51 protein-coding genes and 2 riboswitches (2 of these 53 cut by a window edge) are annotated in these 56,057 nt (G+C 65.3%); of the genes, 27 read left to right on the top strand and 24 right to left on the bottom strand.

The features are described from left to right. Positions 1 to 5, bottom strand: the beginning of a protein-coding gene (locus FK527_RS08075; protein WP_144732210.1) for an NAD kinase. 892 nt of this gene lie to the left of the window's left edge; 5 of the gene's 897 nt are visible here — the first part of the coding sequence; the start codon lies at positions 3 to 5; its stop codon lies off the left edge, out of view. A 26-nt stretch (positions 6 to 31) separates the two neighbouring features. Here FK527_RS08075 and hrcA point away from each other — a divergent pair, with 26 nt between their 5' ends. Together hrcA and FK527_RS08085 are read left to right on the top strand one after the other, a co-directional pair. After that, positions 32 to 1,048: a heat-inducible transcriptional repressor HrcA gene (gene hrcA / locus FK527_RS08080; RefSeq protein WP_144732213.1), complete on the top strand. Its 1,017-nt coding sequence runs from the start codon at positions 32 to 34 to the stop codon at positions 1,046 to 1,048. An 884-nt stretch (positions 1,049 to 1,932) separates the two neighbouring features. Next, complete coding sequence (locus FK527_RS08085) at positions 1,933 to 4,263, top strand: xanthine dehydrogenase family protein molybdopterin-binding subunit (protein WP_144732216.1); 2,331 nt, start codon at positions 1,933 to 1,935, stop codon at positions 4,261 to 4,263. Between the two features lie 33 nt (positions 4,264 to 4,296). On the opposite strand, the gene FK527_RS08090 is transcribed toward FK527_RS08085, so the two are convergent. After that, the gene (locus FK527_RS08090) at positions 4,297 to 4,584 is read right to left on the bottom strand and encodes a DUF2442 domain-containing protein (protein ID WP_241659369.1); all 288 of its coding nucleotides are present in this window, start codon (positions 4,582 to 4,584) and stop codon (positions 4,297 to 4,299) included. 81 nt (positions 4,585 to 4,665) lie between these two features. Between FK527_RS08090 and ispD the strand changes: the two genes are divergently transcribed. The 4 genes from ispD to FK527_RS08110 are packed head-to-tail and all read left to right on the top strand — an operon-like array spanning position 4,666 to position 7,696. Further along, on the top strand, positions 4,666 to 5,379 hold the full coding sequence (gene ispD / locus FK527_RS08095; RefSeq protein ID WP_246072724.1) for a 2-C-methyl-D-erythritol 4-phosphate cytidylyltransferase: 714 nt from the start codon (positions 4,666 to 4,668) through the stop codon (positions 5,377 to 5,379). Positions 5,380 to 5,419: 40 nt separating this feature from the next. After that, positions 5,420 to 5,950, top strand: a complete 531-nt coding sequence (gene ispF, locus FK527_RS08100; protein ID WP_114483115.1) for a 2-C-methyl-D-erythritol 2,4-cyclodiphosphate synthase — start codon at positions 5,420 to 5,422, stop codon at positions 5,948 to 5,950. Between the two features lie 38 nt (positions 5,951 to 5,988). Further along, positions 5,989 to 6,837 carry an enoyl-CoA hydratase/isomerase family protein gene (locus FK527_RS08105; protein ID WP_114483116.1) on the top strand — a complete coding sequence of 283 codons (849 nt, stop codon included), beginning with the start codon at positions 5,989 to 5,991 and terminating at the stop codon, positions 6,835 to 6,837. A gap of 31 nt (positions 6,838 to 6,868) precedes the next feature. After that, on the top strand, positions 6,869 to 7,696 hold the full coding sequence (locus FK527_RS08110) for a DODA-type extradiol aromatic ring-opening family dioxygenase (RefSeq protein ID WP_170132850.1): 828 nt from the start codon (positions 6,869 to 6,871) through the stop codon (positions 7,694 to 7,696). A 115-nt stretch (positions 7,697 to 7,811) separates the two neighbouring features. Here FK527_RS08110 and FK527_RS08115 read toward each other — a convergent pair whose 3' ends face one another. The 3 genes from FK527_RS08115 to purL all read right to left on the bottom strand — a co-directional run bounded on the left by FK527_RS08115 (position 7,812) and on the right by purL (position 13,638). Next, positions 7,812 to 8,411 carry an OmpW/AlkL family protein gene (locus FK527_RS08115; RefSeq protein ID WP_114483117.1) on the bottom strand — a complete coding sequence of 200 codons (600 nt, stop codon included), beginning with the start codon at positions 8,409 to 8,411 and terminating at the stop codon, positions 7,812 to 7,814. Positions 8,412 to 8,547: 136 nt separating this feature from the next. Beyond that, positions 8,548 to 9,510, bottom strand: coding sequence for a DUF808 domain-containing protein (locus tag FK527_RS08120; protein WP_114483118.1), 963 nt, complete (start codon positions 9,508 to 9,510; stop codon positions 8,548 to 8,550). A 48-nt stretch (positions 9,511 to 9,558) separates the two neighbouring features. Beyond that, a complete protein-coding gene (gene purL, locus FK527_RS08125; protein WP_144732459.1) occupies positions 9,559 to 13,638 on the bottom strand; it encodes a phosphoribosylformylglycinamidine synthase in 4,080 nt (1,359 codons plus the stop codon). A 208-nt stretch (positions 13,639 to 13,846) separates the two neighbouring features. On the opposite strand from purL, the gene map reads away from it, so the two are divergent. From map to dnaB, 7 genes are all read left to right on the top strand, one after another. Then, positions 13,847 to 14,740, top strand: coding sequence for a type I methionyl aminopeptidase (gene map, locus FK527_RS08130; RefSeq protein ID WP_144732219.1), 894 nt, complete (start codon positions 13,847 to 13,849; stop codon positions 14,738 to 14,740). A gap of 55 nt (positions 14,741 to 14,795) precedes the next feature. After that, positions 14,796 to 17,456 (top strand): [protein-PII] uridylyltransferase, encoded by a 2,661-nt coding sequence (locus tag FK527_RS08135; protein WP_144732222.1) that lies wholly within the window; start codon positions 14,796 to 14,798, stop codon positions 17,454 to 17,456. Positions 17,457 to 17,659: 203 nt separating this feature from the next. Continuing rightward, positions 17,660 to 18,034 (top strand): 30S ribosomal protein S6, encoded by a 375-nt coding sequence (gene rpsF, locus FK527_RS08140; RefSeq protein WP_114481777.1) that lies wholly within the window; start codon positions 17,660 to 17,662, stop codon positions 18,032 to 18,034. 53 nt (positions 18,035 to 18,087) lie between these two features. Next, positions 18,088 to 18,438, top strand: a complete 351-nt coding sequence (gene priB / locus FK527_RS08145) for a primosomal replication protein N (protein WP_275848878.1) — start codon at positions 18,088 to 18,090, stop codon at positions 18,436 to 18,438. Between the two features lie 10 nt (positions 18,439 to 18,448). Continuing rightward, positions 18,449 to 18,730, top strand: coding sequence for a 30S ribosomal protein S18 (gene rpsR, locus FK527_RS08150; protein WP_144732225.1), 282 nt, complete (start codon positions 18,449 to 18,451; stop codon positions 18,728 to 18,730). Between the two features lie 13 nt (positions 18,731 to 18,743). Next, positions 18,744 to 19,196 (top strand): 50S ribosomal protein L9, encoded by a 453-nt coding sequence (gene rplI / locus FK527_RS08155; protein ID WP_144732228.1) that lies wholly within the window; start codon positions 18,744 to 18,746, stop codon positions 19,194 to 19,196. Between the two features lie 139 nt (positions 19,197 to 19,335). Then, positions 19,336 to 20,751: a replicative DNA helicase gene (gene dnaB / locus FK527_RS08160; RefSeq protein WP_144732231.1), complete on the top strand. Its 1,416-nt coding sequence runs from the start codon at positions 19,336 to 19,338 to the stop codon at positions 20,749 to 20,751. On the opposite strand, the gene FK527_RS08165 is transcribed toward dnaB, so the two are convergent. The 5 genes from FK527_RS08165 to rpoD all read right to left on the bottom strand — a co-directional run bounded on the left by FK527_RS08165 (position 20,748) and on the right by rpoD (position 30,428). Then, positions 20,748 to 23,012 (bottom strand): PAS domain-containing hybrid sensor histidine kinase/response regulator, encoded by a 2,265-nt coding sequence (locus FK527_RS08165; protein WP_144732234.1) that lies wholly within the window; start codon positions 23,010 to 23,012, stop codon positions 20,748 to 20,750. The two genes, dnaB and FK527_RS08165, sit on opposite strands and share 4 nt — an antisense overlap. 69 nt (positions 23,013 to 23,081) lie before the next feature. Beyond that, a complete protein-coding gene (gcvP, locus tag FK527_RS08170) occupies positions 23,082 to 26,003 on the bottom strand; it encodes an aminomethyl-transferring glycine dehydrogenase (RefSeq protein WP_144732237.1) in 2,922 nt (973 codons plus the stop codon). 37 nt (positions 26,004 to 26,040) lie between these two features. After that, positions 26,041 to 26,415, bottom strand: a complete 375-nt coding sequence (gene gcvH, locus FK527_RS08175; RefSeq protein ID WP_144732240.1) for a glycine cleavage system protein GcvH — start codon at positions 26,413 to 26,415, stop codon at positions 26,041 to 26,043. Between the two features lie 79 nt (positions 26,416 to 26,494). After that, positions 26,495 to 27,640, bottom strand: coding sequence for a glycine cleavage system aminomethyltransferase GcvT (gene gcvT, locus FK527_RS08180; protein WP_144732243.1), 1,146 nt, complete (start codon positions 27,638 to 27,640; stop codon positions 26,495 to 26,497). Positions 27,641 to 27,695: 55 nt separating this feature from the next. Next, positions 27,696 to 27,837, bottom strand: a riboswitch (glycine riboswitch). Between the two features lie 13 nt (positions 27,838 to 27,850). Next, a riboswitch (glycine riboswitch) is annotated at positions 27,851 to 27,960 on the bottom strand. A gap of 83 nt (positions 27,961 to 28,043) precedes the next feature. After that, positions 28,044 to 30,428 carry an RNA polymerase sigma factor RpoD gene (rpoD, locus tag FK527_RS08185; RefSeq protein ID WP_144732246.1) on the bottom strand — a complete coding sequence of 795 codons (2,385 nt, stop codon included), beginning with the start codon at positions 30,426 to 30,428 and terminating at the stop codon, positions 28,044 to 28,046. Positions 30,429 to 31,316: 888 nt separating this feature from the next. Here rpoD and ompA point away from each other — a divergent pair. After that, the gene (ompA, locus tag FK527_RS08190) at positions 31,317 to 31,952 is read left to right on the top strand and encodes an outer membrane protein OmpA (RefSeq protein ID WP_144732249.1); all 636 of its coding nucleotides are present in this window, start codon (positions 31,317 to 31,319) and stop codon (positions 31,950 to 31,952) included. A gap of 120 nt (positions 31,953 to 32,072) precedes the next feature. Here the strand turns inward: ompA and FK527_RS08195 are convergent, their stop codons facing one another. The 8 genes from FK527_RS08195 to gluQRS all read right to left on the bottom strand — a co-directional run bounded on the left by FK527_RS08195 (position 32,073) and on the right by gluQRS (position 38,701). Continuing rightward, positions 32,073 to 32,858 carry a foldase protein PrsA gene (locus FK527_RS08195; RefSeq protein ID WP_144732252.1) on the bottom strand — a complete coding sequence of 262 codons (786 nt, stop codon included), beginning with the start codon at positions 32,856 to 32,858 and terminating at the stop codon, positions 32,073 to 32,075. Positions 32,859 to 32,934: 76 nt separating this feature from the next. Beyond that, the gene (locus tag FK527_RS08200) at positions 32,935 to 33,204 is read right to left on the bottom strand and encodes a BolA family protein (protein ID WP_144732255.1); all 270 of its coding nucleotides are present in this window, start codon (positions 33,202 to 33,204) and stop codon (positions 32,935 to 32,937) included. 7 nt (positions 33,205 to 33,211) lie between these two features. After that, positions 33,212 to 33,766: a septation protein A gene (locus FK527_RS08205; protein ID WP_144732257.1), complete on the bottom strand. Its 555-nt coding sequence runs from the start codon at positions 33,764 to 33,766 to the stop codon at positions 33,212 to 33,214. A gap of 33 nt (positions 33,767 to 33,799) precedes the next feature. Next, the gene (gene msrB, locus FK527_RS08210) at positions 33,800 to 34,237 is read right to left on the bottom strand and encodes a peptide-methionine (R)-S-oxide reductase MsrB (RefSeq protein WP_144732260.1); all 438 of its coding nucleotides are present in this window, start codon (positions 34,235 to 34,237) and stop codon (positions 33,800 to 33,802) included. Then, positions 34,234 to 35,766, bottom strand: a complete 1,533-nt coding sequence (locus tag FK527_RS08215; RefSeq protein ID WP_144732263.1) for a protein adenylyltransferase SelO — start codon at positions 35,764 to 35,766, stop codon at positions 34,234 to 34,236. Before FK527_RS08215 ends, msrB begins: the two co-directional genes overlap by 4 nt. A gap of 87 nt (positions 35,767 to 35,853) precedes the next feature. Beyond that, the gene (locus FK527_RS08220) at positions 35,854 to 36,900 is read right to left on the bottom strand and encodes a GGDEF domain-containing protein (RefSeq protein ID WP_144732266.1); all 1,047 of its coding nucleotides are present in this window, start codon (positions 36,898 to 36,900) and stop codon (positions 35,854 to 35,856) included. Positions 36,901 to 36,915: 15 nt separating this feature from the next. Next, the gene (trmB, locus tag FK527_RS08225; protein ID WP_425460424.1) at positions 36,916 to 37,677 is read right to left on the bottom strand and encodes a tRNA (guanosine(46)-N7)-methyltransferase TrmB; all 762 of its coding nucleotides are present in this window, start codon (positions 37,675 to 37,677) and stop codon (positions 36,916 to 36,918) included. Beyond that, the gene (gluQRS, locus tag FK527_RS08230) at positions 37,640 to 38,701 is read right to left on the bottom strand and encodes a tRNA glutamyl-Q(34) synthetase GluQRS (protein ID WP_144732272.1); all 1,062 of its coding nucleotides are present in this window, start codon (positions 38,699 to 38,701) and stop codon (positions 37,640 to 37,642) included. Before gluQRS ends, trmB begins: the two co-directional genes overlap by 38 nt. A gap of 34 nt (positions 38,702 to 38,735) precedes the next feature. On the opposite strand from gluQRS, the gene FK527_RS08235 reads away from it, so the two are divergent. After that, a complete protein-coding gene (locus FK527_RS08235; RefSeq protein ID WP_144732274.1) occupies positions 38,736 to 39,290 on the top strand; it encodes a flavodoxin family protein in 555 nt (184 codons plus the stop codon). 65 nt (positions 39,291 to 39,355) lie between these two features. Here FK527_RS08235 and FK527_RS08240 read toward each other — a convergent pair whose 3' ends face one another. The 4 genes from FK527_RS08240 to FK527_RS08255 all read right to left on the bottom strand — a co-directional run bounded on the left by FK527_RS08240 (position 39,356) and on the right by FK527_RS08255 (position 43,699). Further along, a complete protein-coding gene (locus FK527_RS08240) occupies positions 39,356 to 40,225 on the bottom strand; it encodes a MinD/ParA family protein (RefSeq protein ID WP_144732277.1) in 870 nt (289 codons plus the stop codon). A gap of 12 nt (positions 40,226 to 40,237) precedes the next feature. Beyond that, entirely contained in the window at positions 40,238 to 41,002 is a 765-nt protein-coding gene (locus FK527_RS08245) for a GGDEF domain-containing protein (protein WP_246072727.1), read from the bottom strand. A gap of 89 nt (positions 41,003 to 41,091) precedes the next feature. After that, positions 41,092 to 42,099, bottom strand: coding sequence for a Bug family tripartite tricarboxylate transporter substrate binding protein (locus FK527_RS08250; protein WP_144732284.1), 1,008 nt, complete (start codon positions 42,097 to 42,099; stop codon positions 41,092 to 41,094). A 121-nt stretch (positions 42,100 to 42,220) separates the two neighbouring features. After that, positions 42,221 to 43,699: an NAD-dependent succinate-semialdehyde dehydrogenase gene (locus FK527_RS08255; RefSeq protein ID WP_144732287.1), complete on the bottom strand. Its 1,479-nt coding sequence runs from the start codon at positions 43,697 to 43,699 to the stop codon at positions 42,221 to 42,223. Positions 43,700 to 43,867: 168 nt separating this feature from the next. On the opposite strand from FK527_RS08255, the gene alaS reads away from it, so the two are divergent. Genes alaS through FK527_RS08270 form a run of 3 tightly spaced genes read left to right on the top strand, consistent with a single transcriptional unit; the run spans position 43,868 to position 49,025 of the window. Beyond that, entirely contained in the window at positions 43,868 to 46,492 is a 2,625-nt protein-coding gene (alaS, locus tag FK527_RS08260) for an alanine--tRNA ligase (protein WP_144732290.1), read from the top strand. A 43-nt stretch (positions 46,493 to 46,535) separates the two neighbouring features. After that, positions 46,536 to 47,666, top strand: coding sequence for an ABC transporter substrate-binding protein (locus FK527_RS08265; protein ID WP_246072728.1), 1,131 nt, complete (start codon positions 46,536 to 46,538; stop codon positions 47,664 to 47,666). A 27-nt stretch (positions 47,667 to 47,693) separates the two neighbouring features. Further along, on the top strand, positions 47,694 to 49,025 hold the full coding sequence (locus FK527_RS08270) for a GGDEF domain-containing protein (protein WP_246072729.1): 1,332 nt from the start codon (positions 47,694 to 47,696) through the stop codon (positions 49,023 to 49,025). Here the strand turns inward: FK527_RS08270 and FK527_RS08275 are convergent. Continuing rightward, entirely contained in the window at positions 49,009 to 49,539 is a 531-nt protein-coding gene (locus tag FK527_RS08275) for a superoxide dismutase family protein (protein ID WP_144732293.1), read from the bottom strand. The two genes, FK527_RS08270 and FK527_RS08275, sit on opposite strands and share 17 nt — an antisense overlap. A gap of 359 nt (positions 49,540 to 49,898) precedes the next feature. On the opposite strand from FK527_RS08275, the gene FK527_RS08280 reads away from it, so the two are divergent. The 5 genes from FK527_RS08280 (at position 49,899) to FK527_RS08295 (ending at position 53,380) form a co-directional block, all read left to right on the top strand. Then, positions 49,899 to 51,077 carry a tyrosine-type recombinase/integrase gene (locus tag FK527_RS08280; RefSeq protein ID WP_144732296.1) on the top strand — a complete coding sequence of 393 codons (1,179 nt, stop codon included), beginning with the start codon at positions 49,899 to 49,901 and terminating at the stop codon, positions 51,075 to 51,077. A 5-nt stretch (positions 51,078 to 51,082) separates the two neighbouring features. Then, complete coding sequence (locus FK527_RS17340; protein WP_222116140.1) at positions 51,083 to 51,226, top strand: hypothetical protein; 144 nt, start codon at positions 51,083 to 51,085, stop codon at positions 51,224 to 51,226. 315 nt (positions 51,227 to 51,541) lie between these two features. Further along, on the top strand, positions 51,542 to 51,763 hold the full coding sequence (locus FK527_RS08285; protein ID WP_144732299.1) for a helix-turn-helix transcriptional regulator: 222 nt from the start codon (positions 51,542 to 51,544) through the stop codon (positions 51,761 to 51,763). A gap of 205 nt (positions 51,764 to 51,968) precedes the next feature. Continuing rightward, complete coding sequence (locus FK527_RS08290) at positions 51,969 to 52,367, top strand: CHC2 zinc finger domain-containing protein (protein WP_246072730.1); 399 nt, start codon at positions 51,969 to 51,971, stop codon at positions 52,365 to 52,367. Then, positions 52,364 to 53,380, top strand: a complete 1,017-nt coding sequence (locus FK527_RS08295) for an AAA family ATPase (RefSeq protein WP_144732305.1) — start codon at positions 52,364 to 52,366, stop codon at positions 53,378 to 53,380. Before FK527_RS08290 ends, FK527_RS08295 begins: the two co-directional genes overlap by 4 nt. A 511-nt stretch (positions 53,381 to 53,891) precedes the next feature. Here the strand turns inward: FK527_RS08295 and FK527_RS08300 are convergent. Next, positions 53,892 to 54,188 (bottom strand): hypothetical protein, encoded by a 297-nt coding sequence (locus tag FK527_RS08300; protein ID WP_144732308.1) that lies wholly within the window; start codon positions 54,186 to 54,188, stop codon positions 53,892 to 53,894. On the opposite strand from FK527_RS08300, the gene FK527_RS17695 reads away from it, so the two are divergent. The 4 genes from FK527_RS17695 to FK527_RS08320 all read left to right on the top strand — a co-directional run. Further along, on the top strand, positions 54,078 to 54,488 hold the full coding sequence (locus FK527_RS17695; protein ID WP_425460428.1) for a phage replication initiation protein, NGO0469 family: 411 nt from the start codon (positions 54,078 to 54,080) through the stop codon (positions 54,486 to 54,488). The two genes, FK527_RS08300 and FK527_RS17695, sit on opposite strands and share 111 nt — an antisense overlap. 17 nt (positions 54,489 to 54,505) lie before the next feature. After that, positions 54,506 to 55,246: a 3'-5' exonuclease family protein gene (locus tag FK527_RS08310; RefSeq protein ID WP_144732311.1), complete on the top strand. Its 741-nt coding sequence runs from the start codon at positions 54,506 to 54,508 to the stop codon at positions 55,244 to 55,246. Beyond that, positions 55,243 to 55,665 (top strand): putative PDDEXK endonuclease, encoded by a 423-nt coding sequence (locus FK527_RS08315; RefSeq protein ID WP_144732314.1) that lies wholly within the window; start codon positions 55,243 to 55,245, stop codon positions 55,663 to 55,665. Before FK527_RS08310 ends, FK527_RS08315 begins: the two co-directional genes overlap by 4 nt. 220 nt (positions 55,666 to 55,885) lie before the next feature. Continuing rightward, positions 55,886 to 56,057, top strand: partial view of a hypothetical protein gene (locus FK527_RS08320; RefSeq protein ID WP_144732317.1) — the 5' portion only. The gene runs 68 nt beyond the window's last position; only the first 172 of its 240 coding nucleotides appear in the window; it begins with the start codon at positions 55,886 to 55,888; its stop codon lies off the right edge, out of view.

The raw sequence follows: 56,057 nt of genomic DNA on the forward strand, positions 1-56,057 counted from the left end.
TTCATTTGCAAATTACATCATCAAAACCGCCATGCTCGATGACCGTGCCAAGTTGCTGCTCAAAACCCTTGTCGAGCGTTACATCGCCGAAGGCCAGCCCGTGGGCTCGCGCACGCTCTCGCGCGCCTCGGGGCTGGACTTGTCCCCGGCCACGATCCGCAACGTCATGGCCGACCTCGAAGACCTGGGTCTGATCGCGAGCCCCCACACCTCGGCCGGCCGCGTGCCCACCGCGCGCGGCTACCGCCTGTTCGTGGACACCATGCTCACCGTGCAGCCAGAGCCGCTGCCGGCACCCGAGCTGCCACCCGAACTGGCGCCCGAACAACCGCAAAAAGTCATAGCAAATGCGGCGCAGCTGCTCTCGAATCTGTCGCAATTCGTGGGCGTGGTGCTGGCCCCGCGGCGCGCCTCGGTGTTTCGCCAGATCGAATTCCTGCGGCTGTCGGAGCGGCGCCTGCTCGTGATCATCGTCTCGCCCGAAGGCGACGTGCAAAACCGCGTGATCTTCACCGACGTGGACTACACCCAGTCGCAACTGCTCGAAACCGCGAATTTCCTCAACGCCCACTGCGCCGGCCTGTCCATGGAGCAGGTGCGTGAAAAGCTCAAGTCCGAGGTGGAAACGCTGCGCGGTGAAATCGCCGCGCTCATGCAGGCGGCAGTGAACGCGAGCTCCGAGGCCCTGAGCGCAGCGCAGGAAGAAGTCGTGATCTCGGGCGAGCGCAACCTGCTGTCCGTGAGCGACTTTTCAGCCGACATGGCCCACCTGCGCCGCGCGTTCGCGCTGTTCGAGCAAAAAACGCAAATCCTGCGCCTGCTCGACATCACCAACCAGGCCGAAGGCGTGCGCATCTATATCGGCGGCGAAAGCCAGGTCGTGCCCTTCGAGGAGCTCTCAGTGGTCAGCGCCTCCTACGAGATCGACGGCAAGGTGGTCGGCACCCTGGGCGTGATAGGCCCCACGCGCATGCCCTACGACCGCATGATCCAGATCGTGGACATCACCTCCAAGCTCGTCTCCAACGCGTTGAGCCACCGCCCCTGAGAGGCTACAATAGCCGTCTTTTCGCCCGCCCGGTTCAGCGGCGGGATTTGGGGCGTTAGCTCAGCACTTACAGCGGTTTGGCGAATTTGCCGGATTGCTACGGGTGGAAGCAGCGGAAGGGCCCCTGCTACGCTCTTTACTGCAGGAAAAATGGCGGTGGGCGGTGGCCCTCGGGGACACTGAAAGCGTAGAGAGTTGAAGTTGTTTTATGAATGGGCCGTTAGCTCAGTTGGTTAGAGCAGAGGACTCATCGAAGTGGTGACCTTGTCGTGAAAGCGGCAATGGAAAAACCGGGTGAACTCAGGGAAACCGTCAGCCAGTCGATGGCCCGGCAATCCTGAGCCAAGCTCGCCGAAGGCAGGTTGAAAAACCGGTAGGCGAGAAGGTGCAGAGACTAGGGTGTGAGGAGCCAATCCGATAAGCACCCCGAGAGCGCCCGGCACCCTAACGTGCGGAGAAATTCGCGGCGAGGGTGATGAGATAGTCCAGGGAGTGGGGAAACTCACGCTAACCTGAATCCTTTGGTCGTTGGTTCAAGTCCAACACGGCCTACCATTCATATTCACCTAGGGTTTGCTCTGCAGCATAGCTCACACGTGGGTCCTAGAAGGACCTGCAGGGCGTCTTCAGCGAGCGCGCCACCACCGCAATGGAGCGCCCGCCATCGATCACTTGCTTGACCGCCGCTTCCCGAACTCCGGCGTGTAGCTACGATCTGTTCCTGTCTTCATCCTCTCTCCACAAGGTCATCATTACAAACCTCGTGGCGTCCTTTTTTCGGGGGGCAGTTCATGACACCGATTTTCCTCGATTCCCCGGCAACAGAAATCGCTACAGTCAGCAGCAACACCAGCCACGCTCAACACCCGACGAGGAGACACTCCATGAGCGCAGACACCCCCACGCAACGCTTTGGCAGCGGCCAGGCCGTGCGCCGGCTCGAAGACGACGCGCTGCTCACCGGCGCGGGCCGCTACACCGACGACTTGCGCCAACCCGGCGACGGCTGCCTGGTGTTCGTGCGTTCGCCCTATGCGCATGCGCGCATCGTGGCCGTGCACACTGACGATGCCCTGGCCATGCCCGGCGTGCGCGCGGTGCTCACGGGCGCACAGCTCGTGGCGCAGGGCGTGCCGCCCATGCCCACCGGCGCGGCGTTCCAGCGCGCGGACGGCAGCCCCTGCGCCACGCCGCCGCGCCTGCCGCTCGCGTACGAGACGGCGCGCTTCGTCGGCGAGGCCGTGGCTGCCGTGGTGGCCGACAGCATCCAGCAGGCCAAGGACGCCGCCGAGGCCGTATGGGTCGAATACGAAGAGCTGCCCGTCGTGCCCAGCCTTGCCGCGGCGCTGGCCGAAGGCGCGCCCGCGCTCTGGCCCGCCGCGCCCGACAACATCGCCTGCGAGGCGCGCCACGGCGCCGCCGCGGCCTGCGCCGCCGCGTTTGCGCAGGCTGTGCATGTGGTGCGGCTGGACTTGACGCACCAGCGCCTGGCCGCGCTCACCCTGGAGCCGCGCACCGTGCGCGCCTGGCCCGAGGACGGGCGCATGCAGGTGCAAATCAGCTCGCAAATGCCCACGGCGGTGCGCGCCGCCGTCGCCAAGGCGCTGGGCGTAGAGCCCGAGCAGGTGCGCGTGCGCGTGGGCGACGTGGGCGGCGGCTTTGGCATGAAGGGCGCGCCCTACCCCGAAGACGTGGTCGTGGCGCTGGCCGCGCGCGCCACGGGCCGGCCCGTCCTCTGGGCGGCCGAGCGCAGCGAAGAATTCTTGAGCTCCGCGCACGGGCGCGACGTACAAACCCATGCCGAACTCGCCCTGGCCGCCGACGGCACCATCCTGGGCCTGCGCGTGCACTCCGACGCCAACGTGGGCGCCTACGCGCAGCCCAACGGCGTCGCCATCCCCTTGCTGATCGGCCCCTGGGTGCAGACCAGTGTCTATCACGTGCCGGTGATCGACTTTCACTTCCGCGCCGTGCTCACCAACCAGGCGCCCACCGGCGCCTACCGCGGTGCCGGCCGGCCCGAGGCCATCTACAACATCGAGCGCCTGATGGACGAGGCCGCGCGCCAGACCGGCATCGACCGCCTGCAGCTGCGCCGGCGCAACTTCATCCGCCCCGAGCAAATGCCCTACACCAACCCCATGCGCCAAACCTACGACGTGGGCCGCTTCGAACAGGTGCTGGATGGCGCGCTGCCGCTCGCGGATTGGGATGGCTTCGAGGCGCGCGCCACAGCATCGCGCTCACGCGGCCTGTGGCGCGGCCTGGGCATCGCGACCTTTTTGGAGTGGACCGGCGGCAACGTGTTCGAGGAGCGCGTCACCGTCGAGGTGAAGGGCGACTTGAACGGCGACGGCATCATCGAGGTGTTTTCCGCCGTCAACCAGATGGGCCAGGGCATCGCCACCACGCTTGCGCAGCTCGTCGTCGATGCGTTCGACGTGCCCATCGAGCGCGTGCGTGTGGTGCTGGGCGACACCGACCGTGGCAACGGCTTTGGCAGCGGAGGCTCGCGCTCGATCTTCACCGGCGGTTCGGCGCTGCGCACCGGCGCCGAGCGCACGCTCGACGAAGCGCGGCGCCTGGCCGCGCAGGCGCTCGAAGCCGCGCCCGAAGACCTGCGCTACGCCGCGGGGCGCTTTCATGTCGCCGGCACCGACCACGCCATCGGCCTGTTCGAGCTGGCCGCGCGGCAGGATGGCGGCCACATCTTCGTCGAGCACAGCTACACCGTGAACGGCCCGAGCTGGCCCAACGGCTGCCACCTCAGCGAGGTGGAGCTGGACCCGCAGACCGGCGCCGTGGCCGTGGTGCGCTACGCCTCGATGAACGACGTGGGCCGCGTGGTCAACCCCATGATCGTGCGCGGCCAGCTCGACGGCGGCGCCGTGCAAGGCATAGGCCAGGCGCTGCACGAGCAGATCGTCTATGACGGCGCGAGCGGCCAGCTGCTCACCGGCAGCCTGATGGACTACGCCGCGCCGCGCGCAGACGACATCGCCACCGAATTCATCACCGCCATGGACGAATCCATCCCCTGCACCAACAACCCGCTGGGCGTCAAAGGCGTAGGCGAACTCGGCACCATAGGCGCCACCCCCTGCATCGTCAACGCCGTGGCCGACGCGCTGGCGCGCAACGGCCGCGCCGATTTGGCGCCCAAGCTGCAAATGCCGCTGTCGCCGGGGCGTTTGTGGGAGTTGTTGCTGGGGTGAGGGTGTCGGTGGCTAAGCCCGCCGCCGCACCTCTCATGCGTTTGTGTCTTTTTGCCGTGCGGCGTTTCCCTCTGGCGTGGCTGGGGTCGTGGTTTTTGCCACCAATGGAAAGCGCTCAGGGTGGCGAATGGATTCGACGGACAGGTCGACATCGAGCTCTGGCCAATAAAGATGGTCGGAGCTTGGGCGCTCCACGGTACAAAGCTGCGCTATAGTGGCTTGCTTGAACCAAGGAAATTCCGTGAATGGGAGCAGCAATTCCTCTTCATCGAGCAGCAGCCAGAAACCGTTTGGAGAAACGTGCGTGACTTCAGCGAACAAGATGTTCTTTCCAGACATTGGGGGCCTCTTACCATCTGAATTTTGCATGTTCCACTTTTCGTAATGGACTTCGACACTCTCATGCCCCCGTCTCCCCATGTTCCCCGCTGCTTCGCCCTGCTCCCCTGTGCCGGCAGCGGCTCGCGTGCGGGGACGGCGCAGCCCAAGCAGTACCAGCCGCTCGCCGGGCGGCCGCTGGTGCGGCATACGCTTGCGGCGTTTGCGCAGGTGGGGCGCATCGCGCGGGTGCTCGTGGTGGTGGCGCCGGGGGATGAGGCGCTCGCCGCACACGACGATTCGTTTTTGATAGCGCCTTGCGGAGGTGCTACGCGCGCCGAGAGCGTTTTCAATGGTCTTGCTGCGCTGCAGGCTCTCGGCGCGGCGGCGCACGACTGGGTGCTGGTGCACGATGCGGCGCGCTGTCTGGTCACGCCGGCGCAGATCGACGCGCTGATCGACGCCTGCCTGCCCGACACGGTGGGCGGCCTGCTCGCGCTGCCGCTGGCCGATACGCTCAAATGCGCCGATGCGGCCGGCCGCGTGGCCGCGACGCTCGATCGCACGGGTAAGTGGCTCGCGCAGACGCCGCAGATGTTTCGCCTGGGCGCGCTGCAGGCGGCGCTGGCGGCGCACGCGGACATGGGCTTTGCCGGCATCACCGACGAGGCCAGCGCGATGGAGGCGGCGGGCCACCGGCCCCTGCTGGTGCGCGGCAGCGCGCAGAATTTCAAGGTCACATACCCCGAAGACTTTGCGCTGGCCGAGGCCGTGCTACAAAGCCGAGAGCGCCTATGATGGTCACCATCGATGGCTTCCTGACTGCCTGAACTCCGACATGAGCACACCGCATTTGCCCCCCACCGCTTTCCCTCCGCCACCGTTTCGCATCGGCGAGGGCTGGGACGTGCACGCGCTGGTGCCGGGGCGCGCGCTGGTGATTGGCGGTGTGCGCATCGAGCATTCCCTGGGCCTGCTCGGGCATTCGGATGCGGACGTGCTGCTGCACGCGATCACCGACGCGCTCTTGGGCGCGGCGGGGCTGGGCGACATAGGCCGGCACTTTCCCGACACCGACGCCACCTTCCGCGGCGCCGATTCGCTCGCGCTGCTGGCCGAGGCCGCGCGCCGCGTGCAGGCGGCCGGCTGGTGCGTGGGCAACATCGACAGCACCGTGGTCGCGCAGGCGCCGCGCCTGGCGCCGCACATCGCGGCCATGCGCGCACGCATTGCGCAGGCGCTCGGCGTGGCGGCCGAGCAGGTCAACGTCAAGGCCAAGACGGCCGAGCGCCTGGGCCCGGTGGGGCAGGGCGCGGCGATCGAGGCGCGGGCCGTGGCCCTCATATATAAATTTGGCTCTAACGCTTGATGGTATTGCCTGAGAAGCTACTGTTTTAGGAGACTTGCATGTCTGAACACACCGCATCTTCCAACGCTGCCGACCTCGCCAGCGCCGCCTACGAGCTGCCGCGCTACGACACGGTGCAAACGGCGCTCGTGGGCGCGCATGTGCTGCAGGTCACGCTCGCCCGGCCCGAGGTAGGCAATGCGATGAACACGCAAATGGGGCGCGACCTGTTCGATCTGTGGAGCCGGCTCACCGAGGACGCGGGCCCCGTGCGCTGCGTGGTGCTCACGGGCGCGGGCGGCAAGATTTTTTGCGCAGGCGGCGACCTCAAGGAGCGCAACGGCATGACCAAGGCGCAGTGGCAGCGCCAGCATGAATTGTTCGAGCGCGCGGTCTGGACGCTGGTCGATTTGCCGCTGCCCGTGATCGCCGCGGTGAACGGCCACGCCTACGCGGGCGGGCTCGAAATGGCGCTGTGCTGCGACTTCATCTATGCGAGCCAGAGCGCGCGCTTTGCGCTCACCGAAGTCACGCTGGGCATCATGCCTGGCGCGGGTGGCACGCAAAACCTGCCGCGCGCCGTGGGCGACCGCCGCGCCAAGGAGATTTTGATGACGGGCCGGCCCTTCGACGCGCAGCAGGCGCTGGCCTGGGGCGTGGTGAACCAGCTGTTCGAGCCCGAACAGGTGCTTGCGCAGGCGCTCGCGACGGCCGAAGTGATCGCGGCCAATGCGCCGCTCGCGGTGCGGCAGGTGAAAAAATCCGTGCGCTACGGCACGCAGATGGAGCTGCGTACCGCCTACCGCTTCGAAGTCGAGGCCTACAACCACCTCGTGGACACGCAAGACCGCCTCGAAGGCGTGCGCGCCTTCAACGAAAAGCGCAAGCCGGTGTTCCGCGGCTGCTGAAGAAAAACCTCTTGACTGTGTCTGGATGCCCATGAACGAGCCCACCCACCGCACCGTGCGCATGCCCACGCTCTACATCCCGCATGGCGGCGGGCCGTGCTTTTTCATGGACTGGGACCCGCCGGGCACCTGGGACAGGATGGCGGCGTTTTTGCGCAGCATTCCGGCCAGTCTGCCGGCCAGGCCGCGCGCGATCGCGCTGGTCACGGCGCATTGGCTCGCGCCGCAGCCGAGCATGAGCAGCGCCGCACAGCCGGGTTTGCTGTTCGACTACTACGGCTTTCCGCCGCACACCTACCAGCTCACCTACCCCGCGCCCGGCGCGTCCTGGCTGGCCGAGCGCGCGAGCGCCTTGCTTGCTCAGGCCGGTTTTGCGCCGGTGCAAGACCCGAATCGCGGCTACGACCACGGCACTTTCATCCCGCTCAAGGTCGCCTTTCCCGAGGCCGACGTGCCCGTGTTGCAGATGTCGCTGCTCAGCAGTCTTGACGCAGGCGCGCACTTGCGGCTCGGGCAGGCCCTGGCGCCTTTGCGTGACGAGGGCGTGCTCATCATCGGCAGCGGCATGAGCTGGCACAACATGCGCGGCTACGGCAACCCGCGCTCCACGCCGATCAGTGCGGCCTTCGACGCATGGCTCACCGACGCCGTGACGCGCCCGGCCCATGAGCGCAATGCGCTGCTCGCCGATTGGGAGCGCGCGAGTGCGCCCTGGGGCCGCCAGTCGCACCCACCGCGCGCCGAAGAACACCTGCTGCCGCTGCACGTGGCGGCCGGCGCGGCGGACGACGGCGCCGGGCACAAGGTGTTTTCAGATACGGTGATGAGCGCCGTGGTGTCGGCGTTTCGCTTCGATTGAGCTGCAAACTGCGCAGGCAGAGCAGCCAATAAAAAGCCGGTGCATGCACCGGCTTTTCACCCAAAGAGCATTGCGACCAATAGCGCTGCCACTGCAGCGCCGCGGCCTCCGTGCCTCAGAAACGATAGCCCACGCCCACGCCGATCAGCCACGGATCGACCTTGTACTTGGCGTGGTCCAAACCAGCGCCCGTCACCTTCGTGTCCATCCAGACCTTCTTGACGTCGAAGTTGAGCACCCAGTTCTTGTCCAGCGCGTAGTCGAGACCGGCTTGCAATGCGGGGCCCCAGCTGTCCTTCTTGATCGACACGGCACCGCCGGCGATATCGACGCTGGAAAAGCGCGTGTAGTTCACGCCGGCGCCCAGATAGGGCTTGAATGCACCCAGGCCTGTAAAGTGGTATTGGCCCAGCAGGGTGGGCGGCAGTTGCTTGAGCGAACCGACCGGAGTGCCGCCAAGGCGCACAGTGTGCTTTTGCGGATAGGTCAGGATCAGCTCGGCCGCCAGGTTGGGCGTGAAAAAGTAGCTGACATCCACCTCGGGGATGGTTTTGCTGCTGACCTTCACGCCAGCATCACCCGCAGCGCCACCATGATCGGTATTCACGCGCACGGCACGCAGACGAACCATCCAAGGGCCCGGCATTTCTTGCGCAAAAGCAGCGCTAGAAGCCAAAACGCCGAGAGCAGCCAGAGCAAGCAGTTTCTTTTTCATAGGAATCTCATGTGCAGTTGCACGGGGACGACCCCCGTGGCTGCATTGCACCGCCGATCGGTTGCGCAAACCTTGCTGTAAGTCAAATACTGGGCGGCTGCCCTGCCATAGACGACTTCAGAGTGCTGCAGCTGCACTAAATGCGACGCAAACGTTGCACCAATGCAACGCTTGTGAGCGCCAGCGCGCCTGCGACCACGCCCACCAGAGCGTTGCACAGCGCAGGCAGCAGCCAGTGCCACGGGCCGCCGGCGCCAGCGCCCAGCCTTTCGACGGCGTGGTGCAGCGCCGGGATGCCGTGCGCCAGGATGCCGCCGCCCACGAGGAACATGGCCGCCGTGCCCACGACCGAGAGGCTTTTCATGAGCCAGGGCGCGGCCTGCACGATGGCCAGGCCCAGCGTGCGCAGCAGGGCCTGGCGCCGGCGTGCGAGCCATAGCCCCAGGTCGTCGAGCTTGACGATGCCCGCGACCAGGCCATACACGCCCACCGTCATGAGCACGGCCACGCCCACGAGCACGGCCACCTGCTGCGCAAACGGTGCCGCCGCCACCGTGCCCAGCGCGATGGTGATGATTTCTGCCGAGAGGATGAAGTCGGTGCGCACGGCGCCCTGCACCTTGTCTTTTTCGAAAGCCACCAAGTCCAGCGCCGCGTTGGCATTCGCCAGCACGTGGCTTTCGTGTTCGGCCGCATCGTGCGGCGCGCTGGGCAAAAACTTGTGCGCGAGTTTTTCCACGCCCTCGAAGCACAAAAACGCCCCGCCCAGCATGAGCAGCGGCGTCACGGCCCAGGGGGCGAAGGCGCTCACGAGCAGGGCCGCGGGCACGAGGATGGCCTTGTTCACGAGCGAGCCCTTGGCCACGGCCCAGACCACGGGCAGCTCGCGGTCGGCGCGCACGCCCGTCACTTGCTGGGCGTTGAGCGCCAGATCGTCGCCGAGCACGCCCGCGGTCTTTTGCGCCGCCACCTTGGTGAGCACCGACACGTCGTCGGCCATGGTGGCGCTTTTTTGCGCGGCCACCTTGGTCATGAGGGCGACGTCGTCGAGGATGGTCGCGATGTCGTCGAGCAGGGCGAGCAGGCTGCCGAGGGCCATGGGGCGTCCTTTGAGAGATGGTTTCCAGTGGGACAGGCGCTCAGCCTCTCAGCCCACCCAGCGGCGCGCGTTGCGCCAGATCTGCATCCAGGGGCTGAAGTCGTCCTTGGGCAGCGGCGTCCAGCTGAACTGCAGGTTGCGAAACACCCGCTCGGGGTGCGGCATCAGGGCCGTGAAGCGCCCGTCGGGCGTGGTCACGGCGGTGAGGCCGCCGGGGCTGCCGTTGGGGTTGAAGGGGTAGGCTTCGGTCGGCTGGCCGAGATGATCGACGTAGCGCATCGCGGCCAGCACCTGGCTGGCGTTGCCGCGGTGGCGGAAGTCGGCGTAGCCCTCGCCGTGCGCGGTGGCGATCGGCAGGCGCACGCCCGCCATGCCGGCAAAAAACAGGCTGGGCGAATCCAGCACTTCGACCTGCGCGAGGCGCGCCTCGAAGCGCTCGCTCTGGTTGGTGGTAAAGCGCGGCCAGGCCTGCGCGCCGGGGATGATGTCGGCAAGCTCGGCAAACATCTGGCAGCCGTTGCACACGCCCAGGCCAAAGGTGTCGCCGCGCGCGAAGAAAGCGCGGAACTGCGCGGCCAGCGCGGCGTTGAAGCTGATGCTGCGCGCCCAGCCTATGCCCGCGCCCAGCGTGTCGCCGTAGCTGAAGCCGCCGCAGGCCACCAACCCCTGGAAGTCGGCGAGCTGCACGCGCCCGGCTTGCAGGTCGCTCATGTGCACGTCGCAGGCCTCGAAGCCCGCGGCGTCGAAGGCCCAGGCCATTTCGACATGCGAGTTCACGCCTTGTTCGCGCAGGATCGCGACCCTGGGGCGCGCGCCGCCGATGGCTACTGCGTTGATAGCTGCTTGCGCTTGCTGCGCCTCGTTTTCAGCCACTTTTTGCTTGAAACTTTCGGGCAGGTACACGTGCAGGCCGCCGTCGTGCGCGGCGCCCGCGGCGGCGTGCTCGGCGTCGGCGCAGGCGGGGTTGTCGCGCGCGCGGCAGATTTTCCAGCTCACGCTGTCCCAGACTTGCTGCAAGTCCGCGAGCGTGGCGTTAAAGACGAGTTTGGTGTCGCGCCAGATTTGCAGCTCGCCCGCGCCGGTGGCGATCGGTGCGTGTGCGGGCCGCGTCTTGCCGATGAAGTGGCTGTGCTTGGACAGGCCATGCGCGCGCAGCGTCTGCATGACGGCGTCGCGCTCGGCTGTGCGCACCTGCAGCACCACGCCCAGCTCTTCGTTGAACAGCGCCTTGAGCGTGCGCTCCTCGCGCCGCGCGCTGACCTGGCTGGCCCAGTTTTTCGCGTCGCCGTAATCGGCGCGGCTGTCGCTGATGCCGTCGCCTTCGGTGATGAGCAGATCGACGTTGAGCGCCACGCCCACTTTGCCGGCAAAGGCCATTTCGGCCACGCAGGCCAGCAGCCCGCCGTCGCTGCGGTCGTGGTAGGCGAGGAGCTGGCCCTCGGCGCGCAACTGGTTCACGGCCGCCACGAGGCGCACCAGGTCTTGCGGGTCGTCGAGGTCGGGAACGCCGTCTTTTTCGGGGCAACCGCTTGGGCCCAGCGCTTGCGCGAGGATGCTGCCGCCCATGCGGCACTGGCCGCGGCCCAGGTCGATCAGCACCAGCGTGGTGTCGGCCTCGTCGCGGTCGAGCTGCGGCGTGAGCGTGCCGCGCACGTCGGTGAGCGTGGCAAAGGCGCTCACGATCAGGCTCACGGGCGAGGTGACCTTGCGCAGCGTGCCGTCCGCGCCCTGCCACTGCGTGCGCATCGAGAGGCTGTCTTTGCCCACGGGAATGGAAATGCCCAGCGCCGGGCACAGCTCCAGCCCCACGGCGCGCACGGTGGCGTAAAGGTCGGCGTCCTCGCCCGGCTCGCCGCACGCGGCCATCCAGTTTGCGCTGAGCTTGACGCGCGGCAGCTCTATGGGCGCGGCGAGCAGGTTGGTGATGGCCTCGGCCACGGCCATGCGGCCCGAGGCCGGCGCGTCGAGCGCCGCCAGCGGCGTGCGCTCGCCCATGGCCATGGCTTCGCCGGCAAAACCGCGGAAGTCCGCGAGCGTCACGGCGCAGTCGGCCACGGGCACTTGCCAGGGGCCAACCATCTGGTCGCGGTGCGTGAGGCCGCCCACGCTGCGGTCGCCGATGGTGACCAAAAAGCGCTTGCTCGCCACCGTGGGATGGCTCAGCACGTCGATCACCGCCTGCTGCAGCGGCACGCCGGTCAGGTCCAGGGCCGTGCCGCTGCGGCGCACGCGGGTCACGTTGCGCTGCATCTTGGGCGGCTTGCCCAGCAGCACGTCCAGGGGCATGTGCACGGGCTCGTGCTGCGGGCCGCTTGGCGTGGCGCTGTCTTCGACGATGAGCTCGCGCGCCTCGGTGGCCACGCCGACCACGGCAAATGGGCAGCGCTCACGCACGCACAGCTGCTCGAACGCGGCGAGCGAGGCGGGCGCGATCGCCAGCACGTAGCGCTCCTGGCTCTCGTTGCACCAGATTTCCTTGGGCGCAAGGCCCGATTCTTCGAGCGGGATGGCGCGCAGGTCAAAGCGTGCGCCGCGCCCGGCGTCGTTGACGAGCTCGGGAAAGGCGTTGGAGAGCCCGCCCGCGCCCACGTCGTGGATCGCCAAAATGGGGTTGCCGTCGCCCAGCGCCTGGCAGGCATTGATGACCTCCTGCGCGCGGCGCTCGATTTCGGGGTTGCCGCGTTGCACCGAGTCGAAGTCGAGCTGCGCGGCGTTGGTGCCGCTTGCCAGCGACGAGGCCGCGCCGCCGCCCATGCCGATGCGCATGCCGGGCCCGCCCAGCTGCACGAGCAGGGTGCCCGCGGGGAAGGCGATCTTGTGCGTGAGGCGCGCATCTATGCTGCCCAGGCCGCCTGCGATCATGATGGGCTTGTGGTAGCCGCGCTGCACCTCGCCCACGCGCTGCTCGTATTCGCGAAAGTAGCCGGCCAGGTTGGGGCGGCCGAACTCGTTGTTGAAGGCCGCGCCGCCCAGCGGCCCCTCGGTCATGATCTGCAAGGGGCTGGCCATGTGCGCGGGCTTGCCGTCGGGCTGGTCGGCCAGGCCGCCCCACAGCTTGCCCACGGAAAAGCCCGTGAGCCCCGCCTTGGGGCGCGCGCCGCGGCCCGTGGCGCCCTCGTCGCGGATCTCGCCGCCCGCGCCCGTGGCCGCGCCCGGAAAAGGGCTGATCGCCGTGGGGTGGTTGTGCGTTTCCACCTTCATCAGCACATGGCGCAGGGCGCTTTCCTTTTGATAGCTGCTTGCGCTTGATGTACCTGCGCTAGAGGCCGATTTGGCTTCAAAAACTTCGACGGTGCCGCCGGCCATCACCGCGGCGTTGTCGCTGTAGGCCACGATGGTGTGCTGCGGCGCCTGGCGGTGCGTGTGGCGGATCATGGCAAACAGGCTGTGCTCCTGCGCCACGCCGTCGATGGTGAATTCGGCGTTGAAAATCTTGTGCCGGCAATGCTCGCTGTTGGCCTGCGCGAACATCATCAGCTCCACGTCGGTGGGGTTGCGCGCCAGGCGCGTGAAGGCGTCGAGCAGATAGTCGATCTCGTCCTCGGCCAGCGCCAGGCCCCAGTCGCGGTTGGCCGCTTCGAGTGCGGCGCGCCCGCGGCCCAGCACATCGACATGCGCGAGCGGCTCGGGCTGCAGCGGGCTGAACAGCGCCTTCGCCTCGTCGCAACTGGCGAGCACAGACTCGGTCATGCGGTCGTGCAAGAGCGCGGCGATGCGCTCGCGCTGCGCGGGCGTGACCTGCGCTGCCTTGCCGAACAAGCCCGCATCGAACTGCAAGTGGTATTCGGTCACGCGCTCGATGCGGTGCACGGGCAGGCCGCAGTTGCGTGCAATGTCTGTCGCCTTGGACGCCCAGGGCGAAACCGTGCCCAGGCGCGGCGTGACCACGAGCACGAGCTCGGCGCTGCTGCCGGGCGCTGGCGCATACGGCTCGCCGTAGGCGAGCAGCGCGGCCAGGCGCTCCTGCAGCGCGGGCGTGGGCGGCTCGTGCGTCGCCACGAGGTGCACGAAGCGCGCGCGGATGCCGCTGATTTTGGGGTGCACGGCGGTCAGCGCCGACGCAAGCTGTTGGGCACGAAAGGGGCGGAGGGCATCGCCCCCGGCAAACTGGGTCAGGTGCAAGGTCACGGTAGCGGCCTGGTCGAAGGGATGGGGCGCGATGCCGCGCGGGCGGCGGTCATGCAAGGGCGAAATACCCAGAGGGGCAGGGCGGCGATTTTACCGAGCGCCTTTGCATAACCAATGCATCCGAGCGCTGGCGCTGCGCCTGCTCTTTCGCGACGCTGCGCATGGCGCCAGCCCAGCAAGGTCAAAAGCCCGATGGGATAATCTTTGCATGAGCATCACCATCAAATCCGCCGAGGATATCGAAGGCATGCGCGAGGCCTGCCGCCTCGCGGCCGAAGTGCTGGACGCCATCGCCCCGCACATCCGCCCCGGCATCAGCACCAAAGAAATCGACCGCCTGGGCGCCGAGTGCATGGCGCGCCAGGGCACGGTCTCGGCCACCTTGGGCTACCAGCCGCCCGGCTATCCGCCGTATCCGGCCTCGCTGTGCGCCTCGGTCAACCAGGTCGTCTGCCACGGTATCCCCAGCGACAAGCCGCTCAAGAAGGGTGACATCGTGAACGTCGATGTCACCATCATCACCAAGGCGGGTTGGTACGGCGACACGAGCCGCATGTATATCGTGGGCGAGGGCTCGATTGCCGCGCGGCGCCTTTGCACCGTCACTTATGAGGCCATGTGGCTGGGCATCATGCAGGTGCGCCCCGGTGCGCACCTGGGCGACATCGGCCACGCGATCCAAAAATACGCCGAAGGGCACGGCTACTCGGTGGTGCGCGAATTTTGCGGCCACGGCATAGGGCGCAAGTTCCACGAAGAGCCGCAAGTGCTGCACTACGGACGCCCGGGCACGCTCGAAGAATTGCGCCCCGGCATGGTGTTCACCATAGAGCCCATGATCAACGCCGGTCGGCGCGAGGTCAGAGAGTTCGGCAACGACGGCTGGACCATCGTCACCAAAGACCGCAGCCTCTCGGCGCAATGGGAGCACACCGTGCTCGTGACCGAAACCGGTGTCGAGGTGCTAAGCCTCTCGGCCGGTGCGCCGCCTGCGCCCGCTTTCGTGCCGCCCGAGATCGCGCGCCCGCGCGGCGTCGCGCAGCAGGCCGCAACGGGTGTGACTGCGGCGGGCGCAGCCGCAGCGCCCACCGTGCCCGCCTGAAGCCATGGCGCTGGCTGTGCGGGCTGTGTGCACGTTTTTTGCGTAGGTCGCCGGCATGTCTTCGCTCCCCGTCAGACCGCCCCAAACTGCCCCCCTGTCCGACCCTGCGCTGGCGCACGATGCGCCTGCGCTGCAAACCCTGCGCGACGCATACCGGCGCGACAAGGCCGCGTTGCTGGCCCAGTTGCAAGAAGGGGGCGGAGCCTCCACGCGCAACATCCACGCCTTGCTGCGCAGGTTTGCCACGCTGGCCGATGGTCTGCTGCGCACGCTGTGGCGGCACGCCGGCCTGCCGCCCGACATGGCTTTGCTCGCCGTGGGCGGCTACGGGCGGGCGCAGCTGTTTCCGTACTCCGACATCGACGTGCTCCTGCTGCTGCCGGCGGGCTGCAGCCCCGAGTGCGAAGACGGCTTGCGCGCACGCATAGAGCGCTTCGTCGGCAGCTGCTGGGACGCGGGGCTGGAGATCGGCTCCAGCGTGCGCACCGTGGCGCAGTGCCTGGCCGAAGCTGCGCAGGACGTGACGGTGCAGACCTCCCTGCTCGAGGCGCGCTGGATTTGCGGCAGCCGCGCCCTGTTCGACGAGTTCGAGCAGCAGTTTCGCGCGCAGATCGATCCGCGCGCGTTTTTCACGGCCAAGACGCTGGAGATGCGCCAGCGCTACACCAAGTACGAAAACACACCCTACGCGCTCGAGCCCAATTGCAAGGAGTCGCCCGGCGGCCTGCGCGATCTGCAGACCATTTTGTGGGTCGCGCGCGCTGCGGGGCTGGGTCGCAACTGGCGCGAACTCGGCGCGAGCGGCATGGCCACGGCCATCGAGGTGCGGCACCTTGCGCGCAACGAGGCGCTGCTGTCGCTGATCCGTGCGCGCCTGCACGCGCTCGCCGGGCGGCGCGAAGACCGGCTCGTGTTCGACCTGCAAACCGCCGTGGCCGAATCCTTTGGCTACCGCTCGCAGGCGCCCGACGGCAGCCCGCTGCCCATGCGCGCAAGCGAGAGCCTGATGCGCCGCTACTACTGGGCCGCCAAGGCCGTGGCGCAGCTCGCCCAGGTGCTGCTGCGCAACATCGAGGAGCGCCTCAACCCCAGCACGCACGCACTGCGCCCGATCAACGAGCGCTTCTACGAAAAAGCCAACCTGATCGAAGTCGCAAGCGACGACCTGTATCAGCGCGCGCCGCACGCCATCCTCGAAACCTTTTTGCTCTACGAAACCACGGTGGGCATCAAGGGGCTGTCGGCGCGCACGCTGCGCGCGCTCTACAACGCGCGCGGCCTGATGGACGCGCAGTTCCGCCGCGACCCGGTGAACCGCGCCACCTTTTTGCGCATCCTGCAGCAGCCCGCGGGCATCACGCACGCCATGCGGCTCATGAACCAGACCTCGGTGCTCGGGCGCTACCTGTGGCCGTTTCGGCGCATCGTGGGGCAGATGCAGCACGACCTGTTCCACGTCTATACAGTCGATCAGCACATCCTCATGGTGCTGCGCAATGTGCGGCGCTTTTTCATTGCTGAACATGCGCACGAATACCCGTTTTGTTCGCAGCTCGCGGCGGGCTGGGACAAGCCCTGGCTGCTCTACGTCGCGGCGCTGTTCCACGACATCGGCAAGGGCCGCGGCGGCGACCATTCGCTCGTCGGCGCGATGGAGGCGCGGCGCTTTTGCCGCCAGCACGGCATCGCGCGCGAAGACGCTGAATTGATCGAGTTCCTCGTGCGCGAGCACCTCAGCATGAGCCGCGTCGCGCAAAAGGAAGACCTCTCCGACCCACAGGTGATCGCCGCGTTTGCGCAGCGCGTGGGCAACGAGCGCTACCTCACGGCGCTATACCTGCTCACCGTGGCCGACATCCGCGGCACCAGCCCCAAGGTCTGGAACGCCTGGAAAGGCAAGCTGCTCGAAGACCTGTACCGCGCCACGCTACGCGTGCTCGGCGGGCGCGCACCCGACCCCGCGGCCGAGGTCGAGGCACGCAAGCGTGAGGCGCTGGTGCTGCTGAACCTGCACGCGCAGCCCTTCGAGGCACACAAGGCGCTGTGGGACACGCTGGACGTGCGCTACTTCATGCGCCACGAGGCCGCCGACATCGCCTGGCACACGCGCCACCTCTCGCGCCACGTCAATGCATCCTATCCCGTGGTGCGCGCGCGCGAGTCGCTCGCAGGCGAAGGCTTGCAGGTGCTGGTCTATACGCCCGACCAGCCTGACCTGTTTGCGCGCATCTGCGGCTATTTCGACCGCGCGGGCTTCAGCATCCTGGACGCGCGCGTGCACACCACGCGCACCGGGCACGCGCTCGACACCTTCCAGGTCGTCGCGGCGAACCAGCCGGGTCACTACCGCGAGCTCATCCACATGGTCGAAAACGACCTCGTGCGTGCGATTCAAGACACCGGCCCCTTGCCCGAGCCCGGCCGCAAGCGCGTCTCGCGCCGCGTCAAGAGCTTCCCCGTGGCGCCGCGCGTCACGCTGCAGCCCGACGAAAAGGCGCAGCACTGGCTGCTCAGCATCTCCGCGAGCGACCGCGCGGGGCTGCTCTACCTCGTTGCGCGCGTTCTTGCACAGCACCAGCTGAGCGTGCAACTGGCCAAGGTCACCACCTTGGGCGAGCGCGTCGAAGACACTTTCCTCATCACCGGCGCGGAACTGCGCGACAACGCGCGGCAGATCGCCATCGAAACCGAGTTGCTCCAGGCCCTGTCGGAATGAGCGCGCTGCGCCGGGTCTGCGGCGCAGAACCCGGGCCGGACACCCGGAATGTGCTGGAGCAGCCACGGCGCGTACAAGCCAAGTACCAACTATGGATGAAAGCCCATGTCCGGCTATAATCTCCCGTTTTCCCTTGCCACACCGCCTGCCGACGCAAAGCGCAAGCTTCACGCAGCGGGTGGCTTCATCCATAAGGAGTCTGCATGCGTCATTACGAAATCATCTTGCTGATCCACCCGGATCAAAGCGAACAGGTTCCAGCCATGCTGGAGCGCTACAAGGGCATGATCACCGCCGGCGGCGGCAAAGTGCACCGCGTGGAAGATTGGGGCCGCCGCCAGTTGGCCTACCTGATCAACAAGCTCGCCAAGGCGCACTACCTGTGCCTGAATATCGAAGCCGACCAGGCCGTGCTGGCCGAGCTCGAACACGCCTTCAAGTTCAACGACGCCGTGCTGCGCCACCTGACGGTGCAGAAGAAGAAGGCCGAAACCGGCCCTTCGTCCATGATGAAAACCGTAGAGCGCGAAGAAGCCCGCAAGGCTGGCCAGGCCGAGCACAGCGGCGCAGAGCGTTGATGGTCCCCTGAGCGCAACCGCGCAAAGTTCATCGTACAGATTCCTTCCTGGGAGTGGAAAAGCACCGCGAAGACCGCGTCGCCAGCAGCACGGACGAGCGCACGCTCAACCGCTTGGTGCTGCGCGCACGCATCGCCGAAGCCGAACCCATGCGCTACACGCCCGCCGGCATGCCGGCCATCACCGTGCAGCTCGAGCATGAGTCGCAGCAAAGCGAAGCCGGCCAGCCGCGCGAAGTCAAGCTGATGCTCAAGGCCGTCGCCTTTGGCGTACAGGCCGAGCGGCTCGCGCAGCTGGAGCTGGGCAGCCGCTGGCGCTTCGAAGGTTTTTTGGCCACGCCGCGCCAGCGCAAGCAGATCGTGCTTCACATCCAGGACATGCAACCCGATCCAGATTCATTTTGAGAGGTCCCCCATGGCCACGTTCAAGAAAACCAGCAACGACAAGCGCCCCAAGCGCAACACCCAATCGCTTTTGTTCAAGCGCAAGCGCTTTTGCCGCTTCACGGTCGCAGGCGTCGAAGAGATCGACTACAAGGACGTCGATACGCTGCGCGACTTCATCGCCGAAAACGGCAAGATCATCCCCGCGCGCCTGACCGGCACGCGCGCCATTTACCAGCGCCAGCTCAGCACCGCGATCAAGCGTGCGCGCTTTCTGGCCCTGGTCCCCTACACCGACCAGCACAAGATCTAAGGGAGCCCCGTCCATGCAAGTCATCCTGCTCGACAAGGTCGTGAACCTTGGCAACCTCGGTGAAATCGTCAAGGTCAAGGACGGTTACGCCCGCAACTTCCTGATTCCCACTGGGCGTGCGCGCCGCGCCACGGCGGCCGCCAAGGCCGAGTTCGAAGCCAAGCGCGCCGAGCTCGAAAAGGCCGCCGCAGCCAAGCTCGCCCAGGCCCAGGCCGAAGCAGAAAAGCTCGCCGGCGTCACCGTCAAGCTCACGCAGAAAGCTGGCGTCGATGGGCGCTTGTTCGGCTCCGTGACCAACCACGACATCGCCGAAGAGCTCAACAAGCTCGGCTTCAAGCTCGTGAAGGCGCAAATCCGCATGCCCAACGGCCCCATCAAGACCGTGAGCGATTCGTCCGTGAGCGTGGCCTTGCACACCGACGTGGTGGTCGATGTCAACGTCTCGGTCTATGGCGAAACGGCCTGAGCCGCATCAGATTCCAACGGCAAATCAAAGGCCGCCCTCGGGCGGCCTTTGTGTTTTTTGACACCGCTGGTGTGCAGCTATTTACGGGGCAGCACACTACCATTGCCATTCAGTTGGCTGTCCTTTCGCAAGTAAACCCATGTCTGCTGTTTTCCCTCCTCTTGATGAAGCCGATGCCTTGCCGGCGCCTGACCCGCAAGCTGCGCAACTGCGTGTGCCGCCGCACTCGATCGAGGCCGAGTCGAGTGTGCTCGGCGGCCTGCTGCTCGACAACCATGCCTGGGATCGCGTGGGCGATTTGCTGCTCGACAGCGACTTTTACCGCTACGAGCACCGGCTGATCTACGCTGGCATCGCGCGCCTGGTCAACGCAAGCAAGCCCGCCGACGTCATCACCGTTTACGAACACCTGCAAGGCCTGGGCAAGGCCGAGGAAATTGGCGGCCTGAGCTACCTCAACAGCCTCGCGCAGTACGTGCCCAGCGCGAGCAACATCCGCCGCTACGCCGAGATCGTGCGCGAGCGCGCCATCCTGCGCAAGCTCATCACTGCGAGCGACGAAATCGCCACCAGCGCCTTCAACCCGCAGGGCCGCCCCGTGGACAAGGTGCTCGACGAGGCCGAGCAGAAAATCTTCCACATCGGCGAGGAAGGTGCGCGCATGAAGCGCGGCTTCCAGGCGATGGACACGCTGGTGGTCGACCTGCTCGACCGCGTGCAGGAGATGGCCGACAACCCCAACGACATCACCGGCGTGCCCACGGGGTTCATAGACCTCGATCGCATGACCTCGGGCCTGCAGGCCGGCGACATGGTGGTGCTGGCCGCGCGCCCCTCCATGGGCAAAACGGCATTCGCGGTGAACATCGCCGAGCACGTTGCGCTCAACGAAGGCTTGCCCGTGGCGATCTTTTCGATGGAAATGGGCGCGGCGCAGCTCGCCGTGCGTATCGTGGGCTCGATCGGGCGCATAGATCAGGGGCATTTGCGCACCGGCAAGCTCAGCGACGAAGAATGGCCGCGCCTCACGGAAGCCATAGAGCGCCTGCGCAACGTCTCGCTGCACATCGACGAGACGCCTGGCCTCACGCCCAGCGAGCTGCGCGCCAATGCGCGGCGCCTCGCGCGCCAGTGCGGCAAGCTCGGTTTGATCGTGGTCGATTACTTGCAGCTCATGAGCGGCTCCGCGAGCTCCGAGGGCGAGAACCGCGCCACCGAACTCGGCGAAATCTCGCGCGGCCTAAAGATGCTGGCCAAAGAACTGCAATGCCCGGTGATCGCGCTCTCGCAGCTCAACCGCAGCGTCGAATCGCGCACCGACAAACGCCCCATGATGAGCGACCTGCGCGAATCGGGCGCGATCGAGCAGGATGCCGACATCATCATGTTCATCTACCGCGACGACTACTACAACAAAGACAGCAAGGAGCCCAACGTGGCCGAGATCATCATCGGCAAGCAGCGCAACGGGCCGACGGGCACCGTGAAGCTGTTCTTCCAGAAGTCGCAAACGCGCTTCGAGAGCCTGGCGCTGGGCTCGAGCGACGATTTTTAATCCGCGCGTCCTGCGTCGAGCAGGCGCTCGACGGTGGCGCAGAACTCCTGCATGTCGTTGGGTTTGTGGATCAGGGCGCGCGCGCCCTCGGTCAGCGCGGCCTGTTCAATCTCGCTGCTGATGTAGCCCGAGGCAAGTGCCACGGGCAGCTGGGGATGGATCTGGCGCGCCGCGCGCAGCAGCTCCACGCCCGAAAAGCCCGGCATGTTGTAGTCGGTCACGAGCAAGTCGTAGTTCTTGGGCTGGGCGCGCAGGGCTTGCAGCGCCGCCTGCGGGTCGGTAAAGGTGCTGACTTCGTAGCCGCGCCGGCGCAGCAGGCGTTGCACCACGAAGACCAGCGCCTGGTCGTCGTCGACATACAACACGTGGTGCGGGCGCGCCGCTGCGTCGGCCTTGGGCGCGGACGCTGGTGCAGGCAGCGCAGCCATGGCATGTGGGGGCGGTGGTGCGGTCTCGTTCACGCCACCTTGCAGCGCAGTCGGCTCCATCGAGGAGGCTGCACTGTCGGCGGTCGGAAAATACAGCGTGAAGCGGCTGCCCTTGCCCGGGCTGCTTTGCACGTCGATGCCTCCGCCATGCGTGCGCATGATGCCGTGCACCACGGCGAGCCCCAGGCCCGTACCCTGGCCCACGGGCTTGGTGGTGAAAAAAGGCTCGAAGATGCGCCCCAGCGTGGCCGCGTCCATGCCCGGGCCATCGTCGCGCACCGTCAATGCGATGTAGTCGGTGCGGGCGGCGAGGCCCAGGCGTTCACGCAGGCGCTGCTCAGGCTGCACGCGCAGCGCCTCGACGTGGATATGGCCGCGGCAGCTGCCCAGCGCCTGCACGGCATTGGTGCAGAGATTGAGCAATGCCTGTCCCACTTGCGTGGCGTCGCCGAGCACGGGGGGCAGGTTTTCCGGCACCTGTACGTACAGGGCGATACTGGGCGGCAGCGTGACGCGCAGCAGCCGTTCGGTATCGTGCGCGACTTCGGCAAGCTGCACGGCAGCGCGCTGCGGCGGCTCGTTGCGGCTGAAGGTGAGAATCTGGCGCACCAGATCGCGCGCACGCCGCGCGGCCTTGTCGATTTCGTTCAGGCTCTCGAGCAAGGCGCTGCCCGGCATGGCCGGTGCGGCCGCGGCGCAATCGGCCTTGGCGAGTTCGACGTTGCCCAGGATTGCGCCCAGGATGTTGTTGAAGTCGTGCGCGATGCCGCCGGCCATGGTGCCCACGGCCTGCATCTTGTGCGACTCGCGCAACTGCGCCTCGAGCTCGTTGCGCTGAGCCTCGGCCTTTTTGCGCCCCGTGAGGTCGCGCGCGAACACGGTGGCGGTCTCGCCCGTCGCATGGCGCTCGAACGAAATGCTCACTTCGACCGCGAGCTCTCTGCCGCTGGCGGTGCGCGCCGTCATCTCGCCGAGCATGGCCTGGGTCGTGAGCTGCGAGAACGCCAGCGCCTGCGCAGCGCCAGGCAAAAAGCGCTCCAGCGGGCTGCCGAGCGCATCGTCGGCGTTGCATTGGAACAGCGCCGCCGCGGTGGGGTTGAACACGGTGATGCGCTGCTGTTGATCGACGCAAAGGATGGCGTCCAGCGCCGAGTCGATCACTGCGGCGAGGCGCTTTTCGCTCGCGTGCAGTTGTGCATTGCGCTCTTGCAGCGCTTGGCGCTCGGCGAGCAGCGGCCCCTGGTCGATCACGGCGCACAAGAATTGCACCGGCGCCGGGGCGTCTTCCTGCGCTGCTTCGATGCGCGCGATGTGCAGGTCGCCGGTGATGGCGGGGTGGCCTTCGATCGTGAACACTACTTCCGTGATCTCGCTGTGCCCCAGCTTGTTTGCCTGCGCGAACCCCTGCTGCACACGCGCGAGGTCGTTCGGATGCACGAAAGGCTGCAGCATGGCGAGGGGCCGGTCGCGCTCGCTCGGCTGGAACGAGCGGTGCGCCATGGCGTTGGCCTGCACCACGATGTCGTGCGCATCGACGACCATGAGCGCGAGCGGCACGTTCGCAAAAAGCGTCTCGAAGCGCTCCGACGCGCGCTCTGCCACCGCCTGGCTATAGCGCAGTATCTCGTTTTGGCTTTCGAGCTCGGCCTGCGAGGCACGCAGCTCGGCGATCAGCGCCGCGACGGCGCCGTGCGGACGATCCGTGCCACGACGTTCGTCCGCGGCAGGAGCCTGCGGGGGCGTGGCCGCCGGCGGGGGCGCACCGGTGGACGAGTGATGCGCGTCCTCTGCCAAGGCAGAGGCAAAAAGCAGGGAGAGGTCAGGGCGTGTCATGGTGGCAAACCTCGCTGTGTGGCCCGCAGGCCAGCGCGCAACGCAGGATTGCCAGTGTAAGCCTGCGCTTCAGGCTTCAGCGAGGTCTTCGACAGGTAGGCAGCTGCAAAACAGGTGCCGGTCGCCATAGACGTTGTCCACACGGCCTACGGGCGACCAGTATTTGTTCTGGCGCAGGCGTGCCACGGGGTAGGCGGCCACTTCGCGCGTGTAGGGATGCGGCCACTCGGCCTGCAGCAGGCTTGCCGCGGTATGCGGCGCGTTCTTGAGCGGGTTGTCGTCCTGCGGCCAGCGGCCCGCCTCGATGGCGCGGATCTCGTCGCGAATCGCGATCATGGCTTCGATGAAGCGGTCGAGCTCGGCCAGCGGCTCGCTCTCGGTGGGCTCGACCATCAAGGTGCCGGGCACGGGAAAGCTCAGCGTGGGCGCGTGAAAGCCGTAGTCGATCAGGCGCTTGGCCACGTCTTCGGCGACCACCCCGCTGCTTTCCTTGAGGCCGCGCAAGTCGAGAATGCACTCGTGCGCCACGCGCCCGGGTTCACCGGGGCCGGTGCCCTGGCCTGCGCTGGTGTAGAGCGTGGGGTAGTGCTCGCGCAAGCGCACGCTGATGTAGTTGGCGCTGAGGATGGCGGTCTCGGTGGCGCGGCGCAGCCCTTCGGCGCCCATCATGCGGATATACATCCAGCTGATGGGCAGCACGCTCGCGTTGCCCAGCGGCGCAGCGCTCACCGCGCCGACGCCGCCAGGGATGCCCGCCGTGGCGTGGCCCGGCAGATAGGGCACGAGGTCGGCCACCACGCACACCGGCCCGACGCCGGGGCCGCCGCCGCCGTGCGGAATGCAAAACGTCTTGTGCAGATTCAGGTGGCTCACGTCACCACCGAATTCACCGGGCGCCGCCACGCCGACGAGCGCGTTCATGTTCGCGCCGTCGATATACACGCGCCCGCCGTGCTGGTGCACGAGGTCGCAGAGCTCTTTGACCTGCGTCTCGAACACGCCGTGGGTGCTCGGGTAGGTGATCATCACGCACGCGAGGCGGTCGGCGTACTGCGCGCATTTGGCGCGCAGGTCGGCCATATCGACGTTGCCCTGCGCATCGCAGGCGACGACGACGACCTGCATGCCGGCCATCTGTGCGCTCGCAGGGTTGGTGCCGTGCGCGCTGCTCGGGATCAGGCAGACCGTGCGCTGGCTCTGGCCCTGCGCCGCGTGGTAGGCGCGGATCGCGAGCAGCCCCGCGTATTCGCCCTGACTGCCCGCGTTCGGTTGCAGGCTGATGCCCGCGTAGCCCGTGGCCTGGCAGAGCCAGGCGCGCAATTGCGCGTCGAGCAGCCGATAGCCCTGCAGTTGATCGGCGGGCGCGAACGGATGCACGTGGGCGAATTCGGGCCAGGTGATGGGGATCATTTCGCTCGTCGCGTTGAGCTTCATGGTGCAGCTGCCCAGCGGGATCATGCAGCGGTCGAGCGCCAGATCCTTGTCGGCGAGCTGGCGCAGGTAGCGCAGCATGGCCGTCTCGCTGTGGTGGGTGTTGAACACCGGGTGCGTGAGAAAGGCGCTGCTGCGGCGCAGCGCCTCGGGCAGCAGTGTGGCGACGCCGTTTTCGAACGCGTCCCAGCGCGGCAGCGCCTGGTTGGCGCTGGCAAAGTGCTGCGCAAACAGGCGCCAAAGCAGCTCGATGTCGGCGCGCGTGGTGGTCTCATCGAGCGCGATGCCCACCGCATTATTTGCATAAATTCTGAGGTTTGCGCCCGCAGATACTGCGCTAGCAGCTATTTTTTCGGTAGCTTCTGCGGTGTCGATCACGAGCGTGTCAAAGGCGCTTTGCGCGCGCAGCGGGGCGCCGAGCTGGCGCAGTCCCTCAGCCAGGATCGCCGTGTAGGCGGCCACGCGCTCGGCAATCCGTGTGAGGCCCGCCGGGCCGTGATAGACCGCGTACATGCTCGCGATCACGGCGGGCAGCACCTGCGCGGTGCAGATGTTGGACGTGGCTTTTTCGCGCCGGATGTGCTGCTCGCGCGTTTGCAGCGCAAGGCGGTAGGCCGGGTTGCCGTGCGCGTCCACGCTCACGCCCACGAGGCGCCCGGGCAGCGAGCGCTTGAGCTCGTCGCGGCAGGCCATGTACGCCGCGTGCGGGCCACCGGCGCCCATGGGCATGCCAAAGCGTTGCGTGCTGCCGACGACGATGTCCGCGCCCCATTCGCCAGGCGGCGCGAGCAGCGTGAGCCCGAGCAGGTCTGCCGCCACGACGAACAGCGCCTGTTTGGCGTGCACGAGCGCCACGTCGGCGCGCAGATCGTCGATGCGCCCGTGCGTGGCCGGGTACTGCGCGAGCACGCCAAAGTATTCGCCCGCAAGCGCCGCGCCCCACTCGGCCTGCGGCACCAGCACCACCTCGAGGCCCAGTGGTGCGGCGCGCGTCTGGATCACCTCGATGGTCTGCGGGTGCGCATCGGCCGAGACGATGAAGCGCTGGCTCGGGTTCTTGGCACTGCGCCGCGCGAGCGTCATGGCTTCGGCGGCGGCCGTGGCCTCGTCGAGCATCGAAGCGTTGGCGACGGGCATGGCCGTCAAGTCGCAGACCATGGTCTGAAAGTTGATCAGCGCCTCCATGCGGCCTTGCGAGATTTCCGCCTGGTAGGGCGTGTAGGCGGTGTACCAGGCGGGGTTTTCGAGCACGTTGCGCAGGATCACGGCGGGCATGTGCGTGCCGTAATAGCCCTGGCCGATGAAGCTCTTGAGCACCTTGTTCTGCGCCGCGATGGCCTTGAGCTCGGCCAGCGCCGCGGCCTCGCCCACGGGCGGGGGCAAGTCCATGGCCTGGCTGCGCGCGATTGCGTGCGGCACGATGGCATCGACCAGCGCGCGGCGCGAGGCGGCGCCGATCACCGAGAGCATGTGCGCTTCGTCGGCGGCGTCTATGCCGATGTGGCGGGGTAGGAATTCGGCGGCGTCTTCAAGCACGCCCAGCGGCGGAGTAACAGGCATGGATGCTCTCAAAAGAGAAGTTAAAAGCGCAATACCATCAAGCGTTTTTGCAAAATTCGGCGTAAGCAGCTTGGTCCATCAGCGCGTCGATCTCGGCGGGGTTCACGAGCTTGACCTTGAAGAACCAGCCCGCGCCCAGCGGGTCGGAGTTCGCGAGCGCAGGGTCGGCGCGCAGCGCTTCGTTGACCTCGACGATCTCGCCCGTGACCGGCATATAGACGTCGGCCGCGGCCTTCACCGACTCGACCACGCCGGCCACTTCGCCTTGCTTGTAGGTCTTGCCCACCTCGGGCAGATCGACGAACACCACGTCGCCCAGTGCGTCCTGCGCGTGCGCGGTGATGCCGACTACGGCGGCCTGCGGGTTGCTGGCGTCGATCCACTCGTGCTCGCGCGAAAACTTGATGTTCATGGCAATGGCTCCTGAAAAATGGGAAGGGGAGGGTGAATGTAAACCGTGCGTGCGGCCAAACTCCGCGCAAACGTGGCCTTCAGCCGCGGTAGTAGCGCGTGGGCACGAAGGGCATGGGGCTCACGCGCATGGGCACGGGCTTGCCGCGCACCATGGCGAAGACTTCGGTGCCCAGGGCGGCGTAGTCGGGCGGCACGTAGCCCATCGCGATGGGCTGGTTCAGCGTGGGGCTGAGTAGGCCGCTCGTGACCTCGCCTATCGTCTGGCCGTCCATGTTTTCGAGCGGCGCATGCTCGCGCACGGGTACGCGCTCGGTCGCGACCAGGCCCACGCGCTGGCGCGTGAGCGGCACGCGGCCATCGAGCTGCGCGAGCACCCGCTCGGCGCCCGGAAAGCCGCCGGCACGCGCGCCGCCCGTGCGCCGCACCTTCTGGATCGCCCACTGCAGGCCCGCCTCGACGGGCGTGGTGTGCGTGTCGATGTCGTTGCCATAAAGGCACAGGCCCGCTTCGAGGCGCAGCGAGTTGCGGGCTCCAAGGCCAATCGGCTTCACTTCGGGCTGCGCGAGCAGCGCGCGCGCCAGGGTCTCGGCCTGCGCCGCGGGCAGCGAAATCTCGAAGCCGTCCTCGCCCGTATAGCCGCTGCGCGTGACGAAGCAGTCGCAACCCGCGATGCGCGCGTCCATGCCGGTCATGAACACGAGTTTTGGCACCTCGGGCGCAAGCCGCGCCAATGCGACCGCAGCCTGCGGTCCTTGCAGCGCCAGTAACGCGCGTTCGGGCAGCGGCTGCACTTCACAGCGCTGGCCGATCCGGGCCTGGATGTGGGCGATGTCACCTTCTTTGCAGGCGCCGTTGACGACGACGAAGATGTCGCCCGCACGGCGAACGAACATCAGGTCGTCGATGATGCCGCCGGCCTCGTTGAGCAGCAGCCCGTAGCGCTGCCGGCCCGCGGGCAGGTCCATCACATCGACGGGCATCAGGCTCTCGAAGGCCGCGGCCGCGTCGGCGCCCACGAGGCGCAGCTGGCCCATGTGCGAAACGTCGAACAACCCCGCGGCGCTGCGCGTGTGCTTGTGTTCGGCCAGCAAGCCGGCGGGATATTGCACGGGCATGGAGTAGCCCGCAAAAGGCACCATGCGCGCGCCGAGCTCGAGGTGCAGGGCGTGCAGCGGTGTGGTGCGCAAGGCGGAAGTTTCGGCGGAGTCAGGGGTAGCGGCCACGGGACAATCTCCAGAGCAAAATGAACCGCAGCGAGCCTTGCGAAAAGCTGCGACGGGTTTGCCTGCTGTCCGCTTTACCTGAGAGATTCACCGTCTGCGCCGGCTGGGGGTTGCGCGGCGTCGAGCGGCTTGCTCCTTCGGTGGATGGCCACCGCAGAAAAAATGCCGCGGGGCGATCTCTCTCCAGCAAGGAAACGCCCGCATCGCTGCGGGCGCTTGCCAGTCCTTTTGCCTGAGCGTTCGGAGGGTTCCTGCGCCTTCGGCGGCATCTGCGGCCTGCATGGTGCAAGGCTGCGGATGCTCTCTCCTGACGCGGGGGATTCTAGCAGCCTGTCCATTTTCCCCCGGCTTTCCCTGCGCCTCCCGCGACGCGCTTTGCACGGCGCGAGATTTCTCGCTCTTTTTACAGCGAGTCCATGAAGCTGCGCAGCTTTTCCGAGCGGCTCGGGTGCTTGAGCTTGCGCAGCGCCTTGGCCTCGATCTGGCGGATGCGCTCGCGTGTCACGTCGAACTGCTTGCCGACTTCTTCGAGCGTGTGGTCGGTGGACATTTCGATGCCGAAGCGCATGCGCAGCACCTTGGCTTCGCGCGGCGTGAGGCTGTCGAGGATGTCCTTGACCACGTCGCGCAGGCCGGCCTGCATCGCGGCATCGACGGGCGCGGTGTTGCTGCTGTCCTCGATGAAGTCGCCCAGATGGCTGTCCTCGTCGTCGCCGATCGGCGTTTCCATGGAGATCGGCTCCTTGGCGATCTTCATGATCTTGCGGATCTTGTCCTCGGGCATTTCCATCTTCTCGGCCAGCAGCGAGGCGTCGGGTTCGAAACCGAACTCCTGCAGATGCTGGCGCGAGAGACGATTCATCTTGTTGATGGTCTCTATCATGTGCACCGGGATGCGGATGGTGCGCGCCTGGTCGGCGATCGAGCGCGTGATCGCCTGGCGAATCCACCAGGTCGCGTAGGTCGAAAACTTGTAGCCGCGCCGGTATTCGAACTTGTCCACCGCTTTCATCAGGCCGATGTTGCCCTCCTGGATCAGGTCCAGGAACTGCAGGCCACGGTTGGTATATTTCTTGGCGATCGAAATCACCAGGCGCAGGTTGGCCTCGATCATCTCTTTCTTCGCGTCGCGGCTGGCCCTCTCGCCTTCGTTCATGCGCTTGTGGATGTCTTTGAGCTCGGCCAGCGGCACTACCACGCGCTGCTGCAGGTCGATGAGCTTTTGCTGCAAGTCCTGCACCGGCGGAATGTTGCGCGCGAGCACGGCACTCCAGGGCTTGCCTGCAGCAGCTTGCTGCTCGACCCATCGAAGGTTCAGCAGGTTGGGCGGAAACTCCTTGATGAAGACTTCCTGCGGCATGCCGCACTTGTCCACGATGATGCGACGCAGCTCGCGCTCCTTTTTGCGCACGCCGTCGACCTGCTCGCGCACCATGTCGCACAGCTTCTCGATGGTCTTGGCCGTGAAGCGAATGGTCATGAGTTCGGCCGACAGCGCGCGTTGCACTTCCAGATAGGCGGGCGTGCCATAGCCTTCTTTTTCATAGATGGCGTGCATCTGCTCGAACAGCGCGCGCAGCTTGTCGAAGCGCTCCAGCGCCTGTCGCTTGAGCTCTTCGAGCTTCTTGGTCAGGGCCTTGGAGCCGCCCTTGCCATCATCGTCGTCGGCTTCGTCGAATTCGTCGAAGTCCTCCTCGGCCACGTAGTCGTCGGCTTCGTTGGGGTTGGAGAAACCATCGACCACGGTGGAGATGCTGACCTTGCCCGCGCGGATTTCCTCCGCCATGTTGAGAATTTCGGCGATCGTCGCGGGCGAGGCGCTGATCGCTTCCATCATGGCCATGAGGCCGCCTTCGATACGCTTGGCGATTTCAATCTCGCCCTCGCGCGTGAGCAGTTCCACCGTGCCCATTTCGCGCATGTACATGCGCACCGGGTCGGTGGTGCGGCCAAATTCGCTGTCCACCGTAGAGAGTGCGGCTTCGGCAGCTTCTTCGGCTTCTTCTTCACTGGCGCCCGTGGGGGCGTTGTCGGTGATGATCAGCGCTTCGGCATCGGGAGTCTGCTCGTACACGGCCACACCCAAATCGTTGAGCGTGGCGATCACGGCCTCCAGCGTCTCGGCATCGACGAGCTTGTCGGGCAGGTGGTCGGAGATTTCGACATGCGTGAGGTAGCCGCGCGTCTTGCCCAGCTTGATCAGGGCCTTGAGGCGTGCACGGCGTTTGGCCAGGTCTTCCTCGGACAGCACCGTTTCGTCCAGGCCGAACTCCTTCATCAAGGCGCGTTCCTTGGCCTTGCTGAGCTTCATGCGCAGCGGCTTGGCTTTTTCGACCGGCGCTGCCTCGACCTCAGCCGGCACCTCGACGGTGGCTTCTGCCTCGACTTCGGCGTCGAGTTCGAGCGCCAGGTCCAAGTCCACCGCGTCCAGGTCGGCATCGTCCAATGCCGGAGCTTCAGCCGCGGCCTTGGGCTTGCGCCCACGCTTGGCCGGCGCCTTGCCTTTGGCTGCATCAGCTGCCTTGATAGTTTTGGTTGCGCGGCTGGGTGCCTTGGCGGAGCTGTTTGCAGGCTTGAGCAGCACTTGATCTTCGGGCGGCACGCCCTCTGTGGCCGCTTTGGCCGATTTGGCGCGCGTCGTCTTTTTCGGCGTTGGGTTCAAAGCTGCTGCGGCAGCAGAGGACGCGGTGGGCTCGGCCACGGCTTCTGTTTCGGGCTTCCCTTTTTTCTTGGCAGGCAAAGTGGTGCTGGAGGGCATGGCAGGCTTCGTGGACTTTGTGGCGGACATGAGAAAGACCTCGGAGTCGAAAAACAATCAGGATGGAGTCAAATGTGAAGGCGCGTGCGGCACAAACAAGGAGATCATCGACAGTCGCGAAAAGCCTGGCGCAGCGAAAACGATGCGCCGCAGGCGATCCAAGTTGACTTGTACGAGTCCAAACAAAGCACGCACCCCAAGCTCGATGTAGCAAGCGCTGCATTTTTTGCGAAAGTCACTACCGTGTTTGCCGCAACCCACGCCTTGGGCGCAGGCAGCAAAATGGAGGTCGGCAAAAAAATGCCGCCGTGCCGCATTTGCAGCCAACGATTCCAAAGCAGAGCACGCCGCTAGCGCAGCGGCAGGGCTTCAAACCACGGGTGAGGGCAAGATGTCAGGGCGAACATTTGGTGTGCAGTCCTTGCGATAAGTGGGCCGCCGGTGGCTGTGCCGTGCATGTCGCGCTTTGTATCCTCGCTGGGATGACATGGGGGTGCGCGCTGGCCTGGCTCGGAGGTGCTGCTGTCGCTCTTGCCGACGTAACCTCATATTATAGCTGACGCAGCATTTTCAACCCAGGTTTTCGTGCAGGTTTTAAGTCCGCATGGGACGTCCGAAGAGGTTGCCTTTACTTTCAGGCGCCCTGACGCGGTGGGGGCCGAAGAAACAGGAAGGGCAATGAAAACCAATGCTTGGCACACAGCCATGCGCACGCCATGCCTTGTTGTAGCGATAGCGCAACATATCGGGCGGAAGCTGCTTTTGTGCCTGTTGCCAGGGCTTTCATGGCAGCACCAGGGTGGTGACGTATGGCACAATGAGTGCAGCGTTTTGGTGGTGCCCATCAAGGACGTTCCATAGTTCCTATTTCCTATATCTCGCAGCGCGGCTGCGGTTTTTTCCCTAAAGAGGAGAATCATGAAGAAACTGAACAAAGTAGCAATACTGTTTGCCTCTGCAGCGCTGGCAACCGCCGTAAGCGCTCAATCCTCAGACAACTGGAAGAACGGCACGGGCGAGTTGGTGTGGAAGAACGGCACGAACGAGTTGTGCTGGCGTGATGCCAACTGGACGCCAGCGACGGCAGACGCTCGGTGCGATGGCGCCCTGAAGCCCAAGGCGGCTGTGGCTGCAGCGCCTGCAGCAGCGCCTGCCGCTGCCCCGGCACCTGCTCCCGCGCCTGCTCCGGTGGCGGCTTCCAAGGTCACTTACGCAGCCGACGCATTCTTTGACTTCGACAAGGCCGTTCTGAAGCCCGAAGGCAAGGCCAAGCTCGACGATCTGGTTTCCAAGATCAAAGATATTAACCTCGAGGTGGTCATCGCCGTGGGGCACACCGACTGGACGGGGCCGGACGCGTACAACCAAAAGCTCTCGGTGCGCCGTGCTGAGGCTGTCAAGGCTTATCTGGTTTCCAAGGGTGTTGACAAGAGCCGCATCTACACCGAAGGCAAGGGTGAGAAGCAGCCTATCGCCGACAACCGTACCAAGGAAGGCCGCGCCAAGAACCGTCGCGTGGAAATCGAAGTGGTGGGTACCCGCGCCGCTCAGTGAGCGTTTTTCGATAGCCTCATAAAAAAGCCCCTGACAAGGGGCTTTTTTACGTCTATAAAGCTATCGAATTTTTATGATCCAAGGGATGCAGTGGAGATGCACCCCCTGGATATGAAATTTTTATTCGACCTTGGCTTTGGCGCGCAATTCCTCCTGGAATTTGGCCAGTTTTTGTTGCTGTAGCTGCTGTGCGATCTGGGGCTTGATGTCTTCGAGCTTGGGCAACTGGGCTTCGCGCACGTCGTCGAGGCGGATCACATGCCAGCCAAACTGCGTCTTCACGGGGGTTTCGGTCATCTTGCCTTTGTTCAGCTTGACCAGCGCTTCGGTGAATTCACCCACATAGCTTGACGGATTGGCCCAATCCAGACTGCCACCGCGAGCGGCCGACCCTGGGTCCTTGGACTGCTTTTTCGCGATGTCCTCGAACTTGGCCCCTTTTTTGATCGCTGCGATGATGGCCTTCGCGTCCGTTTCCTTTTCCACGAGGATGTGGCTGGCCTTGTATTCCTTGCCGGTATTCGCAGCCACGAATTTGTCGTATTCGGCCTTGATTTCGGCGTCGGTTACCGGGTTCTTCTTCTGGTAATCGGCAAACAATTCACGAATCAGGATGGACTGCCGTGCCAAGTCCATTTGCGTCTTGAAGTCCTGCGAGGCATCTAGGCCGCGTTTCTGCGCTTCCTGCATGAAGATCTCGCGCGCAATGACTTCTTCTTTGATCTGGTTTTCGAGCTCGGGCGTGATGGGACGGCCAGCGCGCTCGATTTGCTGCTTGAATACCTCCACGCGCTCCTTGGGCACGGGCTTGCCATTGACGATGGCAATGTTTTGCGCAGAAACGGGGAACACCGCGGTGCCGAGCACGACAGCGGCCACGAGGCCAGACAGGAGATTTTTCTTCATGGGATATCCAAAAATGATAGGCACGCTGGCAATACGCCAGCAAAAAAACGCCAAAAACGTCCAAACAAGCGAAAGATCAAAGAATCTCTATGGCCAGGGCGTGCAGACCCTGCGCTATGAAATCCTGCAGCGCATCATACACAAGCCGGTGCTGCGCCACGCGGCTTTTTCCGGCGAAGATGGGCGCTGCAATGCGCACGCGAAAGTGTGTCCCCCTGCCGCTGGCGTTTGCGCCGGCATGGCCTGCATGAGCGGCGCTCTCGTCGATCACTTCGAGCTCGGTTGGCTGAAGCCGGCTGCGCAGACGTTCGGCCAAGGCTTGTGCCGTGGGGACTATGGTGTGCATCGTGCGCTCATACCTTTGGGCCCTCAGTGCCCGTGGGCTCTTTGACAAAACGGCTCAGATAGACGGCCTGGCCGAGTGCGAACAGGAACATCAGCCCCAACCCGCCAAAGAGCTTGAAGTTGACCCAGATGCTGGTATCGAAGTGGTAGGCGACCCAGAGGTTCAGTGCCCCCATGCAGCCAAAAAATGCGGCCCAGGCCCAGTTCATGGTGCGCCACACCGGGGCGGGCAACTCCAGCTGGCTGCCTAGCAGCCACTGCAGCAGATTTTTGCGAAAAAGAATCTGCCCGAGCAGCAGCGCACCACCCATGAACCAGTAGAGCGCGGTGGGCTTCCACTTGATGAAGGCTTCGTTGTGGGCGAGCAGCGTGGCGCCGCCGAACAGCACGATGATGCCCAGATTGACCCATTGCATGGGCTCGATCTTGCCGTGGCGCCAGCGCAGGTAGGCGATTTGCAGCACGGTCGCGGCGATGGCAACGGATGTGGCCGTGAAAATGCCCCAGAGCTTGAACGCGCCGAAGAACAGGAAGATGGGAAAGAAGTCGATCAAAAGTTTCATGGTGCCCACGGCGTTTGGCCGTGTAATTTTCGCTCAGGTATTGTCGGATTCTTTCCGGGAGGCGTTATCGGCGTCGAAGTCGAGCGCGGCCGAGTTCATGCAGTAGCGCAGCCCGGTTGGTGCGGGGCCGTCTTCGAACACATGGCCCAAATGGGCACCGCATTGTGCACACAAGGTCTCGGTGCGCGCCATGCCGTGGCTGTAGTCGGTGCGCTCCACGATGGCGCCGGGGACGGCTTGCCAAAAGCTCGGCCAGCCGCAGCCGGCGTCGAATTTGGTGGCAGAGTCGAACAATGTGGCGCCGCAGCAGATGCAGTGGTAGCTGCCATCGGCCCAATGCGCCTCGTATTTGCCCGTGAACGGGCGTTCGGTGGCGGCATGGCGTGTGACTTGAAAGGCGACGGGTTCGGCGCCTTTTTGCGCGAGCAGCGCGCGCCACTCGGCCTCGGTTTTCTGGATCGGGAAGGTCATGAGGAGCAGCTGACGGTAATGGAGGCGGCCCAGTCGGGCGGAAAGTCGGCCCAGGCTTCGTGGCCCGGGTACTCGGCGAAGGGATTTTCGAGCAGCGTCTGCAGGGTTTGCAAGGGGGTGAAGTCGCCCTGCTGCGCCGCGCGGATGACTTGCTCCGCCAGGTGATTGCGCAGCACGAACTTGGGGTTTGTTTTGAGCATCAAATCGGCCGCTTGTGCTTGATCCACCTTCGTTAGCAGCTCTTTGTATGAGAGCAGCCAACGCTCCCAGCCGCTGCGCTCGGCAAACAAGGCGCTTACGGGTGCGAAGTCGCCGCTTGCGACGGCGTGCGACAGACGCCGCCAGAAGATGGGGTAATCGACGCGCTGGGCCGCGAGCAGCTGCAGCAGCTGGCCGACCAGCGCGGCCAAGGCGGAGCCGTCCTGCAGCCCGCCGTGTGCGACGCCAAGCCCCAGCTTGTCCGCCATGCGACGCAGGAATTCGCGCGTGAACGCGGGCTGAAAGCTCTGCAGCGCGGCCACGGCCTGGCCTTCATCTGCGAGCAGCGGCAGCAGGGCCTGCGCGAGACAGCCCAGATTCCAGTGGGCGATGGCCGGTTGGCGGTGGAACGCATAGCGGCCTGCGGTGTCACTGTGGTTGCAGACGTGGCCGGGGTCGAAGCGGTCGAGGAACTGAAACGGCCCATAGTCCAGCGTCAGGCCCAGGATGCTCATGTTGTCGGTGTTCATGACGCCATGGCAAAAACCCACCGCCTGCCACTGCGCAAGCAGCGTCGCGGTGCGCTCGCTCACGGCACGCAGCAACGCCGCGTAAGTCTGCGCGGGTGTGTGCGTGGGCGCGTGGCACTGCGGGTAGTAGCGTGCGATCACGTGGTCGGCGAGGGCGTGCAAGGATTCGTAACGATCTTGCTGCAGTCCTTGGGCATAGAAATGCTCGAAGTGCCCGAAGCGCACGAAGCTCGGCGCCACGCGCGTGAGTACGGCGGCGGTTTCCAGCGTTTCGCGGTGCACGGGGGCGGGCGAGCCTGTCAGGCACAAGGCGCGCGTGGTCGGAATGCCAAGGCCGTGCATGGCCTCGCTGCACAAGAATTCGCGAATGCTCGAGCGCAGCACGGCGCGGCCGTCACCCATGCGCGAGTAGGGCGTGCGCCCCGCGCCCTTGAGCTGCACTTCGAGCCCCTGCGCGCTTTCGCCGAGCAGCAGGGCGCGCCCATCACCGAGCTGCCCGGCCCAGACGCCGAACTGGTGTCCGCTGTACACCGTGGCGAGCGCGGGCATTGCCGCAGGCGCCCGGTTGCCGCTCAACATCTGCAGCGCGGTGTCGTCGCGCCAGGTTGCGGCGTCCAGACCCAGCAGCTGCGCGACCTGGGCGCTGGAGGCTACCCAATAAGGCGCTGGCAGCGGGGTAGGTGCCTGTGCGGCATAAAAGCCCGATCCAAGTGCGGCGAAGCCAGGCGCGCGCAGCGCGATCGGGTCGGTTTGCGCACCAGCCTGCGCGCAGGCCTGGGGATTGACGGGGGTGGCATACATGGCGTGGATTGTGGCGCAGCTGCCATGCCCATGCTGTCTGTTGGGCTGGGCGAGAAAGAAGGCCCAGAATCCTTGCGAAGCTCGGTATCAGAACAATTCGACGTCGTCGTGCGCGACCTTGGGCTGCAGCAGACCTTGCGCGATGAGATCATCGTAGTAGCAGACCTGGTTGCGCCCGTGTTCCTTGGCGTAATAGAGCGCTTGGTCGGCCAGGCCCAGCACCTCGACGGGCGCGCCTTTGTCAGCGCCGACGAAGCCTATGCTCACGGTGATGTGGCCCACCTGGGGGAAGCTGTGATCCTGCACCGCGCCGCGAAAGCGCTCTAGCACCTTGCGCGCCGTGGGGAGTGTGGCCGAGCGCAGCAGCACGACGAATTCCTCGCCGCCGAAGCGGAAAATCCGGTCTTCGCTGCGAAAGGACTTGCGCAGCAGGTTGGCGACGAGGATCAGCACCTCGTCGCCGAACAGGTGGCCGAAGCGGTCGTTGATCTGCTTGAAGTGGTCGATATCGACGAGCGCGAGCCATTGCTGCAAGGGTTCGGTTTCGTCCTCGTCGGGCAATGCGGAACACAGGGGCGTCAGGCCGGAGTCGCCCGACAACTGCGGCGCGGTGAGTTGGGAAAACTGCTCGTCGAAGGTCTTGCGGTTGAGCAGGCCCGTGAGGGCGTCGCGCTCGCTGTATTCGAGCAGGCTTTGGTAGTTTTTGTAGACCTGAAAAATGCCCTTGATGACGTCGAGGCTGTGCGCGGAAAAAGGGCGTGAGCGCGTGATCTCGAGGCAGGTGCTGACCTTGTCTTGCATCCACACCGGCAGCCAGAGCGTGTGCGCGCCGCGATGCAGCGAGGCCATGGCGCTGTCGCGGTGGTTCGCAATGCAGTCGTTGAGCGCAGGGTAGTGCGCCAGCGGCTCGCGCCGCGGGTCGGTGCTGGCTTGGCTGCGGGTCGAGACGAGTTTGCCGTTTGCCAGCCAGGTGCGCGGGCGCAGGCTGGGCACGCCGGCGTCGTTGAAAATTTCGAGTGCGCGCACGTCGCTGACGCTGCTGAGCTTCTGCAAGGTGGAGAGCACCGAGACTTCCAGCCGCACGTGATCGCGGTGCGCAGTCATGTCGGCGAGGTTTTGCAGAATCGGTTTCATGGTTGGCTGGAGCTCTCAATGGCGGCGCACGAAGACCAGGTCCCACACGCCGTGCCCGAGCCGCAGGCCGCGGTTTTCGAATTTTGTCAAGGGGCGGTAGGCAGGTTTGGGCGCGTAATCTGGGGCGGTGTTTTGCAACAGAGGCTCGGCGCTTAGAACGTCTAACATCTGTTCGGCGTACGGCTGCCAGTCGGTGGCGCAGTGCAGGTAGCCGCCGGGCGCGAGGCGCTGCGCGAGCTTGGCGACGAGGGGGGGCTGGATCAGGCGGCGTTTGTGGTGGCGCTTTTTGTGCCAGGGGTCGGGGAAAAAGATGTGCACACCGGCGAGCGAAGCGGGCGCGAGCATGTGCTCCAGCACCTCGACGGCGTCGTGCTGCACGATGCGGATGTTGGTGAGGCCCTGTTCGCCTATGCGCTTGAGCAATGCGCCTACGCCGGGCTCATGCACCTCGCAGCACAGAAAATCGTCCTCGGGACGCAGACGTGCGATGTGCGCCGTGGCCTCACCCATGCCGAAGCCGATCTCGAGCACCAGCGGCGCCTTGCGGCCGAACACGGCTTCTACATCCAGCGGCGCAGGCGCGTAGGGCACGATGAAGCGCTGGCCCCACTCGGCCAAGGCCTTGGCCTGGCCCGTCGTGGTGCGGCCTGCGCGGCGCACGTAGCTTTTGATGGCTTTGGGATGCGGCACGTCTGCCGGGGCGCCGCCGGCGAGGGGGGCTTCGCTGTCAGGAAAAGTATCAGAGCGAAGGTGAAGGAAAGGGCTTGGCGTGCTCACGGGGGCGATTGTAGTTTTTATGTAACCAAGCTTGCCCCCACCAAGCCAAAGCCTCGGGAATGGAGCGCTGGGGGGGCGTGGGCGGGGCCGGCAAGCCTAGCACATGCGCAGCCGCGCTGAGCGCGCGTAAGGGGTCGCGCAGGTCGAGCGGCGCGGCGCCGTTTTGCTTGGAGAGCTTTTCGCCGTTCGCAGCGCAGACTAGCGGCGTGTGCAGATAGTGCGGCGTGGGCAGCCCGAGGGCGTTTTGCAGCAGGATCTGGCGCGGCGTGTTGTCGGTAAGGTCTTCGCCGCGCACCACGTGCGTGATGCCTTGCGCCGCGTCATCGACGACCACGGCGAGCTGGTATGCCCACAGGCCATCGGCGCGGCGCAGCACGAAGTCGCCGACCGCATGCGCGACGTCCTGCACTTGTGCGCCTACTCTGCGGTCATGCCAGTGCACCGTGCTGTCTGCAATCGAAAAAAGAGCGCCTTGCGCTTTCTGTATCTGCACTAACGCCTGATTTGGCTTGAAATTGTCGACACGAAAACGCCAAGCCCGCGCGGGCCGCCCTTGCAGGCCGGCGCGGCAGGTGCCGGGGTAGGGCAGGGTGGCGTGGCGCGCAGGTGCGTGGCCCTGGGCGCACAGCGCGGCGGCAATGTCTTTGCGCGAGCAGGCGCAGGGATAGGCCTGCCCTTGGGCGATGAGCTGGTCGAGCGCCGCCTGGTACAGCGCACCGCGCTGCGATTGCCATACGGGCGGCTCGTCGGGCCGCAGGCCGCAGGTGGCGAGCTGATGCAGGATGTGCTCGGCCGCGCCCGGCACGCAGCGCGGCGTATCGACGTCCTCGATGCGCACGAGCCAGCGCCCGCCACGGCCACCGTGCCAGGCGCGCGCGTCCAGCCAGCTCGCCAGCGCTGCGACGAGCGAGCCCGCGTGCAGCGGCCCCGTGGGCGAGGGCGCGAAGCGGCCGCGGTAGCCTGGGGGTGCCCCTGCCACAGATGCAAAAGCGCGCGAATGGGCGTCGTCGTGCGGCACTATCATGGAATCCCTGTCATCCTTTTTGGGAGAGTTTCGCATGCCACAAACGGTCGTCGTTTACCACTCGGGTTATGGACATACGCAGCGGCTCGCGCAAGCCGTGGCCGAAGGGGCTGGCGCGCAATTGATCGCCATCGACGCCGACGGCAATCTGCCAGAAGGCGGTTGGGAGGCGCTGCAGGCCGCGCAGGCCGTGATTTTCGGCGCGCCCACCTATATGGGCGGGCCGAGCTGGCAGTTCAAGAAGTTTGCCGATGCGTCGTCCAAGCCCTGGTTCAGCCAGTCCTGGAAGGACAAGCTGTTTGCGGGTTTTACCTGCAGCGCCAGCGTCAACGGCGACAAGCAGGTCACGCTCGATTATTTCTTTCACCTCGCGATGCAGCACGGTGGTTTGTGGGTAGGGCTCGGGCATTTGCCCTCCAACGCCAAGGCAGCCACGCGCAACGATGTGAACTGGATCGGCACCTTCAGCGGCGCGGCGGCGCAGGCGCCCGCAGATGCCTCGGCCGGTGAGATGTTTGCAGGTGACCTTGAAAATGGCCGCATCCTGGGCCAGCGCGTCGCGCGGCTTGCGGCGCGGCTCGGGGTTTGAGTAGCGCGGTATTGCGCAGGCACCGCCGGGCGGTGCCCAGCACGGCCGCACGGCCGCACTTCGCTTTACTTTGACGCCGCAGCGCCGGGCAGCGTGGCCTCGATCTTGCCGGCAAGCTGCAGCATGGCCAGCGCAGCCGGGCAGCCGGGCAGCAGTTGCAGCAGCAATTGGCGGCGCATGATGGCCTCACGCACCGAAGGGTCGGCCGGGATGTCACCCATGTGGATCAGACGCACCGGCCGGCCCGATTCGGTCTTGACGAAGCGCTCGAGCACCTGCTGCAGCTGGCTCGTGATGGCGCGGCCGTCACCGGGGCGTGCCGTCTGGTTGATGACCAGGCGCACGTGCAGGCGTTTTTGCTGCGTGCACAGCACCTTGATCGCGGCGTAGGCGTCGGTGAGTGAGGTGGGCTCGGGCGTCGCGACGAGCAAAACCTCTTGCGCCAGCGACACGGAAAACAACACCACGTCGGAAATGCCCGCGCCCGTGTCCAACAGGATCACGTCGTAGCGCGGGCGAATCGTCTCAATGACCTGGATGAACTGGTTGCGTACCTCGGGCGTGAGGCGCGAATACTCGACCATGCCCGAACCCGCGAGCAGCGCGGAAAAGCCGCCCGGCGCTTCGACGATGGCCTCGTCGAGTGTGGCCTTGCCGGTAAAAACTTCGTGCAGTGTGACCTTGGGGTGCAGGTTCAGCACCACGTCGAGGTTGGCCAGGCCCAGGTCGGCGTCGAGCACGAGTACGCGCAGACCGCGGCGCGTGAGCGCGGCAGCCAGGTTGGCCGAAACGAAGGTCTTGCCCACACCACCTTTGCCGCTGGTGATGGCAACGATATGGGCGCCCGCGCCGCGCACCCTGGATGCGGGTGCGGCAGCAGGCGTAGCAGGGGCCTCTGTGGTCTCTGTGTTCTTTGGGGGCAGCGCGTCGTTCATCTTGTGCTTTCTTCAGGCGCTGCTGGCTGCATCCGTGGCGGAGAGGCTCCCCCAGGCGGAAGACGGAAAGGAGCCGCCGAACAACAGGCTTTTTTCCTCGGCGCTGACGGTGCTGTCGGGTTGCGCTTCAATGCGCACGCAATTGCGCCCACCGGACTTCGCGAGGTAGAGCTGCTGGTCGGCGCGCTCTATCCAGAGCTCGGGCGTGGAGCGTATCCAGGGCATGGCGAAGGCACCGCCCACGCTGAGGGTGACTTGCAGCTCTTGCGTTGGCGAGACGTGGATGGGGGTCTCGGCCACCATGCGGCGTATGCGCTCGGCCACCATGGTGCCGAATGCCGTCTGGCAGGTAGGCAATACCACGGCGAATTCTTCACCGCCGTAGCGCGCCAGGGTATCCATGGGGCGCACGCAGGCGCTCAAGGTGCGCGCCACGGATTGCAAGACCTTGTCGCCCACCACATGGCCGTGGAGGTCGTTGATGCGTTTGAAATAGTCTATGTCCATCATCAGCAGCAGGGCCGACTCACCGGAGCGCGACACACGGTCCATCTCTTGCTCTAAAACCGTCTCGAAATGGCGGCGGTTGGCAAGGCCCGTCAGTGGGTCTTGCACGGAAAGTTCGCACAAACCGTCGATCAGGCCTTGTACGTACTGCGTCGGGGGCAGGGAGCGCAGCGCGGCATCATCGGCGCCCGCCTGCACTGCCAAGGCATGGGCAGTGTCCAGGCGCAAGTCGCGCACGTCGATGAGAGAGGAGGCCGCGGAGAGGGGCACTTTGCAGAGGGTGGGCCGGCAGAATCCTTGGAGTTTATCAGTGGGTGAAGCATGCGCAGGTGCCGAGCAAGGCAAATAGCCCCAATGGATCATGGCTGCACATATATGCCTTTGGCGACGCTGCCCCAGAGCCTGAAGTCGCGCGCCGCGCGTTCGGCCAGCGCTTGCGCGCTGCCGCTCCAGACGTCGTAGCCCTGCTCGACCAATTTGCGCCGGAGTTCGTCCTGCGCGAGTGCGCGGCGTGCCGCTTCGCTGTAGCGTGCGACGAGTTCGGCGGGCATCTTGGCCGGGCCGTACAGCCCGATCCAGCCACCCACGTCATAGTCCGCGACGCCGGCTTCCTGCATGCTGGGCACTTGCGGCAAGGATGCATTGCGCTCGCGCGAGGTTACGGCAAGCGGGCGCACGCGGCCCGAGGCGATGTAGTTGCGCGCGCTGCCGATGATGTCGAACATCATGCTGATCTGCCCGCCGATCACGTCCGTCATCGCGGGCGCGTTGCCCTTATACGGAACATGTGTGAGCTGCGTGCCTGTGCGGGCGGCAAAAAGCTCTCCGCTCAGGTGGTTCGAGCTGCCGATGCCGGCCGAGCCGTAGGAGAGCTGCCCCGGATGCGCCTTGGCATAGGCCACGAGCGCGGGCACGCTGCGAAACGGCAGGTCTTTGTTCACGACGAGCACGTTGGCGTAGCTCAGGATGGGGGCGATGGCGACCAGATCTTTGGCCGGGTCGAAGGGCAGGGTGCCAAGGATGTGCGGGCTGATGGTCATCGTCGGGCTGCCTGCGAAGAAGATCGTGAGGCCGTTGGGCGCGGACTTGGCGACCGCATCGCCCGCGAGCACGCCGCCCGCACCGGGTTTGTTGTCCACCAGTACCGTCTGCCCGAGTGCCTGCGCGAAATACGGCGCGAACAGGCGCGCCGCCGCATCGACCGGCCCGCCGGGCGCATAGCCGACGAGCAGCTTGATGGGCTGGTTGGCTGCAGCGCCAGCGGTGGTGTGCGCCGTTTGCGCTTGCAGCGCCGCAGGCAGGGCGAGCGCGGCCAGCAGCAAGGCAGCGGCCGCGCGCCGGGGCAAAAGGGGATTCGATGCAGGCATGGGCTTGTCTCCGTGGGGCGCACACGCAGTGCGTCTTAGTTTTAGGTCAAAATGGCATCTAGCGCTTATGTATCAAGCGCTAGCAGCTATTTTTGTAGAAGCAAATGGACTCCAGACGAGCTCATTTCAGAATGTCCCCCACGCACAAATACTTGAGCTCCACGTACTCGTCGATACCGTGGTGCGAGCCTTCGCGGCCAAGGCCCGATTGCTTGACGCCGCCAAACGGCACGTGCTCGGTCGCGAGGATGCCCACGTTGATGCCGACCATGCCGTATTCGAGCGCCTCGGCGACGCGGAAGATGCGCCCTACGTCGCGGCTGTAAAAATAGCTCGCCAGGCCGTATTCGGTGGCGTTCGCGGCGGCGACGGCTTCCTGTTCGGTGCGGAACTTGAACACGGGGGCGAACGGGCCGAAGGTCTCCTCGCGCGCGCACAGCATTTCGGGCGTGGCATCGGCGACCACGGTGGGCTCGAAGAACAGGCCGCCCAGGCGCTTGCCCCCCGTGAGCACGCGCGCGCCCTTGGCGACGGCATCTTGCACGTGGCGTTCGACCTTCTCCACGGCGGCTTCCTCGATCAGCGGGCCCTGGTTCACGCCTTCTTCAAAACCATTGCCCACCTTGGCCGTGCGCACCTTGGCGGCAAACTTCTGCACGAATTCCTCGTACACGCCTTCTTGCACGTAGATGCGGTTGGAGCACACGCAGGTCTGGCCCGCGTTGCGGTACTTGCTTGCAAAGGCACCCTCGACGGCGCTGTCGAGGTCGGCGTCGTCGAACACGATGAAGGGCGCATTGCCGCCGAGTTCGAGCGAGAGCTTTTTCACCGTGGGTGCGCACTGCGCCATCAGGATGCGGCCGACCTCGGTAGAGCCCGTGAAGCTCAGGTGCCGCACCACGTCGCTCGCGCATAGCACCTTGCCGATCTCCACGCTGCCGGGGCCGTCGCTCGTGAGGACGTTGAGCACGCCGGCCGGAATGCCCGCGCGCACCGCGAGCTCGGCCGCGGCGAGCGCCGTGAGCGGCGTGAGCTCGGCCGGCTTGATGACCACCGGGCAGCCTGCGGCAAGCGCCGGCGCCACCTTGCGCGTGATCATGGCAAGCGGAAAGTTCCACGGCGTGATCGCGGCGCACACGCCCACGGGTTGGCGCAGCACCAGCAGGCGGCGGTTGTTGTCGAACTGCGGCAGCGTCTCGCCGTTGATACGCTTGGCCTCCTCGGCAAACCACTCGACGAAGCTCGCGCCGTAAGCCACTTCTCCCTTGGCTTCGGGCAGCGGCTTGCCCTGCTCGGCCGTCATGATGCGGCCCAGGTCGTCGGCGTTGGCCATGAGCAGGTCGTACCACTTGCGCAGCAAAATGCTGCGCTCTTTGGCCGTGAGGTTGCGCCAGGCGGGCCAGGCGGCGTTGGCGGCGGCGATCGCGGCTTCGGCCTCCGCTGGCCCGAGCTTGGCCACGTCGGCCAGGTGGCGGCCTGTGGCCGGGTCGTGCACGGCAAAGCGTGCCGTACCGGCAACCCAGCGGCCATCGATGAGCGCGTCGGTCTTGAGCAGGCTGGGGTCTTGGAGGGCGGCGAGGGGTGATGCGGTCATGGACAAAGCTCCAGAAACGGAAGGGACTACGAAAAGCACTGCAGGATAACAAGCGACGGTTTTGTGCGCTGCAGCGTCGGAGACAGGGCCAAACCTATAATGAAATGTTATGCAAAGCGCGCCTGCGAGCCCGTATCGGCGGCGCGCTTGTTGCACACCACCCTCACACCATCCATGCGCACACCTCCCTTTTCCGTCGCGGACATCCGCAAGACCTTCCTGGACTTTTTTGCCGCGCGCGGCCACACCATCGTGCCCAGCAGCCCGCTCGTGCCGGCCAATGACCCGACGCTGATGTTCACCAACTCGGGCATGGTGCAGTTCAAGGACGTTTTTCTCGGCGCCGACAAGCGCCCCTATGTGCGTGCGGCCTCGGTGCAGGCCTGTCTGCGCGCCGGCGGCAAGCACAACGACCTCGAAAACGTGGGCTACACCGCGCGCCACCACACCTTCTTCGAGATGCTGGGCAACTGGAGCTTTGGCGACTATTTCAAGCGCGAAGCGCTGAAGTGGGCCTGGGAGCTGCTCACGGAAGTGTTCTGCCTGCCGCCCGAGCGCCTCTGGGCCACGGTGTATATCGACGACGACGAAGCCTATGACATCTGGACCAAGGAGATCGGCCTGCCGCCCGAGCGCGTGGTGCGCATAGGCGACAACAAGGGCGGCAAATACCAGTCCGACAACTTCTGGATGATGGCCGACACCGGCCCCTGCGGCCCTTGCTCGGAGATTTTTTATGACCACGGCCCCGGAATCCCCGGCGGCCCGCCCGGCAGCCCTGACGCCGACGGCGACCGCTACATCGAAATCTGGAACAACGTGTTCATGCAGTTCGACATGGCCGAGGACGGCTCGGTCAAGCCGCTGCCCGCGCCTTGCGTCGATACCGGCATGGGGCTGGAGCGCATCGCCGCCATTTTGCAGGGCGTGCACAGCAACTACGAGATCGACCTGTTCCAGCACCTGATCCAGGCCGCCGCGCGCGAGACGGGCACGGCCGACCTGCACAACCCCTCGCTCAAGGTGATTGCCGACCACATCCGCGCCACGGCCTTCCTGGTGGCCGACGGCGTGATCCCGAGCAATGAAGGGCGCGGCTACGTGCAGCGGCGCATCATCCGCCGCGCCATCCGCCACGGCTACAAGCTGGGCTGCAAGGCGCCGTTCTTCCACAAGCTGGTGCCGGACTTGGTGGCGCAAATGGGCGCGGCGTATCCGCACCTCGCCGCAAACCAGCAGCGCATCATGGACGTGCTGCAGACCGAGGAGGAGCGCTTTTTCGAGACCCTGGCCCACGGCATGGAGATCCTCGACGCGGCGCTGGCCGATGGCAGCAAGCTGTTGCCTGGCGAGCTGGCGTTCAAACTGCACGACACCTACGGCTTCCCGCTCGACTTGACGCAGGACGTCTGCCGCGAACGCGGCGTGCAGGTCGATGAGGCGGGCTTTCATGCCGCGATGGAAAAGCAGAAAGCCCAGGCGCGCGCCGCCGGCAAGTTCAAGATGGAGCGCGCGCTCGAATACAACGGCCCGGCAAGCACCTTCGTCGGCTACGAAGCGCTAGAGGCCCCCGCCAAGATCGTCGCGATCTATGTCGAAGGCACGCCCGCGGCTGCGCTCAAGGCCGGGCAAAGCGGCGTGCTCGTGCTCGACAGCACGCCGTTTTACGCCGAGAGCGGCGGGCAGGTGGGCGACCAGGGGGCGATCACCAGCGGTTCGGCGCATTTCGAGGTGCAAGACACGCAAAAGATCAAGGCCGACGTGCACGGCCACCACGGCACGCTCGTGGCGGGCACGCTCAACGTGGGCGACCACGTCACGGCCAGCGTCAACCTCGAGCTGCGCGCGGCCACCATGCGCAACCACTCGGCCACGCATTTGCTGCACAAAGCCCTGCGCGAAGTGCTGGGCAGCCACGTGCAGCAAAAAGGCAGCCTCGTGAACGCCGAACGCACGCGCTTCGACTTTGCGCACGACGCCCCGCTCACGGCCGCGCAAATCCGCGCAATCGAGCGCCGCGTGAACGCAGAAATCCTCGCCAACACGCCCACCGAGGCGCGCGTGATGGACATCGAAAGCGCACAGAAAACCGGCGCGATGATGCTGTTCGGCGAAAAATATGGCGACAGCGTGCGCGTGCTCGACATCGGCAGCAGCCGCGAGCTCTGCGGCGGCACCCACGTCAAGGCGACGGGCGACATAGGCCAGCTCAAGGTCGTCAATGAAAGCGGCGTGGCTGCGGGCGTGCGCCGCGTCGAAGCCGTGACCGGCATGGGCGCGCTGGCCTACGTGCAGCAGCTCGAAACCACGCTGCACGCGGCCGCCGCGGCGCTGCGTGCGCCCGCGCCCGAGCTGCCGGCGCGCATCGCACAAACGCTGGAGCAGCAGCGCGCGCTCGAAAAAGAACTGGCCGCGCTCAAAGGCCGGCTGGCTTCGGCACAGGGCGACGAGCTGCTTGCACAGGCCGTGGAGGTCAAGGGCGTCAAGCTGCTCGCCGCGCAGCTGGCAGGCGCTGACGCAAAAACGCTGCGCGACACCATGGACAGACTCAAGGACAAGCTCAAGTGCGCCGTGATCGTGCTCGCCGCCGTCGATGGCGACAAGGTGCAACTGGCCGCCGGCGTGACCAAGGCCGAAACCGCGCGCATCAAGGCCGGCGAGCTAGTGAATTTCGTCGCGCAGCAAGTGGGTGGCAAGGGTGGCGGCAAGCCCGACCTCGCCATGGCAGGCGGCACCAACGCCGCGGCCTTGCCTGCGTCCCTGGCCTCGGTGCAGGCCTGGGTGGCCGAGCGGCTGTGAGTCTCTCTGAGAGACTGAGTCGGCAGCTGTTCGGGGCGGCACGATGGCAAACCTATTTCCGCGCTGGTTTGTGATGGGGCTGGGCCTTTGGTGGTTCGGCCCGGCATGGGCCATGTCGGTGGCCTTCATCAACCCCGGCAAGCCCGATGAAGCGTATTGGGCGAGCGCATCGGCAGCCATGGCGCAGGCGGCGCGCAGCCTGGGCGTGACGCTGGAAGTGCACTACGCCCACCGCGACCACGTGCAGGCCCTGACCCTGGCGCGGCAGCTCGCGGCGCGTGCGCCTGCAAGCTCGCCCAGCTCGCCTACGCCGCCCGTCAGGCCCGATTACGTGATTTTTAGCAACGATTACGGCACCGGGCCCGAAGTCCTGCGCATCCTCGAAGGCTCGGGCATCCGCAGCTTCATGGTCTTCAGCGCGGTGCATGGTCGCAGCCGCGAAGAAACAGGCGCACCCCGCACCCGCCACCGCCTCTGGCTTGGCAGCCTGGAGCCGCAGGCAGAAGAAGCCGGTTACCTCACGGCGCGCGCGCTCATTGCCCGCGCCAAGGCCGCGGGGGCAGCACGCGCAGCCGATGGCAAGTTGCAGTTGCTGGCCATTGCCGGAGACCGTTCGACTCCTTCATCCATAGCGCGCAACGCTGGCATGGAGCGCGCCGTGGCCGAAGCCAAGGATGTTGTCCTGGTGCAGCAGGTGTTTGGCGACTGGCGGCGCGACAAGGCCGCCGAGCAGGCGGCTTGGCTCTACCAGCGTTATCCGGCAGCGCGTCTGGTGTGGGCCGGCAATGACCTGATGGCGTTTGGCGCCATGGATGCCTGGCGGGCACGCGGCGGTCAGCCGGGCAAGGATGCCTGGTTCAGCGGCATCAACACCTCCGAGGAGGCATTCGCGAGCCTGCGCAGCGGCGCGCTTTCGGCGCTTGCCGGCGGGCATTTCATGACGGGGGCCTGGGCGCTGGTGATGCTGTTCGACTACGCGCACGGGGTGGACTTCGAGGCGCAGGGGCTGGAGCAGCAACGGCCCATGTTCGTGCTGTTCGACGCACGCCTCGCGCAGCGCTTTGCGCAGCGTCTGCTCGACCCCGCGCACCCACTGGACTTCAGGCCTTATAGCAAGGCACTGAATCCTCGGCGTCAGCATTACGATTTCAGCCTGTTGCCCTTGCTGCAGTAGCGGCGGATGGATTGCAGCAAGATACCCATGCCTCGTTCCGGACCAGCGTCTGAATCCGCAGCCACGGCCATACCCGCGCCGTTTCGCTCCATCGCCTCGGTGCTGATTCGGCGCATCGTGGCCCTGGCACTGCTTTGCATGCTGCTGCTAGGTGGTCTGCAGGCAGTTTTCGAATACCAGCGGGGACAAAAAGAGTTCGCGCGTGCCGTGCACGTGATCGCGGAAAACGGCGTGAGCCTGCTGTCCACGGCCTTGTGGGACATCGAAACGAGCGCCGTGCAGCGCCAGGTGCAGTCGCTGGTGAGTCTGCCGGAAGTCGGGCACGTGCGTCTGCGTGCCGCGACGGGCCCGGTTTTCGAGGCCGGCAAGGTCGGCTACGGCGACATCCCGCCTTCTGTGGTGCTGCAAATTCCTTCACCCAGGCACAGCGGCGGCAACTCCCTGGGAACGCTCGAAATCTGGGCCAATGCCAGCTATTTCCACAAGCAAATATGGACCCAGACCGCGGCGGTGGTGGGTGGCTACCTGCTTATCACTTTATTGCTCTGCCTGACCGCAGCGGGGGTGCTGCGGCGCGATCTGCAGAAGCCCCTGCAGCAGATCGCGCGCTTTGCCACCGAACTCAAGCCCCACAATCTTTCGCTGCCGCTGACGTATGTGCGGCCCACGCGCGCGCACCAGGACGAGATCGATTTGCTGGTGCAAGGCATTGCGCGCCTGCAGGAGGCTTTGCGCGGCCACATCCAGAACCTGGACCAGCTTGTGCTTGAGCGCACGCAGCAACTTGAAGAACTCGTGACCGAGGTGCAGGAGCTTTCCCGCACCGATACGCTCACTGGCTGCCTGAACCGCCGCGCGATAGACGAGCGCCTGCCCATAGAGCTGCAGCGCAGCCTGCGCTACGGACGCGCTCTGAGCGTCATGTTTGCCGACCTGGATTACTTCAAGCGCATCAACGACGGATTCGGCCACGCTACGGGCGATGTAGTGCTGCGCGAGCTGGCGCAGCGCTACCTGGCAAATCTGCGCACCCCGATCGACTGGGTTGCGCGCTATGGCGGTGAGGAGTTCATCATCGTTCTGCCCGATTGCGGTCTGGAAGACGCCGTGCAGCTGGCCCAGCGCCTGCGGGTCTTAACCCAGTCAGCACCGGTGCAGGTTGCTGGGCGGGAACTGCACCTGACGGCCAGCTTTGGCGTGGCGCAGTTCGATCAGGGCGAAAGCGCAGCGCAACTCCTCGCCCGCGCCGACGCGGCACTGTACCGAGCCAAGGCCGCCGGCCGCGATCGGGTGTGTCAGGATGACTTTGCCGGCACCGGGAATACCGTGCCTGCCGGTCTGCTCACTGGCGCTGAATGACGCCGCAGGCCAGCCGCGGGCCCGCATTGCCCACGGGCTGGGAGACGTAGTCGTCAGGGTCGCGGTGCACGATCAGCCCCCGGCCGACGATGTCATTTGCCGTACTGCCTATGCGCAGCGTGCGGGACTCGAAGCTGAACCGCGCCACGCCCTGCGCATCCGCCTTGAGATTGGGTAGATCGCCGACATGGTGCATGCCTTCATCCATGCCGCCATGTCCATGGGGCTTGCCAGCCGGGTTGAAGTGCCCGCCAGCGCTCAAGCCATCGCCGCTGGAGCAGTCGCCTTTTTCATGGATGTGGAAACCATGTTCGGCATTCGGCTTGAGGCCACGCACCTCGCCTGAAACACGCACCGCATCGCCCTGCTGGACGAATTGCACCGTCCCCACTGTCGCATTGCCGCGCGTGGGTGCGAGCGAAGCCGTGGCAGCGGGGGCGGGAGCGGGAGCAGTGGAGGCGCAAGCGGCCAGCGCAAGAACGCTGCTGGCGAGCAAGGTAAAACGGAAATTCATGGCGAAGGCTCCTTGGCAAGCAAAAGGACAGGGCAGCAGCGAATGTACCCGGAGATGCAGGTATTTCGCTGCCAGCAGCGCAAGCAGCCTTGGCAAAAAGAAAGCCCGCCGACCTTTTGGACCTGCGGGGCTTGAGGGACGCGCATTAGCGCTTTATGACGCAATGGCGCAAAAGACTTTCTGGCGGAGAGGGCGTCCGCTGAATAGCAGTCCAGATAAATCCGAGGCGATCCAAAAATCACCAAAAAATCAATGAGTTAGTCGATATTGTTGTCCGAATAAGTCCATCAAGCTACACTGCAATCCACGTCATCCGGTAAGACACAGAGAAAGACCGGATAGTTTGGAGGAGTGCTTTTGTGGCTACCGAGAAAAAACTTTCCCCCCGCTTCGTCGCTACCGCGCCAGAGGGCTCGCACAGCGACGGCGGCAATCTGTACCTGCGCGTGCGCCCTGGTGGGTCACGCGCGTGGGTCTTTCGGTACAAGGCCGCCGGCAAGGTGCGCGAGCTGGGGCTGGGGCCTACGCACTCACGCGGCCTTGCTGAGGCCCGCACGATTGCCGCCGCCATGCGCAACGCCATCCTCAACGGCAAAGACCCGGCAACGGTGCTGGCGCGCACATCCAGCGCCGCCGAAAAGCCAAAGACCTTTGCCGACTGCGCCAGCGAGCTGATCGAGTCCAAGCGCCCAGGCTGGCGCAATGCCAAACACGCGCAGCAGTGGGCAAACACCCTGCGCGACTACGTGCTGCCCGCCATTGGCGAAAAACCACCCGCAGACGTCGGCATCGCGGACGTGAAGGCGATCCTGCTGCCGCTTTGGGCAACCAAGACGGAGACCGCTACGCGCGTGCGCCAGCGTATCGAGGCAGTGTTGGACTACGCCGCAGTGCACGGACTATGCGACGTCCCGAATCCTGCGCGCTGGAAGGGTTGCCTCGACAAAGTGCTGCCCGCGCCGCGCAAGGTCACGCGGGTTGCGCACCACGCAGCAGCACCCTATGCCGACGTGCCGCGCATCACGGCCCAGCTGGCGATCCAAGACCACGTTTCCGCCCTGGCGCTTCGGTTCATCGTCCTGACCGCCTGCCGCAGTGGCGAGGCGCGCGCGGCGACGTGGGCGGAGATCGACCTGCAGGCCCGCGTGTGGGCCGTCCCAGCTTCTCGGATGAAGGCAGGCCGCGAGCATCGCGTGCCGCTATCCGACGCGGCAGTGGCCGTGCTGGCCCAGGCTCAGGCACTGCGCCGCGTGTCCACCGACCTGATCTTCCCTGGTGCGCGTGACGGAGTTCTGAGCGACGTGGCCATCAACAAGGTTTTGCACGCCGTCGCGCCCGGCGTTACCGTGCACGGGTTTCGCAGCTCGTTCCGTGTTTGGGCCGAAGAGCAGACCAATTTCCCGCGCAGCGTCACCGAGGCGGCCCTGGCGCACGCAAACCAAGACCGCGTGGAGGCCGCATATCAGAGAAGCGACCTGTTCGAGCGCCGCCGTGAGCTGATGGCGCAGTGGGCGAGCTACTGCTGCGCTTCTAGGTGAAGTTCTTGGCCGAGGCGATCCACGACAAGCTGCAGAACTTCCACGAGCGCTTTAACGACGCGCAGCAGTACGAGAAGAACGACTTCCTGAACTTTTTGCTGATCGACGTCAAGCAAATTTGCACGAAAACAACAAAAAGCAAAAAATGACAAAAAGACCGCTAAACCTTTGTCGTGAAAGGATTTTATGCAATCGTTTTTATAGCGTTTCGGACTGCTTTTTTTTCGCGTGGTGCAAGATGCGCCATCTGGTGCACTTTTTTGCACCACCACGTCTTTGCTGCTTTTTTGCAGTCCGGCCGAATACAGGCACAATGAATTTGCGTTTTTGAAGAGCGCAAAAAGGAGAAGGGGATCGGCGGCAACCGACCCCCTTCACGTACCAACCCCGGAGTAGGAATAGGCACGGCTCTTGGCAGGGCCACTCGATCCTACTCTGGGTAGTCTCCAAAAGGAAATTACCCCATGACTGATAAGGGTCATTTTGTTGCGCAGCGCGCAGAGATCATCCACGACCGCGTCCTGCGCCTGCCTCAAGTCCTGGAAATTGTCCCGGTCTCGAAATCGACCTGGTGGCACGGAGTGCGCAGCGGACGCTACCCGCAAAGCGTGCGCCTAGGACAGCGCGCCGTGGGCTGGCGCGCTTCCGACATCCAAAAGCTGATTGCCACGCTGGGCAAGGAGTGATTCCATGCCCAGCACCGCACAAAATGCCGCAGCAGCGGCAGGCGCAAGCGCGCAAAAAAATAGGGCTGGCGCCACCCCTGCCGCCAGCCCCCTCACCTCAAGAACCGCGGACGATTTTACACCAAAAAGCCAAGCAAAACAAGGACTTGGCTTCGACCGCAGCCGCCTTCCTGACCCGCTGACCTACTTCGAGTCCGTTGGGCTCGTGCTGCAGGGACGCGGCAAGTGGCGCACCGCGCCGTGCAACTTCCACGGAGGCAGCGACAGCCTGCGCGTCAACTCAGAAACCGGCGCTTGGGTGTGCATGGCAGGCTGCGGCGCTCGTGGCGGCGACGTGCTTGCGTACCACCGCGCGCTGACCGGCAAATCGTTCGTGGAGGCCGCGAAAGACTTGGGTGCATGGGTGGGTGGCGACGTACCCGCCCACGCCCGCCCTGCGCCGTTTCCGGCCCGCGATGCGCTCGAGCTGCTGGCGCGCGAGGCCGCCCTGGTGGCGCTCGCAGCCTGCACCCTGGCGCGCGGCGAGGCCCTCAGCGAACACGACAAGCAACGCCTACTGCAGGCCGCAGCGCGCGTGTCCACCGTCGCGGAGGTCGTTCTATGACCACAGAGTTCGACGAAGCACGCATTGCGCGCACTGCCGCAGCGATTGACGCGATTGCGGCAAAAACTTTTCCGGCGCTTGACGATGTAGATCAACCGCCGCCGCTGCGCGCCCTTGCAGTGCATGAGTTTGCGCGCATGCGATTCAAGCCGCGTGAGGAAATTCTTTCACCGTGGCTGCACTCGCAAGACCTTGCAATGGTATTTGCTGCGCGAGGAATTGGGAAAACCCATTTTTGCCTTGCCGCAGCGTTTGCAATTGCAACCGGCACCGCATTCGCAAAATGGACTGCGCCAATAGCGCGAAAGGTTTTGTATCTCGACGGTGAGCTACCCGGCGTGGTAATGCAAAAGCGCCTTTTGCAGCATTGCCCTGATATTGAGCCCGCCGAAGGCTATTTGCGCATTTTCTCGCCCGACTTACTTCCCGACGGCGTTCCGCTTCCCGATTTATCCACGGCGCAAGGGCAGGCGGAAATTGACGCGCTGATCGACCCGGACACCGCCGTGATATTCCTGGACAACTTGAGCGCATGGGCGCGCTCTGGCCGCGAAAACGAGGCTGAAAGCTGGCTCCCCGTCGCGGACTGGATTTTGCGCCTGCGCAGGCGCGGCCTGGCTGTTGTCCTGGTGCATCACGCGGGCAAAGGCGGCCAGCAACGCGGCACGAGCAAGCGCGAAGACCTGCTCGACGTGGTCATTGGGCTTTCGCGCCCGAAGGACTACGACCCACAGCAGGGCGCGGTCTTCATGACCGAGTTCACCAAGGCGCGCTCTCTCGCAGGAGAGGATGCTGAGTCCATCGAGCTGACGCTTGGCGGCGACGAAGACCGCGCACGGTGGAGCTGGCGCAGCGTTGCGGCGAGCAACTACGAGCGCATCTTGGCGCTTTCGAAGGAGGGCCTGAGCCAAACAGAAATTGCCGCCGAACTCGATCTTGCCAAGTCATCCGTGAGCCGCGCGCTGCGCAAAGCGCGGGAGCAGGGAGACCTGCCCCAGGAGTCCAAAAAATGAGCTTGCGCAGCGATTTGGCCCTCGCTGTTGCGTGTTGCGTGCCTATAGGGGCGCAACACGCAACAAAACCGAGTTGCAGCGCAACAGGCAACGCAACACCCGCGCAACAAAACGCCGCAACCCCGCATGAAATAAGGGATTGCAGCGCAACAGGCAACGCAACACCCACGCAACACCACCCCAAAAACCGTGCAACAAACACCCCCCAAAAAGAGGCCGTTTTGTTGCACAGCAGTTGCACCGGCGTCGCCCCTGTTGCACGCACCTGCCGAGCCTGCGCGCACCGCCTTCCCTACGCCACCTGCGGACGCCCGGTCGAGGCTGGCCTGCGCGAGCACTTCGGCATCGTGTGGCCGCCCGAGGGCCACGCCGTCACGTGCGCGGCGTTCACAGAAAAAAGACCGCAATTAGACCGAGCAATTACCGAGACCCGCAACTCAACCGAAACGAGGTAATCGAAATGGCTTTGACAATATCCGAGACCGGCAGTGAAACATTTGAACTGCCACCTTCAGGCCCGCAAGCTGCACGATGCAGCCGAATAATCGACTTGGGCACGCAAAAAAGCGAATATCAGGGCGAAACCAAATTCGCGCGCAAAGTGCTTATTACTTGACAATTGGCCGAATTCCGCAGCACTGGCGAGCATTTTCAAGTGAGCCGCAGGTTTACCGCCAGCCTTCACAAAAAAAGCGCTCTGAGGGCCTTTTTGGAGGCGTGGCGAGGCCGCCCATTTACCGCTGAGGAGCTGACCGGGTTCAACGTTGAGAAGTTGATCAACGCGCCCGCCTTGCTTAATTTGGTGCACGTGCAGCGCGGAGAAAAAGACTTCGCAAACATCGCCAGCATCAGCCCGCTGCCGCGCAGCATGCCAGCGCCGCAGGCCGTCGTGGGCGCTCTGGTGTTCGACTTGTCCGACCCGCTCTGCGGCGAAGACCTGCCGTTGCTGCCCCAGCGCCTGCGCGAGCAGATCGAGGCAAGCCCCGAGTGGCGGGAGCTGACCCGCCGCGCTGCACCTGCTGCGGCACCTGCTGCCGCACCTGCTACCCAGGCTGGGGCACCCGCATCGTCGGGCTTCGACGATATGGACGACGACATTCCTTTCTAAAGCGCTTGGAGACTGCAATGACTGCTATCTTTTTGGATGTAGAAACCGTCCCATCCCAGCACCCCGACGCCCGCGAGCAGGCGCGTGCAGAGCTGCGCCCGCCCGCCGCCCTCAAAAAGCCCGAAAGCATTCAGAACTGGTGGGACACAGAGGCCGAAGCCGCCCTGGAAAGCGCCTACCGCAAGCAAGCGCTCGACCCATCCCAGGGGGAGCTTTGCGCCGTCGGCTGCGCGCTCCTCGAGGGCGACGCACAAGTGACTGTGCGCGAGCTGCACGAGCCCGAGGGCGCATTCCTGGTGCGCGCCCTGCGCTCCATCGAAGAGCTGTTGGCCCGCCGCTTTGAGGGCATTGACCGCGCTCTGCTGCCATGGGCTGACGTGTCCACGTACCCGATAGGGCACAACCTGCCGTTCGACCTTGGATTCATACGCGCCCGCTGCTGGGCAAACGCAGTGCCCGTGCCGCGCTGGGTGCCTGGCCCGTGGGCAAGAGCACCGAGGGACTACATGGACACCATGCAGCAGTTCGCAGGCCCAGGTGGCCGCATATCGCTCGATCGGCTCTGCCGATGCTTGGGTGTGCCATCACCGAAGCAGGCCGCCGACGGCTCGCAGGTGTTCGACCTTTGGCGCAATGGCGCGCATGCTGATCTTTCCGCTTACTGCGCCGGAGACATCGTGGCCACGCGCGCATGTTGGGCAGTCATGGCTGGCGTGTCCGGTGATCCAGTGGGCGCAGTGGTGGAGGCAGCAGCATGACCGGCCTTCGATCACGCACCAAGGGCCTGCGCGCCGAGCAGGAACTTGCAAACCTGCTGCGCGAGATCACCGGGCAGGACGTGCGCCGCCGTGTCCGGCAGCACCGCGGAGATAGCGACCTCGAGGGCCTGCCCGGTTGGGCTATCGAGTGCAAGCGCGCAGCCCGCGCAGACAACGCTCTGTTGCGCTCGTGGTGGAGGCAGGCATGCGCGCAGGCAGCGAAGGAGGAGGCCTTCCCGCTGCTGGTATATCGACTCGACCGTCAGGGATGGCGGGCAGTGTGGCACGCGCAAATGCACTGCACCGAGCGGCACCGCGGCAAGCTCGACTACGAGGGCACGCTGCACGCTGGGCTGCTGACCTGGTGGATGCTGACCAAGACCATGCCGCTACCAGAAGCGAAGCAGAGCGGCGTCTAATAGGCAAAACCTATTAAAACGACATGGCACGAAATATGCAACCCGCAAAAATCGTGCCAATAGTCTTTTTCTATTTTGCGACCCCTCCACGCCGCCCTCCATGCTGCAAAAAAGGTACTTCCCCGCCACCCAGCCCGAGGGTAATTCGACCCCCGCGCTTTGGGTAGTCAGTGGCCCGCTGAGGTACTGACGATTCAACGCCCACACCAGCGAGGAAACCATGCCAAGAGCCGGTTCAAAAACCGCCCAGGCCGCGCGAAACCGTGCGATGCAGGCCGACCGCTGCCGAGGCTTCAGCTACCGCAAGATCGCTGAACTGCACGGCGTGAGCGTGGCGCTGGCCTACAAAGTGACCCGGCATGTTCACATGCAATTCTTGAGCCGCTGGCACC

This window comes from Extensimonas perlucida (genome assembly GCF_007655255.1).
In the GTDB taxonomy this organism is placed as follows: Bacteria; Pseudomonadota; Gammaproteobacteria; order Burkholderiales; family Burkholderiaceae_C; genus Extensimonas; species Extensimonas perlucida.

What these genes read in the sequence shown, in the direction of transcription:
- FK527_RS08195 (WP_144732252.1), bottom strand. Translation starts at nt 32,858, where the DNA reads ATGAAGAAAAATCTCCTGTCTGGCCTCGTGGCCGCTGTCGTGCTCGGC.
- FK527_RS08165 (WP_144732234.1), bottom strand. Translation starts at nt 23,012, where the DNA reads ATGACACGCCCTGACCTCTCCCTGCTTTTTGCCTCTGCCTTGGCAGAG.
- FK527_RS08285 (WP_144732299.1), top strand. Translation starts at nt 51,542, where the DNA reads ATGACTGATAAGGGTCATTTTGTTGCGCAGCGCGCAGAGATCATCCAC.
- FK527_RS08205 (WP_144732257.1), bottom strand. Translation starts at nt 33,766, where the DNA reads ATGAAACTTTTGATCGACTTCTTTCCCATCTTCCTGTTCTTCGGCGCG.
- FK527_RS08315 (WP_144732314.1), top strand. Translation starts at nt 55,243, where the DNA reads ATGACCGGCCTTCGATCACGCACCAAGGGCCTGCGCGCCGAGCAGGAA.
- FK527_RS08220 (WP_144732266.1), bottom strand. Translation starts at nt 36,900, where the DNA reads ATGAAACCGATTCTGCAAAACCTCGCCGACATGACTGCGCACCGCGAT.
- FK527_RS08215 (WP_144732263.1), bottom strand. Translation starts at nt 35,766, where the DNA reads ATGTATGCCACCCCCGTCAATCCCCAGGCCTGCGCGCAGGCTGGTGCG.
- FK527_RS08120 (WP_114483118.1), bottom strand. Translation starts at nt 9,510, where the DNA reads ATGGCCCTCGGCAGCCTGCTCGCCCTGCTCGACGACATCGCGACCATC.
- FK527_RS08105 (WP_114483116.1), top strand. Translation starts at nt 5,989, where the DNA reads ATGTCTGAACACACCGCATCTTCCAACGCTGCCGACCTCGCCAGCGCC.
- FK527_RS08085 (WP_144732216.1), top strand. Translation starts at nt 1,933, where the DNA reads ATGAGCGCAGACACCCCCACGCAACGCTTTGGCAGCGGCCAGGCCGTG.
- FK527_RS08250 (WP_144732284.1), bottom strand. Translation starts at nt 42,099, where the DNA reads ATGCCTGCATCGAATCCCCTTTTGCCCCGGCGCGCGGCCGCTGCCTTG.
- hrcA (WP_144732213.1), top strand. Translation starts at nt 32, where the DNA reads ATGCTCGATGACCGTGCCAAGTTGCTGCTCAAAACCCTTGTCGAGCGT.
- rpsF (WP_114481777.1), top strand. Translation starts at nt 17,660, where the DNA reads ATGCGTCATTACGAAATCATCTTGCTGATCCACCCGGATCAAAGCGAA.
- ispF (WP_114483115.1), top strand. Translation starts at nt 5,420, where the DNA reads ATGAGCACACCGCATTTGCCCCCCACCGCTTTCCCTCCGCCACCGTTT.
- FK527_RS08200 (WP_144732255.1), bottom strand. Translation starts at nt 33,204, where the DNA reads ATGCACACCATAGTCCCCACGGCACAAGCCTTGGCCGAACGTCTGCGC.
- FK527_RS08240 (WP_144732277.1), bottom strand. Translation starts at nt 40,225, where the DNA reads ATGAACGACGCGCTGCCCCCAAAGAACACAGAGACCACAGAGGCCCCT.
- rpoD (WP_144732246.1), bottom strand. Translation starts at nt 30,428, where the DNA reads ATGTCCGCCACAAAGTCCACGAAGCCTGCCATGCCCTCCAGCACCACT.
- msrB (WP_144732260.1), bottom strand. Translation starts at nt 34,237, where the DNA reads ATGACCTTCCCGATCCAGAAAACCGAGGCCGAGTGGCGCGCGCTGCTC.
- rplI (WP_144732228.1), top strand. Translation starts at nt 18,744, where the DNA reads ATGCAAGTCATCCTGCTCGACAAGGTCGTGAACCTTGGCAACCTCGGT.
- FK527_RS08295 (WP_144732305.1), top strand. Translation starts at nt 52,364, where the DNA reads ATGACCACAGAGTTCGACGAAGCACGCATTGCGCGCACTGCCGCAGCG.
- FK527_RS08270 (WP_246072729.1), top strand. Translation starts at nt 47,694, where the DNA reads ATGCCTCGTTCCGGACCAGCGTCTGAATCCGCAGCCACGGCCATACCC.
- dnaB (WP_144732231.1), top strand. Translation starts at nt 19,336, where the DNA reads ATGTCTGCTGTTTTCCCTCCTCTTGATGAAGCCGATGCCTTGCCGGCG.
- map (WP_144732219.1), top strand. Translation starts at nt 13,847, where the DNA reads ATGAGCATCACCATCAAATCCGCCGAGGATATCGAAGGCATGCGCGAG.
- FK527_RS08265 (WP_246072728.1), top strand. Translation starts at nt 46,536, where the DNA reads ATGGCAAACCTATTTCCGCGCTGGTTTGTGATGGGGCTGGGCCTTTGG.
- gcvH (WP_144732240.1), bottom strand. Translation starts at nt 26,415, where the DNA reads ATGAACATCAAGTTTTCGCGCGAGCACGAGTGGATCGACGCCAGCAAC.
- ompA (WP_144732249.1), top strand. Translation starts at nt 31,317, where the DNA reads ATGAAGAAACTGAACAAAGTAGCAATACTGTTTGCCTCTGCAGCGCTG.
- FK527_RS08235 (WP_144732274.1), top strand. Translation starts at nt 38,736, where the DNA reads ATGCCACAAACGGTCGTCGTTTACCACTCGGGTTATGGACATACGCAG.
- gcvP (WP_144732237.1), bottom strand. Translation starts at nt 26,003, where the DNA reads ATGCCTGTTACTCCGCCGCTGGGCGTGCTTGAAGACGCCGCCGAATTC.
- alaS (WP_144732290.1), top strand. Translation starts at nt 43,868, where the DNA reads ATGCGCACACCTCCCTTTTCCGTCGCGGACATCCGCAAGACCTTCCTG.
- FK527_RS08275 (WP_144732293.1), bottom strand. Translation starts at nt 49,539, where the DNA reads ATGAATTTCCGTTTTACCTTGCTCGCCAGCAGCGTTCTTGCGCTGGCC.
- gluQRS (WP_144732272.1), bottom strand. Translation starts at nt 38,701, where the DNA reads ATGATAGTGCCGCACGACGACGCCCATTCGCGCGCTTTTGCATCTGTG.
- FK527_RS08110 (WP_170132850.1), top strand. Translation starts at nt 6,869, where the DNA reads ATGAACGAGCCCACCCACCGCACCGTGCGCATGCCCACGCTCTACATC.
- FK527_RS08115 (WP_114483117.1), bottom strand. Translation starts at nt 8,411, where the DNA reads ATGAAAAAGAAACTGCTTGCTCTGGCTGCTCTCGGCGTTTTGGCTTCT.
- FK527_RS08135 (WP_144732222.1), top strand. Translation starts at nt 14,796, where the DNA reads ATGTCTTCGCTCCCCGTCAGACCGCCCCAAACTGCCCCCCTGTCCGAC.
- ispD (WP_246072724.1), top strand. Translation starts at nt 4,666, where the DNA reads ATGCCCCCGTCTCCCCATGTTCCCCGCTGCTTCGCCCTGCTCCCCTGT.
- rpsR (WP_144732225.1), top strand. Translation starts at nt 18,449, where the DNA reads ATGGCCACGTTCAAGAAAACCAGCAACGACAAGCGCCCCAAGCGCAAC.
- FK527_RS08310 (WP_144732311.1), top strand. Translation starts at nt 54,506, where the DNA reads ATGACTGCTATCTTTTTGGATGTAGAAACCGTCCCATCCCAGCACCCC.